This window comes from Micromonospora sp. CCTCC AA 2012012 (assembly GCF_040499845.1).
GTDB lineage: Bacteria > Actinomycetota > Actinomycetes > Mycobacteriales > Micromonosporaceae > Micromonospora > Micromonospora mangrovi.
Window position 1 is genome coordinate 2221112 of record NZ_CP159342.1, and the last position, 56974, is coordinate 2278085.

Below are 56974 nucleotides of genomic sequence, written 5' to 3' on the forward strand. Positions count from 1 at the left end.
CGCCAGCCACGTCGCGCACAGCGACGCGCCGATCAGCGCGTAGAAGGCGATGGCCACACGCTGGTCCGCCTTGTCGTGCTCCTGCAGGGCGTGCGACACGACGATGGTCGGAAACGGCAGCAGCGCCGTGGTGAACAGCACCAACAGGTTCATCCAGTGCAGGCCGCGATCGGTCTGCTGGATGCGGTTGAACGCTGCCTTGTGGTTGAGCCAGACGACCGCCACGTACGAGTAGGACGCAAGATACGCGACGTATGCCGGCCACTGACCGAGCAGTCCGGACAGGAGGTGGCCGGGCGGGACGTCCGGCGGCCGGAGATCCAGGACCAGCAGCGTGATGATGATCGCGAAGATGGCGTCGCTGAACGCCACGGCACGGCTGGTGTCCGACCGGGTGCCCGGGTCGGTGTCTGGCCCACTCACCGAGCGGACCTACCCGGGGTCGTCCGCGCCAAACACCGTCGGTCACCCTCCGCCTGCAATACGAATCAGTACGGCCGACGGCTGCCGACAGACGCCGCATCCGGCCACCGCGCGGCGACCGGATGCGGGTGGAGCCGTCAGGGTTTGAGGACGACCTTCTCGCAGTGGTCCTGCTTGTTCTTGAAGATGTCGAAGCCGCGTTCGGCCTCGTCGAGCGGCAGCCTGTGGGTGATGACCCGGGTCGGGTCGATCTCGCCGCGTTCGATGCGTTGCAGCAACGGCTTCATGTAGCGCTGGACGTGGCACTGCCCGGTGCGCAGGGTCAGTGACCGGTTCATCCAGGCGCCGGCGGGGAACTTGTCGAGGAAGCCGCCGTACACGCCGATCACCGACACGATCCCGCCGCTGCGGCACGACATGATCGCCTGCCGCAGCGCGTGGGGGCGTTCGGTCTCCGACCGGACGGCCTGCTTGATGCGGTCGTAGGCGTGGATGTGCGCGGCGCCGTGGCTGGCCTCCATACCGACCGCGTCGATGCACTTGTCCGGTCCCCGCCCGCCGGTCAGCTCCAGCAGCCGGGACCGGACGTCGACCTCGTCGAAGTTGATCGTGGTGTGGCCCGCCCGTTCCGCCATCTGCAACCGGTACGGCTCCTTGTCGATGGCGATGACCTTCGCGGCACCGAGCACCCGGGCGCTGTCCATGGCGAACTGGCCGACCGGGCCGGCACCCCACACCGACACCACGTCGGTGGACTGGATGTCGCACATCTCGGCACCCATGTAGCCGGTGGGCAGGATGTCGGAGAGGAACAGCACCTGCTCGTCGCTCAGGTCCGATTCGATCTTCAGCGGGCCGACGTCGGCGAACGGCACGCGCGCGTACTGGGCCTGACCGCCCGCGAAGCCGCCCGTCAGATGCGAGTAGCCGAAGATCCCGGCGACCGGATGACCGAACATCTTCTCCGCGATCCCGGCGTTGGGGTTGGAGTTCTCGCAGCAGGAGTACAGCTCGGCGGCGCAGGCGCCGCACCCGCCGCAGGCGATCGGGAACGGCACGACGACGCGGTCGCCGACTCGCAGCTTGTCCGCGGCCACTCCTGAGCCGACCTCGATCACCTCGCCCATGAACTCGTGGCCCATGATGTCGCCGTCCTCCATGGTGGGCACGTACCCGTCGACCAGGTGCAGGTCGGAGCCGCAGATCGCGGTGGAGGTGATCTTGACGATCGCGTCGCGGTTGTTGAGGATCTTCGGGTCCGGTACGTCACGAACCTTGACCTTGTTGCGGCCCGCCCAGGTGTTCGCCCTCACGCGTCCGCTCCCTTCTCGATTTCGGCATCCGACAGCGGTTGCGCCGGACGCTGCGGGAACTCCTTGCGGGCCCGCTTGCCCCACGGGGCGCCGTCGGACCGGACCACCTCGCCGGTCTCCAGCACCTGCTTGAGCCGCCGCAGGTCGTCGTCGAGCTGCTGGTGGGGTTCCTCGCCGAAGTACCTCGCGACCGCCTTGCCGACCGCGCCGCCCGGAATGTCGTAGGTCAGGACGACGTGCACCTCGGTGCTGGCACCGTCCGGTGCGGGCACGAACCAGACCGTGCCGGCGTTCGGCACATCCGCGTTCCGGGCCGACCGCCACGCGATCTTCTCCCCGGTGACCTCGTCGACGATCTCGGCGTCCCACTCGACGTTCTTGCCGAAGGGAGCGGTGGCGGCCCAGTGGCTCGTACGGTCACCGGTGGTGCGGACCTCCTGGAGATGAGCCATGAACGTCGGGAGATTGCCCAGATCACGCCAGAACGCGTAGACCTCCGACGGGGGTTTGCGGACGGTTGTCGTGGCTGTCAGCTCCATGGGTCCTCCTTTGTGGGTACCCCGCACCGCCGGCACGGAGCCGCGCTCCTTCGCCCGAGTGGCCTGCACGGCGGTCAGTACGTCCAGCACCGTGATCCCGAGGACGGCACCGGTGACACCAAGGAGCCGCCGCCGGCGGCGGCCGCCCCGACGAGCGATGGCCACTCCGAGCGAGGCCAGGTCCACCGCGTCGCCCACGACGCGGGTCCACGTCCAGACGTTCTTCCGCCGGCTCGTCAGGAGCCCGGCCGCGTGCACCAACTCCCGCGCCCCGACGAGCGGCACCACCGCCCGAGACGTCGAGGAGTCGTCGACGCCACTGATCCGGCGCACCGTGTCCGGCGCCGCCAGCTGTGCCACGCCCAGACCGAGACTCATCCAGCCGAGCCCGCGCCCCCTCCGCTGCACCTCTTCCTGCCGTGCTTTCGCTTCCTCTCGAACAGCCAGTCGAGTCACGGGTAGCCTCCGCATCCGGGCAGACCTTGCGAGGTCCCGATCATGGCGATCGGGGCCGCGCACTGGTAAGGCCTGCATACCCGCCGAAGACCACCTGAACCGCCAATGGACCGCTGACACTGCAGCCTCGGCCGGCTCAATAGGGCGCGCGGAGGGGCATATCGTCACTGCCGCCGCCGGCGGCCGAGAGCTGACTGCCATGGCTGAGCCGATCCGTGGTGGGTGCTCCGGCGGTTCAGTCGCGACTCGGGCCTGCGTCCGGCCAGCCGCCGACGGTGGGGCTACCCGTCCCTCTCGTCCCGCCAGCCGCCGGGTTCCGGGTGGTAGCCGTAAGCGGCGGCCCGCACCGTCTCCTCGTTCTCCAGCCCGGAGCCGATCGCGCCGCCGACGGTGGCGAGCGACGTGGTGATCCAGGCGAGCGTCAGGTAGTCGGTGAAGTCGACCGGCCGCTGCAAGGTCTGCTGCAGCACGGACGTGTCGATCAGCAGCGCCCCGACGAGCACCGTTCCAGCGAACAGGACCAGGTAGGAGACCGCCGTGGCCAGGGTGAGGGTGAGGGTCGTCCCCAGGTTGAACAGCCGAGCCAGCTCCCGCGGTGTCTCGCCGTCCGGTTTCTCCCACAGGTCGTGGGCGACGATCAGCCAGGTCACCAACGCGGTCAGCCCCAGTAACATGATCACGGCGAGCCGAAGTCCGCCGAGGGCATCGCCCATCTGCCAGATGGTGTCCGTGGTGAGCGCGAACGCGGCCGTGCCGAAGGCGCCGACCAGCAGCTTGGACAGGCCCAGCAGGGCACGTCCGGGTCGGTTGGCCCGGACCATGCCGACCAACAGCCGCACCCGGCCGATCAGCGGTGACCCGAGGTAGCCCACCTCCCCGGCCTCACCGACCACCCTGTGGACGGCCGTGATCCGGCCTACCATCTCGGCCGGCACCCAACCCGCCGCCGGTACCCGCTGGTCGGAGGCGTCGGTGAGGAGTCGGCTCACCATGTCCGGCACGGCCCCGCGGGTTGCTCGCAGCTGCTGCAGTCCCAGCGCGGGCAGGGAGAGCATCGCAACCCGGCGCCGCGCGGAGGTCTGCGCGACCAGCGGCACCCCCTCGGTGTGCAGCGGCAGGTCGGTCAGGCAGATCGCGACGTCCCACCGGTCGTCGGTGCGCCGTTGGGCAACGTCGTCGAGCAGCGCCTCAACGCCACCGTCGCGGCGCGGCGCCACCTCACCCCACCCTTCCAGAACGGTCCACCGCACGTTCGCGTCCACCCGCGCGGAGAGTCGGGCGGCCAGTTCGGCGGTAAGCCGCGCGGCCACCCGGGCCGGGTGGTCGGGCGGGGTCGCCAACAGTCCGACGACGATCTCTCGGCGGTGCTCTTCGCTGTGGGTCATCGGTGGTCCTCACCTGTAGCCGGGCTCGTCGCCGTCCACCGCCACCAGTGGGCCTGTCAGGAGCCCTCGACGGTCGTCACGGCGCTCCCTCCGGTCTCGGCAGGGAGGTCTCTCGCCACTCTCGGCCGGCGCAACGGCCACGACGGAGCTGGCGCCAAGCGCGACCGAGTCGGCCACCCCACCCTAGGCGAGGGCGGAGACCGCTGCCCACCGATGGACGACCGGTCCCCGGGCGCGCACACCGCCATGACCGAACCGGTGGCGTAGCTTCGCCTGTCGTCGGGCCGGCGTGAGTTCCGGACACGAGGTCGGAGCAGGCGACCTGTCTTCCCTCTCGTTCCGGCGCAGCTGATCCGCCGTCTCCGTGCCGCACCGCTCACCCGTTTGACGCTTCGGCACGTGGTGAACCATGACCCGGTCCGAGGGGGTGGGCCGAGGATCGGGGCCACCGACGACGGGCTCCTACCGGTCCGCATGCCGGGCGGTCATCGGGTCCCGCCCGACTTCCTCGCACCGGTCGCCATCAGGTCCGACGCGACGTTCCAGAGCCGCTCGGCGTTGCCCGGGTCGACCGCGTACGCCGCGACGCCGGCGTAGTCGGCGGGTCGCTCGGTGACCACCGGCGCCTCGGTGCAGTCCTCGAAGTAGCGGCCACCCACGCCGTCGAGCAACGGGGACGCGGCGAGCAGCACCGAGGTCGCGGCCCCCTGCTGCGGCGTCTTGTGCATCTCCTTCGGGGACTTCAACCCGCCGGTGTGCCTCTGCAGGCCGGTGGCGATCGCACCCGGGTTCAGCGCGTTGGACAAGATGCCCTCGCCGGACCAGCGGCGGGTCACCTCGACGGCCAGCAACGCCTCGGCGCTCTTGGACTGCCCGTACGCCAGCAACGGGTCGTACGGCCGGAACGCGAAGTGCAGGTCGTCGAAGACGACCGGGGAGAAGAGGTTGCCGCTGGAGCTGACCGACACCACCCGCGCGCCACCGGCCGCGGCGAGCGCGTCGTGCAGGCCGACGGTCAGCGCGAAGTGGCCCATGAAGTTGGTGGCGAACTGCATCTCCCAGCCCTCGGCGGTGCGTTCCAGCTCGGGCAGTGCCATGATCCCCGCGTTGTTGACCAGGATGTCCAGCGGCTGGTCCCAGCCGGCGACGAACCCACGTACCGAACCCTGGTCGGCGAGGTCCAGCTCACGGACGGTGACCCGGTCCGCGCCGATGCCGGCCGCGATGTCGGCCGCGGCCCGCTCGCCCGCCGCGACCCGGCGTACCCCGAGGACCACCTGGGCGCCGGCGGCGGCCAACGTCCGGGCGGTCTCCACGCCGATGCCGGCGGCGCCGCCGGTGACGATGGCCCGCTTGCCGGTCAGGTCCACCCCGGCGATGACCTCGTCGGCGGTCGAGGCGAACCCGAAGGGGGTGGTGATCCGCTCTGCCATGGCTGCTCCCAACACTCGGATGCGCTTACGACACACACTGTCATCCGCTCGACGAGTGACAGCCGGGTTCCCGGTTCTCCTGGTGGGATGCGCCACCCGTCGGCGCTCGTACGACGAGCGGGTGGGTACGGCGCGGCGGCCCTGGCACTGCACCGCCGCGCCGATCGCCCCGGCTGAGCCGCGCTCGTCACCGAGTGCAGGAGCCGCTGTCGAGGTGGAAGTACCTGGTGTTCGCCCAGCGGGAGAGCTTGACGCCGACGACGATGCCGGCGATCGTGACCACGGCAGGGAGGTAGCCGCCGGCCACCTGGATGATCGGGATCGCCGGGCAGCCGCCCGAGAGCGCCCACCCGGTGCCGAACAGCACCGCGCCGGGAATCACGCCCGCGTGCAGACGCCCCGCCGTACGACGGACCCGCAGCACCGCGAACGCCACCACGATGATCGCGACGGCCCCGGCGAAGGCCAGGAACATGCGCAGATCCTGGAAGGTGAACATCCGGTTGAGCTCGGCGTAGTCGCCGAAGCCGAGGTTCGCGACCGTGTAGCCGAGGGCCAGCCCGGTGATGATGTTGGCGACGAGCAGGGCGCCTCGGGTACGCATCAGATCACCTTCCACAGCAGGAACGACACGAGGACGGCGGTGCCGAAGAACACCGCGGTCGCGACGAGGCTGACCGGTTGCAGCCGACCGCAGCCGTTGAGGCCGTGACCGCTGCTGCAGCCTCCGGCCAGGCGGGTGCCGAAGCCGACGAGCACGCCGCCGACGAACAACGCGGCGACCATGCCGACCGGATCATCGGTCACGACCTGCCGGAAGCCGTCGCCCATGTCGAGGCGCAGCTGGAACCGTCCCGAGACGACCGCCGCCACCCAGCCGCCGAGGAAGATCGACAGCAGCAGGGCGGCCTGGCTGAGCAACGGCGCCGGCAAGAGGCCGGCCGTCGACGGTGCCGACGCCGGAGCGTCGGGCTGCACCGGCCGCGCCACCGGGTGCGGGTTCCGCCCACCGGCCGGTGCGGGCGCGGCGGTGCCGAACTGAGCGACGGTGGCCGCGGCGAGTGCCTCGACGAGGACCTGGTCGTCGGTGACCCGGGCGTTGAGGCGTTCCACCCGGCGTTCGGTGCGCCAGTGCAGGACGCGGTCCCACGCGCCGGAGACTCCGAAGCTCCGATCGGTGGTGACGGCATAGTTGACGGTGGTGAGGGCGAGTCCGGCAGCCCCCGCCCACCAGGGCCAGTAGTCGCTCATGCGGGACTTGAGATCCAATCTGCGAGTCGGGTCCACCACCGGCGTCGCCGGGGCGCCGTGCGGAATCCTGCGGTCTGCGGGTGAGGCGGGACCGGTGCCGGTGACCCTGGTCCCTGCCGGCGGGGATCCCCGGGCCGAGGTGCAGCGCCCCAGGCAGGCGGTGGCGCCGGAGGGTGCCCGGTTGACGGTGCCGGTGGCGGTGGCGGTGGCGGGGGCTCGAACCGCGACGGGGTGACCCGCTCCGGCCGTCCCCCGCCGAACTCGCCGACCCGCGGGATGCCCCTGAGATGCAGGGCGTCCGCCCCGTTCGGCAGCAGCGTGATCGGCACCAGCTCACCCGACCGGGACAACCGGTACCGGGCACACTCCTGCCAGCCGTTGGCACTGTCGCAGTAGTGGTCGCGCCAGGCACTCAGACTGGCGTTGAGCAGCGGGAAGATCGGACAGTTCCGGGTGTGCAGGCAGCCCATGTCAGTCCCGGGCGGCCGGCGTCCGGCCGTGGTCGGGGACGGCTGCCGGACGGGGTGGCCTGCTGCTGCCTGCGCCCGCCGCAGCCACGGGCTCGTCGGCGCGTCGGTGGGCACGGTGCTCGTCGACGGCCGCGCCGGGTTTCCGGATGGTTGACACACGATGCTCCCTTGAGGTGTGACAGCACTCGTGAAGAAGATCGTCGGCCGGGCGCGAAATGCAACAGCGACGGTGGTCGATGCTTCTGGCGTGACGGGTGCGGCGCCCCGACCGGCCGGGGGGCGGACGGTCACCATGGGACGCGGGCGTCGACCGGCTCGACCCGACGCAGCACGGGACGCGACGGCATCGTCCGGCACTTGCCGCCCAAACCGCTGCCCAGGAAGGCGACGGACGAGAGCGCGGTGCGCCGCTGGACCGCCGATGTTCGAGGTCGGTAGGAGCGGGATGCCAATCGCCTCACTGCCCCAGCCACGCCGGTTCGCCGGGGGCCTCGGGCACGTCGAGCGCCGACACCACGTGTACACCACCGGCTGGGCGGCCGGCCCCCGTTCACCACGACCTACCAGAAGCTGAGTGGCGACCCCGGTGGGACCACGCACGACCTGCCCGGCGGGCACGACCTCCTGCGCGACGACCCGGACGAGCTGGCGGCGATCCGTGACCGCGCCGCCTCCCAAGGACGGATCCGGGGCGGAGCTGGGCACCCCTGCCCGGGACCCTGCGCACGTCGCGGGTCCCGGGCGCGGGTACGCGTCCGCCGGGTTCGGACCGCCGGGGCCTCCTGCCCCGGGCCGGAGCCGAACGTGCCGCTCAGACCCGGGTGATGCGGACGGCGTCGGCGACCACGTAGCCCGTCCCCGAGGCCCAGCGGCTCACGCCGACCTTGTTGGCGTCACCGGCCGTGAGGGTGAAGGTCCCCAGCGAGCGCCACGCTCCGCCGTTGCTCCGCTGGTCCACGTAGACGCTCTTGCTGCCCGTGGAGGTCGCCACGAGGTACGGGGTGGCCGCGTTGTTCCCGCTTGACGCCGGGTACCAGACCTCGACCCGGTAGGTGCCGGTCTCCGGGATGTTCACCTTGTACCAGGCGACGTCGCTGGCGGCGACCGGCCGGGCTCGGCGGTAGCTGGTGCCGTACCGGCCGGCGAGCGTCGAGGCGACGGCCCAGGTGGTGCTCGCGGTGAACCGCCCGGACGTGGTGTTGTCCACGACGGTGCTCCACGGGCCGAAGTACGTCGACCAGAGGTTGTTCGTCGGCCAGCTGGTCACCTTGCCGGCGGCGGTCCACAGGGCGCTGTCGATGTCAGCGTACGAGAGCCCGGACGGGTCGTCGCGCTGGTTGAACAGCACCGCCCAACTCATCCCCTGGTAGCTCTTCACGAGCAGGCTGTACGTGCCGGGGAGGCTTCCGGTGTGCCAGAGGTTGTACTTCGTGCCGGTGCTGGTGCTGAACGGGCGTACCGCCCAGCCCAGGCCGTAGTACCAGCCGCTGTCATTGACACCGGTCGCGGGCACCGCCGTCACCTTGGCCAGCGACGTGCTGGTGAGCAGGCCGCCGGCCCCGTCGAGCATGGTGGACCAGCGAACCAGGTCGACCGCCGAGGCGAGCCATCCACCGTTGGCGTCGTGCAGGTTCATGCTGAAGGTGCCGTACGGCGACGGGACAATCGTTCCCGAGTTGTCCAGGGCCGTCGGTCCGCTGTACTGCGACCGGTAGCTCACTTCACTGGCGAGCCGCGCGACGGAACTCCCGTGGGTCATCCGGGTGATGCCCAGCGGCGCCAGGAGCTTCTGCTTGACGTACGTCTCGTAGGGCAGGCCGGTGACCTTCTCGATGACCCGACCGGCGAGGAAGTAGCCGTAGTTGCTGTACGACACGGTGCTGCCGGGGTCGTGCTGCAACGGCTGGCCGGACATGTACCGCAGGATGTCCTCCCGGCGCAGCTCCATGGGCACGCCCAGCGCCTGCGCGATGACGGCATCCCCGGCGAGCGGGTCGAACGTGAGGTTGCGGTCCCAGCCGCCGAGGTGTTGGAGCAGCCGCCGCAGGGTCACCTGCGACAGCCTCGGGTCCACGGACTGCCCGGCCGGTGGGATGAAGCTCAGCAACGAGGTGATCGGATCGTCGAGGCCGACCAGCCCGTCCTGCACCAGCCGGAGGATCGCGGTCGCCGTGAGGGACTTGGTGAGGCTGGCGATCCGGAACAGCGACGTCGGTTGGACCGTCTCCGTCGAGTTGTTGGCGTAGCCCCGGGCCAGCACCAGCCGGCCGTTGTACGTCACCGCGAGCTGCCCGGCGGTGATCCCCCGCGCCTGCATGAAGGTCATCATCGTGTCGTCGAAACTGCTCAACGCGGACACCGGCGTGCCGGTGGTGACCCATCCCGCGGCGTGTGCCGGTGTACCGAGCAGGGTCCCTGCTCCGGCCACCCCGGCACCCGTCGCGCCGACGAGCTTGCCGAACGTCCTCCTGCTGACCGAGCTCCGTGCCATGTGTCCGCCTCCCGTTGATCAACCAGGCGGACCCTACTGGAGCTGATCCGAAATGGACAGTTTCCGAGGTTACGTGCCGTGAGCACGCGCCGCCGCCGTACCCTCGGCCGCCGTCGGGGCGGGCAGCCTGTCGCGTGCCGGGCGCCGCCGGTGATCGCCGGGATCGACCGCCCCGCATGCCGCAGTCGACGCCTGACCGCGGCGACAGCCCAGTGGCGTACGCGATGTCGGCGGCCAGCCGGGCGTCCAGCACCACGACGGCCAGGCGCGGAGGCGACGATGGCGGGCGGCGTTCGTTCGACATCGCGGCCGTCCGGCGGCGGAAACTAGGGACGTACCCCCCGGGTCAGCGTCGCCAGCAGGCGCTCGAGCGCCCGGCGGTCGGTCTCGGACAGGTCGCGGAGGATGGCCGCCTCGTTGGCCAGATGCTGCTCGATGAGGCGGTCGGTCAACGCGACGCCGGCCGGGGTCAGCCCCACCACCCTGCCCCGGGCGTCGCTGTCGGAGACCGCCCGCGAGACGAGGTCCCGGGCGACGAGACGGTCCACCCGCTTGGTCACCGCCCCGGTGGTGACGAGCATCCGTTGGCTCAACTGCCCGGGCGTGAGCGTGTACGGCGTGCCTTCCCGGCGCAGTGCCGCGAGCACGTCGAACTCGCCGTTGCCCAGCTCCGCCTCGGCGAACGGCGGCCGCAGAGCCGCGTCGAACGCCTCGGCCAGCCACTGGATCCGCCCGATGATCAGCAACGGGTCGGGATCGAGGTCAGGACGTTCACGACGCCACTGGGCGACGATGCCGGCGATGCGGTCCTCATTCACGCTTGCACTTTACCTTCCGTGGAAGATAACTTCTCTTCCGTGGAAGATAACCTTGATCGTACGTCGGTCCCGCTGGTGACGGCCTACGTGGACCCGTCCTGCCCGTTCGCCTGGATCACCTCCCGCTGGCTCATGGAGGTCGGCCGGCTGCGTCCGATCGACCTGCGGTTCGACGTGATGAGCCTCGCGGTCCTCAACGAGGACCGCGAGCTGGAGCCCTGGTACCGCGCCTTCAACGATCGGGCGTGGGGGCCGGCGCGGGTCTGCGTGGCGGCCGCCGTGCACCACGGCCCGGCGGCCCTCGCCCGCCTCTACCGGGCGCTCGGCCGCCGCATCCACGACGAGGGCGACAAGGACTTCGGCACCGTCGTGCCGGCGGCGCTGGCCGAAGCCGGCCTGCCCGCCGACCTCGCTGACGCCGCCCACCGCAGCGACTTCGACCCGCAGATGCGGGCCGGCACCACCAAGGCCCGGCACCTCGTCGGCGAGGAGCTCGGCACCCCGACCGTCGTGGTCGACGGCGTGGCCTTCTTCGGCCCCGTGCTCACCTCCATCCCCCGCGGTGAGGAAGCCCTCCGGGTCTTCGACGGAGCCCGCCTGCTCGCCGGCTGCCGGGCGTTCTCCGAACTCAAGCGGGCCCGGGCCGAGGGGCTCAGCTTCGCCTAGCCCGGCCGCACCGCCGTCCCCACCGCCGGCAACCGGTCGGACCCCAGCCAGACCCGGTCCGTCACACCACCGCACCGCCGGTACCCGCGATCCCCGTGACGATCGCCGTCACCTGCTCCTGCACCGTGGTCCGTTCGCCGACCAGCACTCGTACGGTCGGCTCACCGACGTGCGGTGGCTCGAGGGCGGCAAGCTGGCTCGCCAGCAACGAGGTGGGCATGAAATGCCCGGTCCGGTTCGCGACCCGGTGCACCAGCACAGCCCACGGCACGTCCAGGAACGCGAACACCACCTCGGGGCGCCCGGCCGAGAGCCGGTCCCGGTAGACCCGCCGCAGTGCCGAGCAGGCCACCACACCGCCCTGACCGGTCGCCCGCCACTGGTCGATCAGCGTGCCGATCGCGTCCAGCCACGGCCACCGGTCGGTGTCGGTGAGTGGCTGGCCGGCCGACATCTTCGCCACGTTCCGCGGCGGGTGGAAGGCGTCACCGTCGGCGAACGGCAGGCCGAGCGTCCCCGCGAGCGCCGCCCCGACGACAGACTTGCCGCTGCCGGATACCCCGGCCAGGATCACGACCCGGGACCTGGCGAGGACCGGGTCGGATCCGGCCGGGTCCACACCGGCGGCCGCAGCGGGTCGCAGACTCGACGGGCCGCTCATCACTCTCCGCGCCCGGTGCTCCGCCGATCCAGTTCCCGCAGGTACGACAGGTTGTCCCGGGTCCGCTCGGCGAGCGGCGTCACGGTGGAGAAGTCCTCCACCGTGATCCACCCGTCGTACCCGAACCGGCGCAGCGCGACCAGGTACGCCTCGATGTCGCCCTGCCCCTCGCGCAGCGGCACCCACTCGGCCGACCAGCGCGGGCCGCCGTCCGGCCGGGAGCCCGTCACCATCCAGGCGACGTTCTTGACGTGCACGTGAGCGAGGTACGGGCCGAGCAGTTGGAAGGCTGCCAGCGGATCCTCGAAGCCCTCGATCATGAGGTTGCCGATGTCGTGGATCACGCCGACGTGCTGCGGGTCGAGCCCGTCGAGCAGCCGTACCGCCGCCGAGGCGGACGCGGCGATCGTCCCGTGGTGCAGCTCGACCAGCGCGGTCACCCCGTGCTCGGCGGCCCGGTCGGCGACCCGGGCCAGGTCCCGACGGGTGGCGTCGAACAGTTCCCGGTAGTCGCCGCCGGTCAGGGCCGGCATGGTGACCCGCACCCGTTCGGCGCCGAGCGTGGCCGTCGCGGCGAGCATGCGTTCGACGTTGGCGTGATCCGACGCCGGCACGTAGCCGCCGAGCCCGGACATCGCCAGGCCGGCGGCGCGGGTGATCTCCGCGATCCGGAGCAGCTCGTACTCCAGGCCGGTGAGGGGGAAGGTGGCCCGGTTGCCGGCCCAGAACCCGGGCGGCTCGGCCGGCTTCTGGTCGGTGATCCGCCATTCGACACCGTCCCAGCCCTGCGCCGCGAGCTGAGCGACCGTCTCCTCCGGCGTCCAGTCGGGGGTGGAGGCGGTGAAGACCGAATACCTCATCGGGTGGCCCGCGCCGGGACGAGGGCCGCCGCGGTGGCCGTCTTCTCCAACTCGACGAGGACGTCGTCGAACTCACCGTCGAGCACGGCCCGGATCCGCACCGGGCGGTGCAGGTGGGCCGAGAGGTAGACCGCCTTCACCACGGCGACGTCGAGCAGCGCGTCCGCCGCGGTGACGCCGGGACGCCGGCCCGCGGTGATCGCGTCGACCGTGTCCTGGTACTGCCGCAGATGTCCGATGACGAAGGCGTCGTCGGGCTTGACCGCGCCGCGCAGTTCCGACGACGGCACGGCGTCGGCGGACTGGTCCGCCTCGTGGGCGTAGGCCGAGGAGTCGGGGCCACCGGCCACGTGCAGGTACTCCAACTGGTCGTCGTGAATCACCGCGGAGCCCTGCGAGCCGTGCACCTGCAGCCGCACCCCGAGGCTGGGGTACGCCGCGGTCGTGGCGTGCAGCACGGCGAGCGCACCGCTGGCGAACCGGACCGTCGCCACGGCGACGTCCTCCACCTCGATGCCGTCGTGGGCGAGCACACCGGTGTAGGCGAACACCTCCTCCGGGTCGCCGAGCAGCCAGAGCAGCAGGTCGACGGTGTGCACGCCCTGGTTCATGGTCGCCCCGCCGCCATCCTGTTCCCAGGTGCCGCGCCAGCCCGCCGAGTCGTAGTACTGCTGTCCACGCCACCACGGGACGCTGGCGACCGCCGAGGTGAGCCGGCCGAAGTCGCCGTTCCGCACCCGGGTGGCGACCGCGACGCTCGCCGGGTCGAACCGGTGCTGACAGACCACCGCGCAGAGTTGACCGGCCGCCTCGGCGCGGGCGGCGACGTCGGCGATCCGGCGTGCGGCGGGCAGGGAGGCGTCGAGCGGCTTCTCGACGAGCACGTGCGCGCCCGCCGCCAGCGCCTCGGCGGCGAGATCGGCGTGCGAGCCGCTGGGCGTGCAGATCGCGACGAGGTCGGCCGCGACGGCTCCGAGGGCCTCGCCGAGCGAGCCGAAGAGCTCCGGCGCCGGGGCGCCCTGCTCGGCGATCCAGGTGGCGAGGTCCTCGTTCGCGCGGGGGTCCGGGTCGGCGAGCGCGGCGATGCGCAGCGCGGGGTGGCGCAGGATCGCGTCCGCGTGGGTGCGGGCGATGACGCCGCTGCCCGCGATGACGACGCTGAGTCCGGTCATTGCAGTCGTACTCCTATCGAGGTGGTGAGGTCCGTGAAGGCGCGTGCCGCCCGGCCGAACTCGGCAGGTCCGGAGAACCCGCCCAGTTCGTGCTGGCTGGTGAGGTGCGGTTCGAGAGAGGCGAAGCCGGTGTAGCCGTCGTCGCGCAGCGCCGTGAGCGTCCGGACCAGTTGTCCGTCGCCGTGCCCGGCCGGCACGACCGTCCCGGTGGCCATGACCGCGTCCTTGACCTGGAGGTATTCCAGATGTGGGCGCAGCAGCGCGTACCCGTCGTCGTACGGCCGCACGCCGACCTGCACGAAGTTGGCGTTGTCCCAGGCGACGCGGAGCGCCGGCGAGCCGACCGACTCGACGATGTCGGCGACCCGCTCCGGCACGTCCCCGTAGATGTCCTTCTCGTTCTCGTGCACCAGCACGACGTCGGCGCTCTCGGCGAGGTCCGCGAAGGCGCGCATCCGGGTCAGCACGGCGTCGCGGATCTCCGCCGCGGTCAGCTCCGCCGGACGGTAGAACGAGAAGATCCGGATGTACCGGCTGCCCAGCCGGTGGGCGGCGGCCACGGCGGCGCGCAGTCGTACCAGTTCCCCGCCGTCCTCGGTCGTCACGTCGACCTTGCCCACCGGTGAGGCGATCGCCGAGACCGCCATGTCGCGCCCGTCGATCGCCGCCGCCAGGGCGTCGAGCTGCTCGTCGCTCAGCTCCACGACGTTGGTACGCCAGGCGCTGCGCACCTCGATGTGGCGGGCGCCGAGGGCGCTGAGCACGGCGAGCTGCACACCCGGGTCGGGGTCGATCTCGTCACCGAATCCGGTCAGGGTCCATGCGGTCACTTCACGCCTCCCGCGGTGAGGCCGCCGACGATGTAGCGCTGGAAGCCGAGGTAGAGCGTGACGACGGGGAGCGCGCAGATGAGCGCGGCTGCCATCGCCTGCCCGTACGGCGGCACGGCGCCACCCTCCTGCCCGGAGCCGAAGACCTGGAGCACGACGGCCGCGGTCCGGGTGTCCACGTTGGTCATGACGGAGGCGAACAGCACGTCGTTCCAGCCGAGCAGGAAGGCGAAGATGGCCGCGACGACGAGGCCCGGCCAGCTCAGCGGGATGACGATGCGGGTCAGGACCTGCCAGGTGCCGGCGCCGTCGATGCGCGCCGCCTCCATGAGTTCGCCGGGCAGCCCTCGCAGGTAGGTGACCATGATCCAGGTGGAGAACGGCAGCCCGAAGGTGAGGTAGGTGACGAAGAGCGACCAGCGGGTGCCGATGGTCGCCACCCCCAGCGTGTTCCCGATCGTCGCGAAGAGCACGAAGACGGGCAGGAGCAGCAGCGTCCCGGGAATCGACTGCATGCCGAGCAGCGCGCGCAGGATCGTACGCCGGCCCCGGAAGGCGTACCGCACCAGCACGTAGGCCGAGAAGACGGCGACCACCGCGCAGGACACCGCCACCGAGCCGGCGACGATCAGACTGTTCGCCAGCCCTCTGGCGAGCGGGACCGTCGACCAGATCCGGTCGTAGTTGGTGAAGCTGACCTGCTCCGGCCAGAAGCCACCGGCGGCGACGGCCAGGTCGGAGTTGACCGAGGCCAGGAAGACGTAGCCGACGGGGGCGGCGATGCCCGCCAGCAGGAGCACCGTCAGGGTGATGTGCAGTGGTCGCGGCAGCAGCCGCTGCACCGTGGTCATGCCGAGGCCTCCTCGGTGTCGAGTTTCACCGTGCGCAGATAGACCAGCAGCGGCACCAGGATCAGCACCAGTGAGATCACGGCCATCGCCGCGCTCAGGCCGAATCGCAGGTTCTGGAAGCTCTCCACGTACGTCAGCACGGGCAGCACCTCCACGTCCTGGGGTGCCGGCACGCCGAACATCACGAAGGGCAGGGTGAAGCTGTTGAACATGTGCAGCAGCGAGATGATCAGGGCGAGCGAGATCGGTCCGCGCAGCAGTGGAAGGACCACGTACCGCAGTTTCGCCGCCCATTCCGCGCCGTCGAGGGCGGCGGCCTCGTGCAGGCTGCCCTCGATGCCCTGCAGGCCGGAGAGCGCCAGCAGGTAGATCAGCGGCCAGGACGACCAGACCTGCACGAGGATCAGGGCGAGGTAGCTCTTCGGCCCGTTGAGCCAGAGCCCACCATCGACACCCAGCTGCGCGAGGCCGTGGTTGGCGACGCCGTCGGGCTGGAGGATGATCCGCCAGATGATGCCGACGACGAAGGCGGGCAGCACGTACGGGATGAGGTACAGCGACCGGACGACGGCCCGTCCCCGGAACGGCAGGTGCGTGGTCAGCGCGGCGGCCACCCCCACCGGCAGCGCGAGGAGCGTCGCGATGACCGCTGCGGATCCGCTCACCCAGACGGCGTGCAGCAGCCCTGTGCGGGTCAGCGCCTCGGCGTAGTTGCCCAGGCCGATGAAGGGCGCGGAGAGCCACTGCCGGAACGAGTACTGGTCCAGGTCGAGCAGCGACATGATGATCGCGACGGTGAACGGCACCACGATGACGGCCACGGTGAGCAGGCCGCCGGGTGCGAGCAGCCACAGCGCCGCGGCGGTGCCGGCGGTGGAGCGCGGGCGGCGGCGCGGCGCCGGGCGGGCCGCCCCGGGCCGGCGGAGATCGCCGGTGCCCGGAGCGCCCGTGGTGACGGAGTCGGTGACGGTCATCTACTTGGCCTTGTCGAGTGCGGCCTGTGCGTCGGACTGGGCCTTGGCGAGCAGGGCGTCGAGCTTCTTGGCGTCCACCTTGCCGGCGGCGAGGTCCGGCACCAGCTGGACGACCACGTTGACCAGTGCGAGCTGCACCTTGCTCCAGCCGCCGTTGAACGGGGTGCCGTGTGCCTTCGACGAGGACTCCACGAAGGTCGACAACGCGGGGTCGGTGGCGAGCTTGTTCGCCAGCTCGGCGTTCGTCGGCATCTCACCGAAGGTCTTGTAGTAGGCCTCCTGCGACTCGGCGCTGGTCAGCATGTTCACTAGCCGCAGCGCCAGGTCCTTGTTCTTGCTGTACTTGGCGATCACCAGGTTGTCGCCGGAGAGGATGCTGGTGGCGCCCACTGCCCCGGCCGGCAGGCTGGTGGCACCCGGCGGGATCGTCGGCATGAGCGCGTAGCCGTACTTCCCGGCGACCGCGGACTTGTCGAGGTTGACCCTCGACGTGGCGGAGACCATCGGCATGAAGGCGGCCTTGCCGGCGCCGAACGCGGCGAGCGCCTGCGCGTTCTTCCAGCCGGTCGCGGCCGGGTCGACGACCTTGTCGGTGGTCAGCCAGCCGAGGTAGGTCTGGTACGCCTTGACCGTCGTCGGGTCGGTCAACCGCGCCTTGCCGTCCTCGACGAGCGGGTTGCCGGCCTGCAGGCTCATCGCCCAGACGAACTTCCACGGGTCGAAGGTGTCCCCGTAGCCGACCGCCATTCCGTACCGGCCGTCCTTGGTCAGCTTCTTGGCCTGCTGGAGCAGGCCGTCCCAGCTGTCGGCGGGCTTGTCGATGCCCGCGGCGGCGAGCAGTTCCTTGTTGTACGCCATGACGAACGGACGGCTGGCGAACGGGATTCCGACCTCGTGCTCGGCGTCCGGACCGGAGATGCCCAGGGTCGCGGGCAGGAACCGGTCCCGGCCGCCGATCTTGTTCCAGTCGTCGGCGGTGAGGTTGACGAAGGCGCCGGTCGAGTAGGCGGTCGGCGTGAAGGTGGTGCCCAGCGAGTAGATGTCCGGGCCCTGCCCGGAGAGCATCGACGTCTGGATCTTGGTGAGTTCGTCGGTGGGGCTGGCGAAGGTCTCGAAGTTCACCTTCGCCCCGGCCAGCTTCTCGAACTTCGCCGAGACGTCGGCGAACCACTTCTGCTGCTCGGTGGAGTAGATGGCGTTGGCCCCGACGAGCATGTTGATCGTTTTCGGGCCGTCGGCGGCCGAATCGGAGCCGCAGGCGGACAGCGGGACGCCGACGGTGGCGACCAGGGTCGCCGCGACGATGGTGCGGAGGACTCTCATCTGCATTCCTAACGTGGTGGGAGGCGCGGGGAAGAAAGCCGAGGCAGTGGACGAAGGTGCAGCGTGGGAGGGAACGTAACAACCGCGAAACGGGGTGGCAATCGCTTGCCATATGTTGCCAACGGTGATCTGCTGAGCGCATGACCGTCGATCGCCCGGCCTCCAGCAGCGACCATGGAACGGACTCGCCGTCCCCCCGCGGCGACGGCCGCGTGACCATCAACGACATCGCGGCGCTGACCGGCGTCGCCGCCTCCACGGTGTCGCGGGCACTGAGCCGCCCGGAACGGGTCAGCCGGGTGACCCGGGAACGCATCCAGGCCGCCGCCCGCCAGTTGAACTACGTGCCCAACACCCAGGCACGGGCGCTCTCCTCGGGCCGGACCGGGACCGTGGCCGTCCTCGTCTCCGACGTGACGAACCCGTTCTACTTCGGAATCATCCGCGGCACCCAGCACCAGCTCCGGGCGGCCGGCTACGCCCAACTGCTCGTCGACACCGAGGAGTCGCCGGAGCTGGAGAGCCACCTGCTGGGCAAGGTGCGCCGGTCGGTCGACGGCGTGGTCCTGGCCGCCTCCCGCCTGCCCGAGGAGACCCTCAGCGTCATCGCCGCCGAGATGCCGGTCATCACCATCAACCGCAACGTCCCCGGGGTGCGCAGCGTCGTCATCGACAGTCCGGACGGCGTCGCGCAGGCCACCGAACACCTGATCTCGCTGGGCCACCAGCAGATCGTCTACGTCGGCGGCCCGGCCAGCTCGTGGGCCAACGAGGCGCGCTGGCGGGCGATGCGTGGCGCGATGACCCGGCACGGCCTGACGGCGGTGCGGATCGGCCCGTTCGGGTCGGCCCGCGCCTCCGGCACGGCGGCGGCGGACGCTCTGTTGAACACCGGCGCGACCGGATGCGTCGCGTTCAACGACCTGATCGCGATCGGCATCCTCGACCGGCTGGCCGAACGCGGCGTCGACGTGCCCGGTGAGATCAGCGTGGTGGGCTGCGACGACATCTTCGGGGCCGACTTCTGCAATCCGCCGCTGACCACCCTCACCGCGCCGATCGAGCGGGCCGGCCGGGTCGCGGTGTCGATGCTGCTGGAGCACCTGGACAGCCCGGCGCGCAAGGGCGCCCGGCCCGCCGTCATCCTGCCGACGCACCTGACCGTCCGGCAGTCCAGCGGACCGGCGCCGCAGCGCCGGCCGCCGGCCCCACGTTCGGGATCACCAGTCGTGCAGTGAACCGTCCAGCAACCGGTTGACCGGTAGGTACGCCTGCTCGTACGGGTGGGCACCGGCCACCTCGTCGTCGTAGTCCACCCCGAGTCCCGGCTCGTCGCCCGGGATCAGCAGACCGTCAACGAACCGGTACGTCGGCCGGAACACCTCGTCGGTGCGACGGTCGTGCCGCATGTACTCCTGGATGCCGAAGTTGTGCAGCGCGATGCCCAGGTGCAGCGCCGCCGCGAGCCCGACCGGGGAGACGTCGGTCGGACCGTGCACGCCTGACTTGATCTGGTAGACCGCCGCGTAGTCCATGATCCGGCGCAGCCCGGTCACTCCCCCGGCGTGCGTGATCGGGGAGCGGACGTAGTCGATGAGCTGGTTCTCGATCAGTTTCCGGTAGTCCCAGATGGTGTTGAAGACCTCGCCGATCGCCAACGGTGTGGTGGTGTGCTGGCGGACCAGGCGCAGCGCGTCCTGGTTCTCCGCAGGGGTGACGTCCTCCAGCCAGAACAGGTCGTACGGTTCGAGGGACCGGCCCAGCTTCGCCGCCTGGATCGGGGTGAGCCGGTGGTGTGCGTCGTGCAGCAGCGGCAGTTCCGGCCCGAACTCGTTGCGGACCGCCTCGAAGACCGCGGGGGCGTGCCGCAGGTAGGCCCGGGTGTCCCACTGCTCCTCGACAGGCAGCGCGCCGCGCCGGGCCGGCTCGTGGTCGTACCGGGTGGACTCCCCCGCCCCCCTCGCCGCGTTGGCGCTGGACGCGACGCCGTAGACGGAGTCGAGGCCGGGGATGCCGGTCTGGATCCGGATCGCCCGGTAGCCCTCGGCCAGGTGGGCGCGGACGGAGTCGAACAGCTCCGGCAGCTCCTTGCCCGAGGCGTGACCGTAGGCCAGGCAGCCGGTCCGGCTCTTGCCGCCGAGCAACTGGTAGAGCGGCAGCCCGGCGGTCTTCGCCTTGATGTCCCACAGCGCGGTGTCGACGGCGGCGATGGCCGCCATGGTGATCGGGCCCCGACGCCAGTACGCCCCCCGGTACAGGTACTGCCAGGTGTCCTCGACCCGCTGCTCGTCCCGGCCGATCAGCAGCGGGACGACGTGCTCGGTCAGGTAGGCGGCGACGGCGAGCTCGCGGCCGTTGACGGTGGCGTCGCCGAGCCCGGTGACGCCGTCGGAGGTGGTGATCCGCAAGGTGACGAAGTTCCGGCCGGGGCTGGCGACGAGTACCTCGGCGAAGGCGATGGTCATGATGGTCGTCCTATCGGTGGCGGCGGTGGTGGCGTACGGCGTCGACGAAGGTCCGGTCGTCGGCGAGAGCCGGTGAGAGCGCGGCGACGTGGGCGGCGGTGTCCCGGCCGGCACCCGGCGATGGCGCGGTGCCGGGCCGCGCCCCCTCCGGGGTACGGGTGAAGTCGATCCAGGCCGCGACGATGTGGGCGGCGGTCTCCGCCGGCAGGCCGGCCCGACGGCGCAGCAGCGCCGGTTCGGCCACCCGCAGCCGCAGCTTGTGCAGGCCGTCCTCGGCGATCTGGGACAGCTGGTGGGCGATCGCCGTGTTGCCGAACCGGACCATGAGGTCCTGTCGGTATGCCGTCGCGTCACCGGCGGCGCCGTCGAGCAGCGGCTCGACCTCGTCCCACCAGCACCGGGTCAGCTCCGCCAGGCGCGGGTCCGCGATCGCCTGCGCCACCGTCCGGTGTCCGGCCGCCATCCCTGTGTACGCCAGCAGTGAGTGGGCGCCGTTGAGCAGCCAGAGCTTTCGCCGTTCCCATGGTTCGAGCGTGGTGACGAAGCGCGCCCCCGCGCGTTCCCAGGCGGGACGGCCGGCCGGGAAGTCGCCGGCGAGCACCCAGTCGCGGAACGGTTCGGTGACCACCGGCGAGCGGTCGGCGAATCCGGTCGCGGCGCGGACGGCCACCCGGTCCGCCTCCGTGGTGCGGGGGGTGATGCGGTCGACGCTGGTGTCCACGAAGGTGACCGAGGACTCGATCCACTCCGTCAGCCGGGCGTGCCGCGTTCCCGGCAGCGACGCGGAGAGCGTCAGCAGCGAGCGGCGCAGCGCCCGGCCGTTGGCGGTGACGTTGTCGCACGGGACGATCGCCAGCGGGCCGGCGTCGGCGCGGAGCCGTTCCCGCAGGCCGAGCAGAAGGCGGCCCGGGGTGGTGGCGGGTCCGGGCCCGCCGTCGGGCGCGGCGAGCGCGGCCCGGTCGGCGGCGACCGCCGGCCGGTCGAGATCCAGCTCGCCGCCGGCGCCCAGCTGGTATCCCGCCTCCGTCACGGTCAGCGTCACCACGCCGGTCCGCGGGTCGGCCATGGCCGACCGGAAGACGTCCAGGTCCGCGCCGTCGTACGCGCCCGCCATCGCGGTGACCAGGGTGTAGCGGTCGCCCCGTTCGCTCCGCTCGACGAGCGTGTAGCGGCAGCCCTGCGCCCGCAGCGCGTGGGCCGCGTCCGGGCGTCGTCCGGTGAAGGCGGTGACCGACCAGTCCTCCGCGTCGTCCGGACCCGCCGCCGCCCCGGTCCACCAGCACTGGTGGGCGCGATGGAAGTTGCCGAGTCCGAGATGCACGACCCGCCGTACGGTCATGCGCCGGGCCTGCGGGGAAGCTTGAACACGCGGCGGGGTGCGGCGTCGACCAGGTCGACGATGATCCCGGCGGCCTGCGACTGCGTGATGCGGTGTTCGGTGACCAGCCGGGCGAGGACGGCCGCCTCCACCCGTCGGGCCGCGTCGTGGCGCACCGGGATGGACAGGAACGCCCGGGTGTCGTCGACGAACCCCGACGAGCGGGTGAAACCGGCCGTCTCGGTGACCGCCTCGCGGAACCTGCGGATCGCGTACGGGCTGTCCAGGAACCACCAGGGCGCACCGAGGTACACCGACGGGTAGAAGCCGGCGAGCGGCGCCAGCTCCCGGGAGAACGTCGTCTCGTCGGTGGTGAACAGGACGAGGTGGAACCCGGGTTCGGTGCCGAACCGGGACAGCAGGGGCCGCAGCGCCCTGGTGAAGTCGGTCCGGACCGGGATGTCGTGTCCGGTGTCCGGTCCGTACGCGGCGAAGGTCGCCGGGTGGTGGTTGCGGTGGATGCCGGGATGGAGGGTCATCACCAGGCCGTCGTCGACCGACATCCGCGCCATCTCCACGAGCATGTGCTGTTCGAAGGCCGCCACGTCGGCCGGGTCGCGCTCGGCGACCTCGGCGACGCGCAGCCGGTCGAAGAGTTCCCGCGCCCGCGCCGGCTCCAGGTCCAGCGTCTCGGGCGTGGCGACACCGTGGTCGGCGGAGACCGCGCCGTGCGCGACGAAGTGCGCCCGCCGGTTGGCCAGGGCGGTGAGGTAGCCGGCGTACCCGGTGTGCCCCTCACCGGCGACGGCGATCAGCTCGTCGACGGCCGCCGACCAGTCGGGGGTGCCGGCCGCCAGGTAGCGGTCCGGCCGGAAGGTCGGGATCACCCGGCCGCCGAGCGGCGCCCCGGGGCCGCCGGCGCCGTCCTCGGCCGCGGCGAGTCGGGCGTGGGTGTCGAGTGGATCGAGGGGGTCGTCCGTCGTCGCCAGCACGTCGATCCCGAAGCGACGGAAGAGGCTGCGGGGCCGGTGGTCCGGGTCCGCCAACACCTCGGCGATCTCGTCGAAGAGCGCGTCGGCGTGCTTCTCCGACGGCTGTCCCACACCGAGGACGTGGTGCAGCTCGCAGGCGATCCAGTAGCCGGAGGCGGTGCCGGCGAAGGCGGGCCAGCCCGCGCAGAAGGCCCGCCAGACGTCCCGTGGGGAGGTGTCCGCCGACAGCCGCAATCGGTCCATCGCGACCCCGTTGGCGTGCAACAGCCGGGTGACGTAGTGGTCGGGCGTGACGAGCAGCGTCGCGGCGTCCGTGAAGGGAACATCGTCGGCGAGCAGCCGCGGATCCACATGGCCGTGTGGCGACAGGATCGGTGCGTTCTCCACCAGCGCGAACAGCTCCCGGGCCACGGCCCGGGTGGCCGGGTCAGCCGGGAACAACCGATCCGGGTCGGCAATCGCGGGCAGGTCGTGGTGCGTCGTCACAGCGTTGTTCCTCCCGCAGGGATGTGCTACCCACGCGAAGCTAGTGGCGTCGCGGACGGCGAGGCAACCGTTTGCCATCGTTTGCCAAACTCGCCGGGACGGCCACCGGACATCGATGGCAAACGCGGTGGCAAACCCGCACACCTTCTTGCCGGGGTACCGGGCCGGTGTTTGACTGTCGCCCCAGAAACCGGTTTCTGATCCATGGAAGCCCGGGAATCGGAGGAATCGATGTCCTTAATTCGGAGAAGGATCCCCGCAGCAGGGGTCCTCGTTCTGGCGATGGCGCTGGCCGGACCCGCGGTGGCGGCCCATGCCGAGACGACCGCCGAGAGCGTCGTCGTCAACGACACGTTCGAAACCGGCAGCACGGCGGGCTGGGCTCCCGCCGCGGGCGCCGAGACCATCGCGGTCAGCGCGGCCCAGGCGCGTACCGGCACGAAGAGCCTGCTGGTCACCGGCCGCACCGCCACCTACATGGGCGCCTCGCGCACCCTCACCGACGCCGTCAAGCCCGGCGAGCGCTACCGCCTCTCGGTCTGGCTGCGGCTGGCCGCCGGCGAGGGCTCCGGCCGCCTCAACACCACCTCGATCACCGACGGCACGCAGTACGCCAGCCTCGGCGCGGCGTCGGTGACCGACGCCGGCTGGACCGAGATCGCCGCGACGATCACGCTCCCGCCGTCCTTCACGAGCTACCGCTTCAAGATCGAGGGTGACGCGGGGCTCGACTACCACGTCGACGACGTGACGCTGACGCAGCTGCCGCCGCCGCCTCCGGTGCAGCAGGACATCCCGAGCCTCAAGGACGTCTACCAGGGCAAGTTCCTCATCGGTGCCGCGGTCAAGACGCCCCACCTCACCGGGCCGGTGTCCGAACTGCTCGGCAAGCACTTCAACTCGATCACCGCCGAGTACCAGATGAAGTGGTCCAACGTCGAGCCCACCGAGGGCAAGTACAGCTGGGCCGACTCCGACCGCCTGGTCGCGTACGCCAAGGCCAACGGCATGATGGTGCGTGGCCACACCTTCGTCTGGCACCAGGGCGTGCCCGGCTGGCTCTTCAACCACCCGGTGACCGGCGCACCGCTCACCAACAGCCCGGCGGACCAGCAGATCCTGCTGAACCGCATGAAGACCCACATCACGACGGTCATGCAGCGCTACGGCGACGACATCCCGGTCTGGGACATCGTCAACGAAGCCATCGACACCAAGCAGGCCGACGGCTACCGCCACTCCCGCTGGTACGAGATCCTCGGCCCCGACTACATCGCGAAGGCGTTCGAGTACGCCCATGCCGCCGTGCCCACGGCGAAGCTCTACTACAACGACTACGAGACCGAGTTCACCTTCAAGGCCGTCCCGGTCTACAACATGCTCAAGGACCTGATCGCCCGCGGGGTTCCGGTGAGCGGCATCGGCCACCAGATGCACCTGACGATGTTCAACCCCACCCCGAAGCAGGTCGACGACGCCCTCAACCTGTTCGCCACCCTGGGCATCGACCAGGCCATCACCGAACTCGACGTGGGCGTGAGCTCCCGTGACCTGGCGCTGCCGACGGTGAGCGACGATCTGCTCGTCCAGCAGGGCTACTACTACAAGCGGCTGTACGAGGTCTTCTCCGCGCACGCCGACGACCTGGTGTCGGTCACGACGTGGGGCATCTACGACGCCCAGACCTGGCTGCGCGGCTGGCCGATGAAGCGGGCCGAGGCGCCGCGGTTCTTCGACGACGACCTGCAGGCCAAGCCGGCGTACTGGGGCGTCGTGGATCCCACCCGGCTCCCCAAGGAGCCCAAGATCACCATGTGGGACCAGTGCAAGAACGGCGGCTGGGTGTACTTCGTCGAGAAGTACACCAACGAGGGCGAGTGCGTCGCGGCGAACGCGCCGCGCTGACCCGCGTACGTGGTGACGGACCGGCCGCCGGGGAGCCCGCTCCCCGGCGGTCGGCTCGTCCCCGTCGCCGGGTGCGTCACTACGATGGACGACGCCGGCCCCGAAGGCCGGCCCGTCCCGCGGCCCCGGCTCGCCCGTCCGAGGAGATGCCATCGACACCTCCCGCACACCCGCGGTGTCCAGCCCGTCGGGCCACCGTGGGCCCCCGTCGCGCCGACGCCAGAGCGGTCGGGCGACGATCGGCGCGGTGGCGCAGGCCGCCGGCGTCTCCCGGGCGACGGTCTCCCGGGTGATGAACGGACTGCCCACCGTCGACCCGGAGCTGGTCGAGCGGGTCCGGGCCGCGGCCGCCGCGCTCGGGTACGAGCCCGACGGCACCGCCCAGAGCCTCGCGCTGGGCCGCACCGGCGTGGTCGGGATCATCGTGCCCGACCTGGGCAACCCGGTGTTCCAGGCGGTGCTGCGAGGGTTGAGTTCGGCGGCCGGGGACCGGGACTACCGGGTGCTCATCGCCGACAGCCACGAACGGGCCGAGGAGGAGCCCATCCTCGCCCGGGAGATCCGGCGTCGCTCCGACGGCCTGGTGCTCTGCGCGCCCCGGATGCCCGACGAGGTGCTCCGGCAGGTGGCCACCGTGCGTACCCCGGTCGTGCTGCTCAACCGGCGGCTCGACGGGCTGGGTGTCCCCACCGTGTCGGTCGACCACGCGCACGGCATGCGCGCGATCGCCGGGCACCTCGCCGGGCTCGGCCACCGCCGCGTCGCCTACCTGAGCGGACCGGCGAACAGCGCGGCGAACCGGGTGCGGCTCGCGACGCTACGGACCGCCGGCACGGGACGCTTCGCGCTGCACCAGGTCGCGGGCGGCGCCCACTTCGAGGACGGTCACGACGCCGTGGAGCGCATCCTCGCCACCGGCGCCACCGCCGTCGTCGGCTACAACGACCTGGTCGCGTACGGCGCCCTCGCGCGCCTGGCCGAACTCGGCAGGTCCGTGCCGGGCGAGGTCAGCGTCACCGGCTTCGACGACATCCCCTTCGCCCGGTACGCGAACCCGTCGCTCACGACGGTGGCCATCCCGTTGGAGGAGCTGGGGCGTCAGGCCTGGAACCGACTGTGGGCGCACCTCGCGGGCGAGGAGCCGTCGCCGGACGTCCAGTTCGCCCCGGAGCTCGTGGTCCGGCACAGCACCGGACCGGCGCCGGTCGCGCGGTGACGCCGGTCGGGCGGACGACCGCCCGGGTCGCAGCCGGGCTAAGCTGTGCCGCAGTTACGGAGCGCTACCCTGAGCGATGCAGTGGCTCGGCGCGGAGCCTCAGAGAGGTGCCAACGGTTCTATGGACACGCCCCCGCCGAGACGGCCCACGCTCGCCGAGGTCGCCGAACGCGCCGGCGTGTCCCGTTCCGCGGCGTCCCGGGTCATCAACAACGCCCAGTACGTCAGCGGCGCCAAACGCAAGGCCGTCGAGCGCGCCGTCCGCGAGCTGGGGTACGTACCCAACCCGACCGCTCGCGCGCTGGTCACCCGCCAGGTCGGCGCGGTGGTCCTGGCGGTGTCCCACGACGATCCGGCGGCCCTCGCCGACCCCTTCTACGTGCAGGTCATGGTGGGGGTCAGCGCCGCCCTGTCAAAGTCCGAGTTCGAACTGATGCTCGTGCTCGCCGACTCGCAGCAGGGACAGCAGCGGTTGCAGCGGGTGCTGCGCTCCGGCCGGGCGGACGGCGTCATGATCGTGGCGGTGCGCGGCGACGACCTGCTCGGCCGGCTCAGCGGCGCCACCGCCGTCCCGGTCGTCTACTGCGGACGGCCCCTCGGCGCCGAGCCACGCTGGTACGTCGACGCCGACAACCGGGGTGGTGCCCGGCTGGCGACCGAGCACCTCATCGGGACCGGCCGCCGTCATGTCGCCGCCATCATCGGCCCGTTGGACACCGAGGTGGCGGTCGTGCGGCACAGCGGTTTCCGGGAGGCAATGGCGGTCGCCGGGCTCGACCCCGGCATGGTGGAGGCGGGCGACTTCAGCGAGGAGAGCGGCGCCGCGGCGATGACCCGGCTGCTCGCCGCGCACCCCCTCATCGACGGGGTCTTCGCCGCCTCGGACAACATGGCCGCCGGAGCCTTGCGCGCCCTCCGGGCGCACGGCCGGTCGGTACCCGGTGACGTGGCCGTCGTCGGGTTCGACGACCTGATGATCTCCCGGCACACCGACCCCACGCTGACCACCGTGCACCAGCCGATCCGGCAACTGGGCCACGAGATGGCGCGGATGCTGCTCGCCGTCATCGACGGTGACGATCCCAGCCCGCTCATCCTGCCCACGCGTCTGGTGGTCCGCGACTCCGCGCCGGCCACGGCGCACTGACCGGCCGCACCACGACCCCTCCCGGAACCTCGTTTTCGGCTGGCCAACTCTGGGAGCGGTTCCAGTTTGGCCCTGCCGAAGCCCAGCTCCCAGCAGCGCAGCCGCGCGAGCCAGGAGCGGAACGGCAGCTCGCGGCGCGGACCGGTCGACCGCTCGACGTGCTGAGAATTCTGGAAGCGCTCCCAGTTTTTCCTTGACTTGGCCCACACACATCGAAGAGTCTTGACGCGTCCCGATGCTCGGCTCTCGGCGGCACTCCACTCAGGCCGGTCCGGCGGCAGCGGGAACAACCGATACCACCACCCTGTCTTCCTCAGTGATCGGAGGCCCCGCCATGGGTTCCACAGGTCTGCTGGACGTCCGACAACGCACCGGGAAGGTCGTCACGGTCATCGCCGGCCTGGCGACCGTCCTCGCCCTCCTCGGCGTCTACCGCATGTCCGACGCCAGCGCCGCAGCAGGCCAGGCGGTGTTGAGCGTGAACGCCGGGGGCCCGGCCTCGGGGGCTTTCGCCGCCGACGCCTACTTCACCGGCGGGACCGCCGCCAGCCACCCCAACGTGATCGACGTGTCCGGCGTATCGGGGGCCGCGCCGGCCGAGGTGTACCAGACGGAGCGGTACGGGCCGTCCACGTACACGCTTCCCGGGCTGACCGCGCAGGGGGCGTACACGGTGCGGCTGCACTTCGCCGAGACCTACTTCACCGCCGCCGGCCAGCGGCAGTTCAACGTGGCGGTCAACGGGCAGCAGGTGCTGGCCAACCTCGACATCGTCGCCGCGGCCGGCGCGGCAAACAGGGCGCTGGTACGGGAGTTCCCCGCCACCGCGTCCGCCACCGGTCAGGTCGTCGTCGCCTTCACCAACGGCGCGGCGAACAACGCGACGGTCGACGGCATCGAGGTCGTGCCCGCCGCGCCGAACACCGTGCGGGTCGAGGCGGGTGGCACGGCCGCCTACACCGACACCGCCGGCAACGTGTGGGCGGCGGACAACGGCTTCACCGGTGGCGCGATCACCGACCGGGGCGCCATCGCCATCGCCGGCACCAGCAACCCACGCATCTTCCAGACCGAGCGGTACGGCATGAGCGGCTACGCGTTCGGTCTGCCCAACGGCACGTACACGGTCAACCTGCTCTTCGCCGAGACGTACACCGGCATCACCGCCGCCGGGCAACGGGTGTTCAACGTCAACGTCGAGGGCACCGCGATCAACAACATCGACATCTTCGCCGCGGTCGGCCGCAACGCGGCGCTGACCCGTACCGCCACCGTCTCGGTGACCGACGGGCAACTCGACATCGGCTTCACCGCCGTCGCGCAGAGCGCCCTGGTCAACGGCATCGAAATCGTCGGCGGGGGCGCGAACCCGTCACCGACCGCCACGTCGCCCGGCCCGAACCCCACCGGCCCGGCCATCAGCCCACTGCTGGTCGGCAACAACGTCTGGTACAACCCGAGCGACGCGGTCTGGAACGTCAGCGGCGGTGCCGGCCTGAAGATCATCCGGATCGGCGGGATCGAGTACGACCAGAACTTCCCCACCACCACCCAGCTCACCACCTGGGTCAACAAGATCAAGGCGATGGGCGCCGAGCCGATGATCCAGGTCTCCTCCTACCGGAGCGCGACCGACGCGGCCAACGTGGTCAGGTACTTCAACCAACAGACCGGCAACAAGGTCAAGTACTGGACCATAGGCAACGAGCCGTGGCTCGAACGGGGCTGACCCGACCAGAGCGCCGTCGCCGTCACCATCGCCAACTACATCAAGCCGATCTCCTCGGCGATGAAGGCCGTCGACCCGACCATCAAGATCTTCGGTCCGGACGAGTGCGACTGGCTGGACACCGAGTACAACAGCCTGCTCGGTGGTGCCGCCGACATCACCGGCAAGGACGCGAACGGCAACTACTACATCGACGGCGTCTCCTGGCACCGCTACGTCGGCGGCGACCTCGCCACGGCCGGCGCCAACGACTTCCTGGACCGGGTCAAGAAGGCCCGCGCACGGGTCGACTACGCCAACCAGCTGCACGGACGCACCGGGTCCGCCGCGTTGCAGTGGGGCATCGGTGAGTTCAACGCCTCGGACGGCACCGGCGTGTGCCAGTTCGCCAACGGCCAGATGTTCGCCCAGATCTACGGCTACGTGATGAAGTACGGCGGCACCTACGCCACCACCTGGTCCATGCAGGAGGGCGGCGGCGCCTGCGGCGGCACGGACTTCGGCTTCGTCAGCGGGAACCTGACGCCACGGTCCAGCTACTACCACATGCAGATGGTCTCCCGGAACTTCTCCGGAACATACGTCGACGGCACGTCCACCAGCACCGCCATGCGCACCTACGGCGCGGTCGACACGGACAAGATCGCGGTCATGCTGGTCAACGTCGGCGGGGCCCAGACCTGCTCCGTACGGCTCAACAGCGACGCCGTGGGCGGCGGCTGCACGGTGAACATCGGCGCGAACACGCCGGTGACCTTCACCCAGGCGATCGGCGCGCAGACCTCGATGGTGCTGGTGTTCAACCGGCAGGGCCAGTTCGTCAAGCGGATCACCTACGGCAACGGCATGGCTGCGCCGCAGACCTCCTGACCCACCGGTCGACAGCCCTCACCTGAACGTTCCTGGGGGTGCCGCTGCCCTCGGCACCCCCAGGAACACCCCCGGCGGACCGCGGGTCCGCGACGACGAGTTCCATCCGGTCGATTCATGGAGGTACGCCGTGCGGCGCGAATACAGGCGACGAGCAAGAAACCTCGGCGGGGCCCTCCTCGCCGTCGCCCTGGCGGTGACGGGTGCGGTCGCGCCCCCCTCCGCCGCCGGGGCCGCCGGTCCGGCGGTGTTGAGCGTGAACGCCGGTGGTTCGGCATCGGGCGCGTTCGTCGCCGACGCCTACTTCACCGGCGGCACGGCGGCCACCCACGCCAACCCGATCGACGTGTCCGGTGTGTCGGCCGCCGCGCCGGTCGACGTCTACTAGACGGAACGCTACGGCCCGTCCACGTACACGCTTCCGGGGTTGACGGCCGGCGGGGCGTACTCGGTGCGCCTGCACTTCGCCGAGACGTACTTCACCACCGCCGGCCAGCGACAGTTCAACACGGCGGTCAACGGGCAGCAGGTGTTGACCAACTTCGACATCGTGGCCGCCGCGGGCGGGGCGAACAAGGCGCTGGTACGGGAGTTCCCGGCGACCGCCACCGCGGGAGGCCAGATCGTGGTGGCCTTCACCAACGGCGCGCTCAACAACGCGAAGGTCGACGGCATCGAGGTGATCCCGGCCGGCACGCCACCGCCGACGGCGGTACGAGTGGAGGCGGGCGGCACCTCCGCGTTCACCGACACGGGCGGCAACGTGTGGGCGGCGGACAACGGGTTCACCGGCGGGGCCGTGGTGGACCGGGGCAACATCGCGATCGCGAACACGACCGACCCGCGCCTGTTCCAGACCGAGCGGTACGGCATGAGCGGTTACGCGTTCGCGGTACCCAACGGCACGTACACGGTCAGGCTGTTGTTCGCCGAGACCTACGCCGGCATCACCGGCGCCGGGCAGCGGGTGTTCAACGTCAACGTCGAGGGCACCGCGCTGAACAACATCGACATCTACGCCGCCGTCGGCCCGAAGGCGGCGCTGACCCGCACGGCGACGGTCACCGTCACCGACGGACAGCTCAACGTCGGCTTCACCGCGGTCACCCAGACCCCACTGGTCAACGGCATCGAGATCATCGGCGGCAGCACGCCGCCCCCGGCCGCACCGAGCGGACTCGCCGCCACCGCCTCGGCCACCGCGGCCTCGGTGACGCTGAACTGGACCGCGTCGACCACCGCCGGGGTCACCTACCGCGCGTACCGGTCGACCAGCCCGGGCGTCACGGCGACCGCCGCGAACCTCGTCACCTGCACGGTGCTCTCCGCGACCAGTTGCGCCGACGACACGGTCCGCGCCGCGACGAAGTACTACTACGTCGTCACCGCCGTCAGCGGCGGGAGTGAGTCAGCCGCGTCCAACGAGGCGTCCGCCACCACCGCGACGGGTGCGCACCGGGTCGGTGTGGTCACCCAGTACGGGCAGTTGCGCGTCGCCGGCGCCAAACTCGTCGACAAGTCCGGGACGCCCGTCCAGGTCAAGGGGATGAGCGCCCATCAGCTCCAGTCCTACCCGTGGACGACCGCCACGGTCGACAACCTCGTCACCCAGTACCGCAACAGCATGGTCCGGGCTGCCATGTACGTCGAGGAGGGCGGGTACGCCACCGACCCGGCCGGCATGAAGGCCAAGGTGAAGACCATCGTCGACGCCGCGATCGCCGACGACGTCTACGTGATCGTCGACTGGCACCTGGTGGGTGGCAACCCGCTGAACTGGACCGCACAGGCCAAGACGTTCTTCCAGGACATCTCGGCGACGTACCGCTCCACGCCGAACGTCATCTACGAGGTCTACAACGAGCCGACCGCCGACTGGGCCAGCATCCGCGACTACGCCAACCAGGTCATCCCCGTGATCCGGGCCAACGCCCCGAACAGCGTCATCGTGGTCGGCACCCCCAACTACGACTCAGCGCCGCAGGACGCCTGGACCAGTCCGCTGACCTTCAGCAACGTGATGTACAGCCTGCACTTCTACTGCGGTCAGAACGGGGACGGCCAGCGCGGCAACGTCGCCGGACTCATCGCCAAGGGGATGCCCATCTTCGTCAGCGAATGGGGCACCTCCGACTACACCGGCGACGGCGGGCCGTACACCGCCGAGGCACAGAAGTGGCTCGACTTCATGACCACCAACAAGATCAGCTGGGCCAACTGGTCCCTGACCACCAAGAACGAAGGATCCGCCTTCCTCAAGCCCACCTCGTCGCTGAGCGGCCCGTGGACCGACAACGACCTGTCCCCGGCCGGACTCTTCCTGAAGACCAAGTTCTGACCCACCGCCGGCACGACAGAGCCGACGGCCGCACGGGCCCGCCGATCCCCCGGATCGGACACCAGCCGTGCGGCCGTCGGCCCATGACCGGGCCCGCCATCCGGTACGCCTCCGACCACGGCCCGGGTGAACGCTGTGCTGGAAGTGGTGAGCACTCCCGGTGAGAACTGTTCTTGATGCTCTATGCGCACGTCATGCAGAAGCGGGCGAACGGCCGCACGGCGAGCCGTTCATCGCCGATCGGCTGCCCGCACCGTTCGCACACGCCGTAGGTCGCCGCGTCCACCCGACGTAGCGCGTCGTCCACGTCGGCGATCCGCTCCCGCGCAGCGGCCAGCAGCGCGGTCAACTGGGCGCGTTCGAAGCCGATGGTGGCGCCCTCCGGGTCGTGCTCGTCGTCGGCATTCGAATCCCGCGACGCCAGGAACAGCGCCTCCAGATCCTGGGCCAGCGTCGCCGCCTCAGCCTCCGCCCTCGCTCGCAGCCGCAGCAGTTCATCCCGGGCCATGTGGGTAGCCTAGCGGCCTCCAGACGGCACAAAAGGCCATGGAGGGGACGTACCCGGTTGGCGGCATGAGCGGGGTCGGCAACCACGCCGAGGCCGCCGCGCCGGCCACCGCGGTGAGGAACACCAGCCCGACGACGTCGCGATGCGGCCAGCCGCCGCGTACCGGGCCCGCGCGACAGGACCGGTCACCGATTGCCACCCGCTCACCGACCTGGCGCCGCACCCCACCGACGTCAGGTGACGGACTTCGTGGAGCTGGTGATCGACGGCCCAACCGCCATCGACTGCGACGACTCCTCGCGGAGCCGTCCGAGGCTGGCCAGCGCGTTCGGGTGCAGGACGATCCCCGCCCTGGCGGCACGCAGACCCGCAGCCCGCTCGACGACCCGCACGGAGATCCCCCGGCTCTGCGGGCGACCGGGCCAGGGCGAGCCCGACGACCCCCGTACCGGCCACGAGCACGTCCGCCGTCACGGCCCACCGTCCAGCGGCGCCATCCAGCGCAGGTGTCCGTCGACCCGGACCAGGTTCACCGGTCGGGTGGTGTCCGGCCCGTGCCACGCCAGAAGGCCCTCGTCGGCACGCTCGCCGTGGTGCGGCGCGAAGGCCGGTTCCAACCAGAGGTGGTACAGGGGCCCGTCGGCGCCCATCGAGTCGATCGCCTGGTCGAACGCGGCGCGCCGATCGGCCGGTACGTGCATCCGGGTCGCGGCGTGGAACACCAGCCGGGCCTCGCCCGCCGGCAGTTGCCGGCCGAGGTCCGGACAGACGTCGATCGCGTCACCGGCGATGACCCGAACCGGCTCGGCGACCGCCTGCGCCAAGGCGGCGTCGAGAAGCCCGGCGGCAGGTCGGTCCTCCGGCCAGACCAACGCCCGCAGCCAACGCCGCTGATCGGGATCGCGCACATCGACCGGATGGAGGTCGACTCCGGTTCGGCTACCGATCTCGGGCAGGTGGGTGAGTTCCGGCGGGGGCGCGTCGCCGCGCCATTCGCTCTCCACGGTCAGCCGTGCGTCGGGCGAGCCGAAGTCACGCCCGCCGAGCCGGTAGCGGTAGCGGTCGACGTGCAGGTGGAACCCGGCGCTCGCACCGACCTCGACCAGGTGCACCGGGCCGTCGACGAGGTCCCGCAGAGCCGCGAGCGCACAGCGGAGGGCCAGTACGCGACGCACGACGTTGGACTGCACCAGCCGGGTGCCGACGAGTTCCGCCACCTGGTCACGGTGGAGGCGGCAGAAGTCGAGGAAGACCGGTCCGGCGGCTGCCGGATCCCGCGCCGGCGTGCCGACGACCGACGGGTAGAAGTCCCGTAGCTCGTGCTCGACGCCGCCCAGCAACAGGTGATGCACCGCGCCGAAGAGGAGGAAGGACGGCTGCTGACCCGGCCGACGGCGCATCAGGAGTTCCAGCGTCGGCTCGTCGTCGGCCACCACCCCGCACAACTCGCGGTAGAGCGGGGATGCCCCGAAGGTGGCGTCCGACTGCCGGAAGTGCTCGGCGAGTTCGCTGAGTTCGACGACCGTGGTCATGGTGCTCCTGTTCGAAAGAGATCGAGCATCCCGCCGTCCTCGACGACCGCGAGCGTGACGTACACGCAGGGCCGCGAGCCGTCGAGCTCGCTCAGCCAGGACGGCATCTCGGACGCGCCGTACAGCGCCGGTGGCGGTTGCCGGATCTGGGTCGCCGGCCCCAGGGAGCGCGCCGGGAACCATCGCGGCGGCCCCACCAGCAGGTGCAGCCAACGGTGCAGGGATCGTGCCTGCTGGAAGAGTCCGCCCAGCAGCATCGCGAGCAGACGGGGTGGGGTGGGTGCGTAGTCCGGGACCGCGACGGGCAGTTCGTCCAGCTCGCCCACCAGCCAGGCGCTCCACGCCGCTGTCTCCCGGACCAGGACGTCCGCCTGCCAGTCCCGGGCGGCGGTGCGCAGCTCGGGCACGGTGTGGACGGCGTTGCGGAGGTAGCGGCCCACCGCGGTGGGGGCCCGCGACAGCGACGGGGTGGCGGCGCTCGCCGGCGCGACGTCGGGGCCCGCCGCCGGGTCGCGGGACAGCGTCACCGTCGGGAAGCCGAACTCGTCGGCGAGGGCGGTGAGGTGGGACGGCCCCGCGAACGCCACCGGATGGCCCCGCTCGGTCAGGTCCCGAGCGAGCGGAACGAGCGGATAGAGGTGGCGGTATCCACCGTCGGCAACCGTGAACAGAGCCCGCATCGGCACACTCCTCAGCGACGCACCGTCCGTGACCGCGCCATGGCCGGGCGTCGCCGTCCACCGTACGGGCGACCCGGCACCTTGGCACCAGCGCTCGCCGCACCGTCGGAGTCGCGCTGGAACCACTCGCACGGGCGCGGCGCCCATCGACGAAGCACCCACGTCGGCCTTCCCGCTCGCGTCCCTTCCGGCCTGACCTTCCGCTACCGGAGCCCTCTGCCCGGCCCCTCGCCCGCCTGGGCGCCCACGGGACTGACGGCGATCCCTCACCCGGGGCGGTTGATCTCCCGCGCGTGCACGGTGTCGCGCTTCGTCCGGCACCGCCGGAAGCCCCGACCCTGCCCGACCTCCGGTACGTCGACGGGGCCGGCCGTTGCCACGACGACGTGACACGCAGCCGCGTCCAGGTGGAGCGTTCAGCCGGCTCGCCGTGCAGAATCCGGACGATGCGGTCCACGCGGGCGGACTCCGGTGCCTTCCACCGGTCGTCACCGGACCGACGGCTAACCTCGTGAACCATGACCAGCACCATGCCGCCCGACCAGACCACCCAGCGGACGCACCCCGCCCTGGCGCGCCGGCGACTGCTCGCCATGTCGATCTGGGTGGCGGCGTTCGTGGCGGGCGCCCTGCTGCTCGGTGTGCCGACCAGCGACCCGCTGCTGCCGCTGGCCTGGCTGTGGCTGGCGACGGTCGCGTGGAACAGCCACCTGTCGTGGCGGCACCACCTGACGTTCCTGCGGGACTGGGCTCCGGTCGTACTCCTGCTGCTGGTCTACAACATCTCCCGCGGCTACGCGGACGGGCTGTCGGCGCCGCACGCCCGGGAACTGGTCGCGGCCGACCGGTGGATGTTCGGGTGGCTGCTGGGCGGTGACGTGCCGACGGTCTGGTTGCAGCGCCACCTGTGGCAGCCGGGCACGGTGCAGTGGTGGGAGGTGCCGGTGTCGCTGGTCTACTTCTCCCACTTCCTGGCGGTCCCGGCCACGGCGGTGGTGCTGTGGATGCGGTCGCGGCAGCGGTGGGCGCGGTACATGCGGCGCTGGGTGGTGCTGACCCTGGCGGGGCTGGTCACCTACTTCGCGTTTCCGGCGGCGCCGCCGTGGTGGGCGGCGCTGCCGGAGCACGGCAGCCTGATCGGCCCGGTGCACCGGATCTCCACCAACGGGTGGGAGGCGATGGGGCTGCACGGCGCCGGCAACGTGCTCAACGCGTTGCAGGTCGAGGCGTCGAACCCGGTGGCCGCGATGCCGTCGCTGCACACGGCGTACGCGCTGCTGGTGGTGGCGTTCTTCCTGCCGGGCGTACGGCGCCGGTGGTGGCCGTTGCTGCTGGCGTACCCGCTGGCCATGACGTTCACGCTGGTCTACTCCGGCGAGCACTACGTGATCGACGTGCTGGTCGGCTGGGCGTACGTGGGGATGACGTTCCTGGTCGTCGGCCTGGTCGAGCGGTGGTGGGCCGAGCGGCGCCGGGAAGGGGCGCCGCTCGCGCCGTCGACGGAGCCGGCGGCGCACGACCGGGAGCCCGAGACGGTCCCGGGGCCGCCGGCCCCACGCTGAGAGCCGGCGGTCAGACCACGACCATGCAGTTGTCGGAGCTGCTGCTGCTTCCTCGGACGCTGACGATCCCGGCCGTGCCGTCGCCGAAGAAGCGGCAGAAGACACCGGCCGGGCGGCCACCGAACAGCAGCGGCCCGAGCACCGGCGCGACGTCCACCTCGTGGGGTTCGTCGGCGCCGTCGGCGAGCAGCGCGACCCGGCAGGTCTGCGGCGCCACGAAGTCCTGCACGATGCTGGTGCCGTCCTTGACGGCCTCGGCGACGGCGGACTCCCAGGTCGCCTGGTCGACCTCGCGGCCGAGGACCACCTGCTTGCCGCTCTCCCCCAGCCCCGCCTTGAGCACCAGCCGGTCCCGGTTGTCGACCACGAACGGCAGCAGGTCGACGTCCCGGCCGTCGCGGTGGGTCTTCCGGTCGGTCAGCACCCGCGTCCACGGCAGGTAGCGGTCGACGAAGCCGCGCTCGGCGGCGCTCATCCACGGCCGTCCCTCCGACAGCAGGCCGAGGGTCAGCTTGCTGTGCATGAACGTCGACGTCTGGGTGCCGACCAGCAGGACCCCGTTGTCCAGCGCGTCCTGCACGGGGGTGAGGTCGAGGCCGACCTCCAGCCAGTCGGGGATGGTGAAGTTCCGCAGCCCGATCGGGTACCGCAGGTGCGGCGGGCAGTCCCACGCCTCGGGCAGCTCCTCCGGCTCGAAGAACCGCGCGGTCAGGCCGTGGCTGTTGAAGTGGTCGGCCTCCAGCTCGAAGTAGCGCCGCTCCGGGCCGATGACCCGGGCGCTGCCGACGATCGCCACCCGGGGCGCGACGCCCCGCTCGGCGGCGAGCGACCGGAACATCTCGGCGCGTACCGCGAACGGGCTGGGCGAGCCGAACGGTGTGCGGCCCTGCTCGTCGGCGTGCAGCTGGCGCCACACCTCCAGCCGGGAGTGCGTCTCCACCACGCCGCCGAGCGCGCCGCTGACGTTGAACTCCAGGAACTGCGGCCCGTCCGGCCCGATCACCACGTCGGGCCGCACCACGCTGTCCGGGTAGCGTTCCTCGACGTACGGGTCGGCCAGGAAGAGCTGGTGCTCGCTCTCCGGCATCCGGTAGGCCGCCAGCCGGGCCGCCGTGGTGGGCGCGGTCTCCAGGGCCGTGCGGCGCACCAGGTCGAGCAGGCCCGCGGCCGCGCGGAACAGCTCGGCGTACGACGTGCGCGGCACCGCGATCGGCGCCGCCGGCAGGAACTCCTGGTACGGCCAGCCGGTGCCCCGCAGTTCGTGGCGCAGCATCCGGCGGATCGTCTCGGCCGGCGCGGCCGGCGTCAGCCGCTGCTGGCCGAACCACGGATGGGGTCCGGCGCGGTCAGGGGTGGCCATTCTGGCGCTCCTCAGAAGTGGATCACAACGCTAGCATCGGATAGGCGTGGACCGATTCCACGCGGGATGGGAGTTGGGTCGATGACGCTGCGGCACGTCCAGGGCAACGAGTACCGCGAGGAGCACGGCGGGGACTACGAGGACTTCGAGCCCGGCATGGTGATCCGGCACTGGCCGGGGCGCACCATCTCCGAGACGGACAACACCTGGCTGACCCTGCTCACCATGAACCAGCACCCGCTGCACTTCGACGAGCACTACGGCCAGGGCAGCGAGTACGGCCGGGTGCTGGTCAACAGCGGGATCACGCTGTGCCTGGTGGGCGGCATGACCGTGCAGGCGTTGTCGGCGCGGGCGGTGGCGAACCTCGGCTGGGACAAGGTCCGCCTGCGCGAGCCGGTCTTCGTCGGCGACACCCTCTACGCGACCAGCCGGATCCTCGACAAGCGGCTGAGCCGGTCCCGCCCGGGGCAGGGCATCGTCACCGTGGAGACCACGGGCGAGAAGTCCACCGGGGAGACGGTCATCGTCTTCGAACGCTCCTTCATGGTCCGCTGCCGCGGCGACGCCTGAGGGTTCACGTCACGGCCGCCGCCTGCTCGCGCAAAGCCAGCGCGGCGGCCGTGTCCTCGATCGACATGCCGACGGTCCGCAGCACCGACGTCCGCCCGTCGACGCGCGTCTCGCCGTCGAGCAGCGCGCCCAGCTCGTGCAGGTCGTCGACGGTGAGCACCCCGGCGGCCAGGGCGGCCCGGATCTCGCCGGCGCCGTCCAGCGCGGCGGTCCGGTCCTCCACCACCGCGACGGCGTCCGCCAGGACGGCGGGGTCCAGCTCGATGGCGTCCGGGTGGGTGCCGCCGATGACGTTGACGTGCGCGCCGGGCGCCACCCAGTCCGCCTCGATCAGCGGCCGGTTGTCGCTGGTGGAGGTGGCCGTGCAGATGATCGCCGCGTCGGCGACGGCGGCCTTGGCGCTGTCGCAGACCGTCACCCGGAGCCCGTGGGTGTCCCGCACCCGGTCGGCGAACTGCTCGGCCCGCCCCCGGGTGCGGGAGAAGACCCGTACGGTGCGGATCGGCCGCACGGCCGTCATGGCGCGGACCAGGGCGCGGGCCTGCACGCCGGCGCCGAGGACGGCGAGGTCGTCGGCGTCGTCGGCGGTGCAGCAGCGGGTCGCCACGGCGGCCACCGCCCCGGTCCGGACGGCGGTGAGTTCCGCGCCGTCGAGCAGGGCGGTGATCTGCCCAGTGTCCAGGTCGGTCAGCGCGACGATCCCGTGGATCAGCGGCAGGCCCCGCCCGGGATTGTCCGGGGTCAGCGTGGTGATTTTCACGCTGCCCACCCCGCGCCGCTCCCAGACGGCGGGGCTGACCAGCAGCACCCGCTCGTCGCCGTGCTCGATGACGGTCCGCGCCGGGGACCGGGTCCGGCCGGCGGCGAGGTCCACGAACATCTCGGTCAGGGTGTCGACGACCCGCAGCATCGGCCGGGGACCCGCCATGTCGGCGGCGCCGATCATCGTCGGCCCGGTCACCGGTCACCGCCGCTGAACCGGGCGGCCCAGGCGTCCTCGCGGGCCACCGTGTCGCGGGCCAGCCGGGCGAACGGCGGGCCGACCATGTTGCCGTCCAGCACGGCGATCCCCCCGTCGGCGGCGCGTACGGCGTCGGCGACCCGGCGGGCCAGCCGCAGGTCGTCGGGGTGTGGACGCAGCGCCCGGTTGATCACGTCGAGCTCGCCCGGGTGCACCGTCGCCTTGCCATGGAAGCCGAGGGCCCGCACCCGGGCGGTCTCCTCGGCCAGCACCGCCGGCTCGGCGAGCCGGAAGTTGGCGGTGTCGATGCAGGCGGTGCCGTACCGGGCGCAGGCGAGGGCCATCGCCTGCCGGGCGGCGAGCATCGCCTCCCAGGTGATCTCGACGCCGAGGGTGGCGGCCAGGTCGGCGGAGCCGAGCACCAGCCCGTCGGCCGCCCGGGCGATCGCGTCGATGCCGGTGATCGCCTCGACGGTCTCGACCGTCACGTAGATCTCCGGGTGGGCGCCCGCCGAGGCGAGGATGCGGCGCAGCAGCTCCACCTCGTCGGCGGAGGTCACCATCGTCATCATCACGATGCCGGGCCGGGCCGGGCACTCGGTGAGCAGCAGCAGGTCGTGCACGGCGGCGACGCTGCCCAGCTCGTTGATGCGTACCGCGACGTTGGCCGGTCGGGGTGCCTTCTCCAGGGCGTCCCGGCACACCACGCGGGCCGCCGGCTTCTCCGCCGGCGGCACCGAGTCCTCCAGGTCGATCAGGTGCACGTCGGCGTCGTACGACCAGGCCTTGACGACCCGGTCCAGGGAGAGCGCGGGCGTGTAGAGGATGCTGCGCGGGAACGCGCGGACCCCGGTCACGGCGCGACCGGCTCGGGCAGCGCGGCGGCCGGTCGGGCCCCCGCCTCGACGAGCACCGCGCAGAGCCGGCGGATCTGCTCCTCGGTCTGCCCGGCGCGCAGCATGACGCGCAGGCCGGCGGTGCCGCGGGCGACGATCGGGAAGAACACCGGCGAGGTGTAGAACCCGGCCGCGAAGACCCGCTGCGCGGCGTCGACGACGGTCTCGTCGGTCATCGGCACGACCCGGATCGGGTACGTGCTGCCGGACTGCTCGGTCGCCAGCAGCGAGTCGAAGAGCGCGATGTTGGACCGCAGCCGCCCCTGGAGCTGGGTGAGCTCGTCGGTGCGGTGGATCTCCGCGGAGGCGAGGGCCGCGCCGACGGCGGCGGCGTTCATCTTCTGCGAGTAGCCGAGCGGGCCGGCGAAGCGTTCGATGAGCCGCCGCGTCGCGAGGGGGTAGCCGTCGAGCAGGATGGCGGTGCCGCCGGCCCCGAAGCCCTTGCTGAGGGTGGCGACGGTGATGGTCCGCTCGTCCAGCACCGGGGAGTGCGAGCGGACGTACCCGATGCCCCGCTCGCCGTAGGCGGAGAGCGAGTGCGAGTCGTCGTAGAAGACGAGCATGTTGTAGCGGTCCTGCAGCTCGGCCAGCTCCTTGACGGGGGCGTACCCGCCGAGGCTGTCGGAGCCGTCGACGACGTAGCAGACCCGCTCGTAGGTGCGGCACATGTCCTCGAGGAAGTCGAGGTCGTGGTGGCGGCAGGTGACCACCTCGGACTCGTCGGCGCAGCTCGGTTTGGCGTTGGCCAGCGACACGTGGGCGTTCTTGTCGAAGACCATCAACGGCCGGGTGCCGTTGCCGAGGTGACCCGAGGCGATGATCGGCAGCAGCCCGGTGCTGGCCGCCGCCGTCGAGATCGCGCTGATCACCATCGCGCCGAACAGCTCGCCCAGCGACTCCTCCAGCTCCAGCAGCACCGGCGTCTGCACCCGCGTACGCGGGATGCAGTGGTCCAGCACCCCGAAGCGGCGCAGCGCGTCGACCGCCCCGTCGATGACCTTCGGGTGGGTGTCGAGGTCCAGGTAGGAGCAGACGGTGAAGTTGACGAACCGGTGCCCCTCGGGCGTGGTGAGCACGCCGTCGGCGAGGTCACCGACGATGCCGGCGACCCCGTGCTCCTCCGACATGTTCCAGAAGGTGTTGCCGATGCCGATGAGCTTGTCGTTGTTGCGGTAGCGGTGGGTCGGGGTGATGGTCTTGCGCTCGCTCATCAGGAGTTCACCTCGGTGGGCTGGTAGCTGTAGACGCCCTTCACCCGCCGGTAGGCGTACGTGTAGAGGGCGACGCCGAGCACGTGCGGCCGGCGGAGGATCTTCTTGGACTTCAGCCAGAAGTTGACGTTGATGTTCATGTCGTCCAGCGACTCGGCCTGGTGCCACCAGCCCAGCGGCAGATAGAGCATGTGGCCGGGTTCGAGGATGAAGTCGCGGCGCTGGGCGAGTTTGGGCCCGACCCGCGGGAAGCGGTCCAGGTCGACGTTGTCGAGGTCGAACACCTGGGACTTGTCGCCGAAGCCCTGCCACACCGACCGGGGATAGTAGTCCCGGGAGCCGGGCGGGGCGATGATGAACCGCTTGCGCCCCTCCAGGGCGATGTTGAAGTTCTCGAACTCGTCGAAGTGGTTCTTGGTGAAGACGCCCTGGTGGCTGATCCACAGGTTGGCCGCGTACAGGGTGCTGCCGTAGCCGAAGAACTTCTCCGCGTCGAAGCCGATGACGGCGTTCACGTCGGCCGGGCTGTTGCGGATGTTCGACACGACCCGGTGCCAGGTGCCGGGGGTGTTCAGGTGCCGCTCGTCGGCGAAGAACTCGCGGAGTCTGATGTCGCGGGTCTCCCAGCGGCCCGGGTGGTTCTTGTCGCCCGGCTCGCTGAAGAGGGTGACCGTCATGTCGGCCAGCCGCTCCGCGACGCCGTCCCGGCCGAGGCCCTGCACGGTGCTCGGCAAGGAGATCACCACGGGCACGTCGGCCTTGAAGAGACCGCCGGGACCGACGGCCGTGAACTCGTCGAACGTCATGCGGGCCACCGGCACGCCCGCGGCTGCGTCAACTCCCATGTCCCCTGTCCTCACTGCTGGATTCCGACTGGTTCGGCCACCCGTTGCCGGGCGCTCAGTTCCGCCACCACGTCCACGATCAGGTCCTCCTGACCGGCGATGGCCTGTCGCCGGCCGAGTTCGAAGAAGACGTCCCGCGGGTCGACGCCGGCGCGGGTGGACAGGTCCAGCACCCGGTGCTTGAACCCCGAGAACACCCCGGCCAGGCCACTGACGATGCTCATCGACTCGGTCACCGGCGGCGCGGGCATCAGTTCCCGCTCGGCGAGGTCGGCGGCGTCGAGGAGGGCGTACAGGTCGATGCCGGTGGCGAATCCGCTGCGTTCCAGCACCGGCACCAGCACCTCGAGCTGGGTGTTGCCCGCTCCGGCGCCGAAGCCCCGCGCGCAGCCGTCGATGATCGACGCACCGGCCTGCGCCGCGGCGACCGAGTTGGCGACGGCCATGCCGAGGTTGTCGTGACCGTGGAAGATCACCGGGGTGTCGACCGCCGCGACGATCGCACCGATCCGGGCGGTGACGTCCGGCGGCAGGAAGTGCCCCGCCGAGTCCATGATCCCGACGGCCTGGGCGCCGTACCCGACGGCCTGCGCGGCCTGCGCCGCCAGCTCCGCGGGGGACGCCATGTGGCTCATCATCAGTACGCAGTGCGCCTCGACGCCCGCGTCGCGCAGCACTCCCAGGTGACGCTCGGCCAGCGACGTCTCGGTGGCGTGCACCCCGATGCGGAACACGTCGGCGCCGTGGCCGATCGCCCGCCGCAGGTCGTCGGAGGTGCCCCAGCCGGGCAGCATGAAGACCCCCATCCGGCTGTGCCGCAGCGCCTCCCGGACCGTCGAGAGCATCACGTCGTCGGTCACCGCAGCCCGGCCCACCTGCAGCGAGGAGGCACCGAGGCCGTTGCCGTGACCGACCTCCACCACCGGGATCCGCGCCGCGTCCGCCGCTTCCGCGTAGCGACGCAGGGCCGTGGCGCCGAGCTGGTGCCGGACGGCGTGCTGGCCGTCGCGCAGCGTCGGGTCGTGGATGACGACGTTCCTCATCGGCCCACCACCTCCACCGGCACGTCGCGTCCCAGCCGGGCCGCGTGCTGCTCGGCGACCATGACGGCGGCCGAGTTGATGATGTCGAGGTTGCCGGCGTACGCGGGCAGGACGTCACTGTCGGCCGTCACCTGCACCGCGACCGTGACCCGGTCGTCGGCGACCGTGCAGGCGGTCACCGCGTAGCCGGGGGCGAAGCTGCGGACCCGCTCGGCCGCGCCGTCGACCGCGGCGCGCACCGCCGCCGGGTCGGCGCCGGGAATCCGCGCGTGCACCGCCGTCCGGAAGGTGGCCGGCGGCACCGCCGGGCTGATGTTGAGGATCGCCTTCACGTCGGAGACGCCGGAGAAGGCGGTGAGGGCGTGCCCGGTGGTGGCCACGTACTCGTCGAGGTTGAGCCGGGTCGCCCGGCCGGCGATGTCGCTGGCCACCGTCGAGACCACCTCCAGGTACGCCACCGGGAAGCGGGTGGCGAGGGCGTGCACGATCGGCACGGACGCCTGCCCGCCGCAGCTGATCAGGTTGACGTTGCGCCCGGTCGCCGCTGACACCCCGGTGACGGTGGGCACCACCATCTCCCCCACCCGGCTGGGCGTCAGGTCGATCACCAGCGTGCCGAGCGGCTCCAGCAGCCGCCAGTGCTCCCGGTGCGACGCCGCGCTGGTGGCGTCGAGGACGACATCGAACGGCCGGGACGCCGCGAGCACGGCGTCGATACCGGCGGCGGTGGTCGGATAGCCGAGCTGCGCGGCGTGGCGAAGGCCCGCCGAGTCGGGGTTACGGCCGGCCACCAGCCGCAGGTCCAGCAGCCGGGACCGGTGGACCTTGCTGATCAGGTCCCGGCCGATCGCCCCGGTGCCGATGACGGCGACGGTGGCGGGCCGGACCAGGTCCGCCCCGGTGCCGGTCGCGCCGCTCACGGCGACCGGATCGTGGGTTCTCATGTACGTCGTTCCTCACCTTCGCGGTGTGCGCGGTGGTCTCGTCGGCGACCGTGGACAAGGGGCGGGCCGGCATCAGCACGGGCGCTGCCCGGGCGCGTGGCACCGCCCGGGGCGGGCGAACCGATCGGTTCGCGCCACGTCGGCGGCCACACTCGGGGCTGTCACCGGCGCACGGTGGACCCCGGAGTCGGCGGTCAGCGTCGTCACCGGAAACCACACGACGGGCCCGTTCGGGCCCGTCCCGCACACCTGACAGAAATAGAAAGTTCCGTACCTCAGTCTGATCTGAGAAGTCTCGACGCCGTAATCGAAAGCGCTCCTGATGATGCACGTACGCCTATACCGGCGTTGCCATTCCCAGCGGCGGCCACCGCCTGCCGCCATCGAAGGTACCAGATGCTCGTGTGACAGGGACCGTCCAGAGCGGTCACACTCCTGACAGTCCTCGTCGGACGGCGTGGACCGGTCGGTTCCGTCGGCGTGCGTCCCGATTCGCCTGCTCTCAAAGGCTTTTGTCGGTGCTCCGCCCGCCGGCCGGGTGCTTCCCGCACGCTCCCGGACGGCCCGGACACGGGCACCCGCCACTGGCCGGTCGGCAGGCGACCGACGGGCCCGGCGGGACACCGTCGACAACGTCGTCACCATTTCGACTATCCTCAGCAGGCTCCCGCGTCCTACCCCCGCGTCACTTTCCGGTGCGGGGTCGTGATCGACTGTGGAAGACGGCGGGATCGGCCACCGAAAAGGGGACGGAATGGATTGTCGGCACCGCGACAGGCGTCTTTACGCCAGTCGTACGCCATGAGCGCCGTGCTGGACGCGTTGCCGCCGCGCGGCCGGCACCGGATGCTCAGCCGCGACTTCTCCCGGCTCTGGACGGCCGCCGCGGTCTCCGCGATCGGCGACGGGGTCACCATCGCCGCCGCTCCCCTGCTGGCCGCCCAACTCACCGACGACCCGCGCCTGATCGGCGGCGCCTCGGTCGCCTTCACCGTGCCGTTCGTGCTCTTCGGCATCCCGGCCGGACTCCTGGTCGACCGCCTCGACATCCGGGCGGCGATGGTCCGCGTCGACCTGGCCCGCGTCGCCCTGCTCGCGCTCCTCGCCGCCGGGATCGCCGGCGGCTGGGGCGGACTGCCGCTGCTCTACGTCTGCCTGTTCCTGCTCGGCGTCGGTGAGGTCTTCTTCCGCAACGCCTCCCAGGTGCTCGTCCCGTTCATCACCGCCGATTCCGGGCTGGCCACCGCCAACGCCCGCGTCATGGCCGCCCAGGAGGCCGGCAGCGGCTTCCTCGGCCCGCTCGTCGGCGCGCTGCTGTTCGGGGTGGCGGTCGCGCTGCCGTTCGGCGTCGACGCGGCCACCTTCCTCTGCTCCGCGCTGCTGGTCACCCGGATCCGCGGCGGCCGGCCACCCGCCGCCCGGCCGGAGCGCACCGGCGTGCTGCCGGAGATGCTGGCCGGCGCGCGCTGGCTGTGGCGGCACCACCTGCTGCGCAGCCTCGCCCTGCTCTCCTGCCTGATCAACATCGCCGGCAACGCGATGCTCGCCGTGCTCGTGGTGCACAGCAGGCAGGTGCTGCACCTGAGCCCGTTCGGCTACGGCGTGATGCTCTCCTGCCAGGCCGTCGGCGCTGTCCTCGCCTCCCGCTTCGCCCCCGCCCTGACCGGTCGGCTCGGCCGGGAAAGGGCCCTCGTCGCCACCGCCACGCTGATCGCCGCCAGCGAGGCGGTGCTGGCCGCCGTGCCGTCCCCGTACGCGGCGGGCGCCGCCCTCGCGCTCTTCGCCTGCGGGACGGTGACCTGGAACGTCGTGGTGGTGGTGCTCCGGCAGACGCTGGTGCCCCGGCACCTGCTCGGCCGGGCCAACAGCGTCTACCGGCTCGTCGCCTGGGGCGGCCTGCCCGTCGGCGCGGCGGCCGGTGGCCTCCTCGCCGCCGCGGCGGGCACCCCCACCGTCTTCGCCGTGGGCGCCGCCGTCATGGCGGTCGTCGCGGTGGCCCTCCTGCGCGGCGCCCGCCGGCAGTGGATCACCAGAGAGGACCCGGCATGAGGACCACCCCCCGCCAGGCACGCCGGTCACCGCTGGGTCGGGCGTACGGCGAGCAGCTCGCCGCCCACCCGGCGGTGGGCGACCCGACGGCCGCCGCGCGGGACTCCGCCGCGCTGACCCTGGCCTACCGGGGCCGGTTCCTGCCCGGTCCCGCCTTCCTCAGCGACACCGAGCGCCGCTCCGTCGCGCAGGACCTGCACACCCTCCACGGCCTGCTGCGCTCCCTGCCGGAGCGGGTCTTCGGCGGCAGCCTCACCGCCCTCGCCGACGCCGTCGGCCTCAACCCCCACCAGGCGGCGCTGATCACCCGCAGCGCCCGCACCGGCTCGCTGCTGCCCCTCGGACGCGCCGACCTCTACCACGACGGCACCGCGTTCCAGCTCCTGGAATTCAACATCACCAGCGCGCTCGGCGGCTTCGAGAACGCCGACCTCAACCGGGCGATGCTGGCGTACCCGCCGCTGCGGGAGTTCGTGGCGCGGCACGGGCTGCGCTACCGGGACACCCTCGGCTGCATGGTGCGGACCATGTCCGCCGAGTGCGCCGCCGCGCTCCCCGCCGACCGCCCACCCGTGGTCGCCGTGGTGGACACCGAGGAGAACTTCTCCGTCGTGGGGCCACGCCTGGCGGTGCTCGCCGAGGGACTGGCCGACCACGGCATCGAGGGCATCGCCTGCCACCTGGGCCAGTTCACCTACCCGCAGGGCCGGCCGACCGTCGCGGGACGGGCCGTCGACGTGGTCTTCCGCTACTTCCTCGTCGAGGACCTCACCGACCCGGCGGCGACCGCCCCGCTGGAGCCGCTGCTCGTGGCGGCCGAGCAGGGCCGGGTGGGTCTGTTCAGCCGCCTCGACGCCGAGCTCTACGGCAACAAGGGCACCCTCGCCATGCTCTCCGACGACCGGCACCGCGACCTGTTCGACGCCGACGAGCGGGCCTGCGTCGAGCGGCTCCTGCCGTGGACCCGGTACGTCCGCGCCCGCGGCACCGATCCCGGCGGCTCCGACGTCGACCTGCCCGCGTACGCCCGGGCCCGGCAGACCGAGCTGATCCTGAAGCCGACGCTGCTGCACGGCGGCAGCGGCATCGTCGCCGGCTGGGAGGTCGACGCGGCCGAGTGGGCGGCCCGGCTCGCCTCGGCGGTGGACGGCCCGTACGTGCTGCAGCGTCGGGTCCGCCCGGCCGCCGAACCCTTCCCCGACGGCGCCGGTGGCCTGCTCGACCTCTACCTCAACTGGGGCATCTACCTGGCCGACCCGGACGTCGTCGGCGAGGACGGGTACGCGGGCTGCTTCGTCCGCGCCAGCACCGACCCGGCGGTCGGCGTGGTCAGCATGGCGGGCGGCGCGCGGGTCGGCTGCGCCTTCCACGGCTGACCACGGCCCGCCGCCCCGAGGTAGCCTCGCCCGGTGCGGCGACTCCGTTGGCCCGACCTGCGCAACGCTCGCGACCTCGGGGGGATCCCGACCATCGACGGTGGACGGATCCGCGAGCGTGCCCTGATCCGCACCGACAACCACAGCCGACTCGGCACGGCCGGTGTGGCCGCCATCGGGGCGTACGGCGTGACCCGCGTGATCGACCTGCGGTGGGAGTGGGAGGCGGCGAAGTATCCGAGCCCGTTGGCCGGTGACGAGCGCTACCGACTCGTGCCGGCGTGCTTCGACCCCACCGGGGACGAGGAGATCCCGCCGGACAGCTATCGGCTGATGGTCGACGCCAGCCGGGACCGGCTGGCCGCCGCGCTCAGTGCGATCGCGGAGGCTCCGCCGGGCGGCGTCGTCCTGCACTGCCATGCCGGCCGGGACCGCACCGGGGTGGTGGTGGCGCTCGCGCTGCACGTCGCCGGTGTCTCCACGGAGTCGATCGCCGTGGACTACGCGCTGACCGACAGCTCTCCACCGGCCATGATCGCCAACACGTTCGCTCATCTGGAGGCGCGCTACGGCGGCGTCGCGGAGTACCTGGTCGGTTCCGGCGTACCGCCCGGACACCTGGCCGCGATCCGCGCCCGGCTGACCTGACCAGCGACGTCACACCGGGCAGCCGGGCACATGGGAACGGCGAGGTGATCAAGAATGTGCCTCATGACTGTTCCTGGATCGACCGGCAGGCCGGTGCGGCAGCCGGCCCGTGTCTGGCTCCTCGTCGCAGGGTTGATCGCGGCCGGCGGCGTACTGGCCGGGATCCTGCTGCTTCTCGCTCCTGGCGGAAGCCTTGGTCAAGGCTTCACGCCGGGCGAGCCGGTCACCGTGCGGCTGCATCCCTCGTCGCCGCAGATGGTGTGGGCGAAGGAAGGCCCGGACGGTGTGCCGGGTGTGCAGTGTGAGGCGGAGACGCCGGTCGTGCCTTCCTCAACGGCCCTGGAGAACCCACTGTTCGACGTGTACGAACTCACGGTCGACGGCGAGCGATGGCGAGGAGTCCTGGCAATTCTGGGAGATCCTGCGGGCACGTACCAGCTTGCCTGCCAGGCTTCCGGCGCATCCACCTCGGCACTGTCGATTGGTGACGCCCCGTGGTCCTACGGTCTCCGACACAGTGGCCTCTTCCGTATGGCGACCTTCGGTGCTCCGGTCTCCGACACCACCGTTGCTTCGACGCTGTTGGTCCTGGGCAGCGTCGTCGGCCTACCCACCGCAGTCACGGCTGCCCGCCTGCGGCGGAGGATCCGCCCATCACCAACGGCCGGATGACACCGGTGGCACCTTCCCCAGCGTGCGCACCGCGGTCGAAGACACCGCCGCCAGTTCGGGCTGCGCCGGCAGGAACACCGTCGGAACACCCAGCGACTGGTTCATCGCGGCGAGCCGGGACTCGTTCTGCAGGTCCGTGGTGTTGCGGACGCCGCGGACGATCACTCCCACGTCATGTCGACGGCACCAGGTGGCGGTCAACCCGCTCCAGGCCACCACGGTGACCGAGGTCCACTCGACCGGCAGCACGGCCCGCACGGCGGCGGCCCGCTCCTCCTCGTCGGCGCCCGGCTGCTTGTTGCTGTTGACCGCCACGAGGACGACCACCTCGTCGAAGAGGTGACGTGCCCTCTCCACCACGTCCATGTGCCCGGGAGTGACGGGATCGAAGGTGCCGGGGTAGACGGCTCGCACGCGTACGCGATCGGAGGTGGATGCGGTCGGACGCGGCCCTGCCGCTGGCTCGGTCGTCACGGCCGCAGGACCCGCTGCGCCTCGCCGATGACCTGCTCGGAGGCGAGAGGCACCCACGAGGTGAACAGGTCCCGGAAATAGCTGCCGTGCCGGTCCGCCACCGCGGGATCGTGCGCCATGACATCCAGTTCGTTGACGATGCTCAGGTCCACCAGCGACCGGAGTCGCGCCGCCTCCGGCGTGCTCACCTCGCCGGTGAAGCGGTCGAACACCTGGCCGGTCCTGGCCAGCTCCCGCCAGGTGCGGCTGCGGTCGCAGGCGCCGTACAGGTACACCAGCGCCTCCGCGTCGGCACCGACGAGATCCCGCAGCACGGCACGGTCCGCCCGGTCGAGCAGGGCGACATCGAACCCGTCGGTGCCGTAGGCGGCGTGGGTGAGGCCGGCGGCCTGCACGTCACTGCCGCAGCCGAGCACGGCGAGCCGTTCACTGACCCGACACAGGTGGGCGTAGAGGGTGCCCCCGGGATGCGCGATCTGCTCAGCCCCGTGTCGGCGGAGCCAGACCCGCACGCCCTCGTCGGTGCTCATGGACCGACTGTAGGTAGCGACGCCCGGATCCGGTGGCCCTTGGCCGTGGGCAATGTGTCACAGCCACTCACCCGGCGGACGGGTGCTCATGACACCGGTCCCCGACGGCGTCCGGCAGCAGGACGCACCCGCACACCCGGCACGTTCCCCAGCGGCCGTACCACGATCCCGTGCGCCGGAACCGGGCTAGGGCAGCCCGCCAGGCATCGACATCGGCCTCGTCGGTCTCGCCGTCGACGTCCATGGGGCACCCGGGCTCGCTACCGGCCAGGAACCCGGCGACGAAGTAGCGGGCCTCCTCAGACATGACCACCAGGTCGGCGCGCGAGACGTTGTAGCTCACGCCCTCGTGGGGACACCACGCCGCGATCCGCCCGGTGAACGTGTGGCCGTTACCGACCAGGACGTCACGCCCGCAGGGGGCCTCGAACCACAGCCGCTCGTCGCGCGTGGGCTCATCGAGCGGAGCCCGCTCCCACCGCAGCGGCAGGCTCACCTTCGCCACCACGCACGAGGGGACGACCTCACCAGCCGAATACCAGGCGACGAGATTGGCCCCCCGCTCGTGGGCGTACGCGATCGCCTCGTCCCGGGCCGTCAACTCCAACTCTGTCCCGGTGTCGAGGTACACCTCGGCAGCCTCGATGGCCTCGTCGAAGCGGAACTCGGCCAGCGACCGCATCCTGTCGGGCATGGGCGACGATTCTAGGTCCACCGCGCGGGCCCCGAAGATCCGCAGTCGCCGAATCTCGCCCGACCTCCGGCCAGGAGGTGTGCTCGCACCGCCGCGTCCCGCAGCGATGGCGCGGTCACTCGCTCACCCCGACGACGTGATGTCTCCCCCACTGCCTGCGGTCGACGCCCTGCTGTTCGCATAGTTCCACACGGTCCTGGTGGGGACGGAGTCATGCGTGTGCGCCGGTCGCTCCACGAACAGCAGGTGCCTCAACTCCTCGGTCGGGCCGTGCTCCGCGAGCAGCCAGGCGCGGAGCAGCCAGGCTCCCGGCCCGAGGATCTGCGGCGTCCCGTCGCGTACGACGGTGCGATCGAGCAGGGGCAGGAGGGTCGGCACGATCTCGTCCAGGTGCCGCCGCACCCGGTCGGACACTTCGGCCGCCGTGCTCTCGTCCGAGATCCGCCACTGGTCGTCGCCCGACAGGCCGGCGGAGCCCAGCCGTCTGCGCCACAGCCCGTTGTAGTGCCGAGGCAGCTCCGACGCCGGTCGTCCGGTTCGCTGGCGGTCCCAGTCCCACTTCGGCGCGAGCACCAGGGCGAGGTTGAGGTAGAACACCGTCTCCGATGGGCTGGAGTGGTCGGAGATCTGCACCTCGACGATGAGCGCATCGCCCTCGGGCGAGAACCGGCGGAAGACCCGCCCACCCTCGTCGGGCTCGAAGCCGTACCCGATGAGCTGGCGCCCGACGGCGCGGATGCAGGTGTGGAACCACCGGTCCAGGGTCACCTGGCTGCCTCCTCGACGGGCATGAAGGGTACGAGCCGGCGGGGCGTCGGACCGGAACGGAGGTGAGGATCAGACGGCGGGGTGCCGCGTCACGTCGTAGGGGTTCCAGTCGAGGTCCCAGAAGGGCTCGACTCCGTGGTCGAGGATGTAGTGCCGCTCCGCCGCGTGGATCGGGTACATGCCGACCAGCTGGACGATGTCGTGACCCTCGTGTCCGGGTCCGCCGACGTCGACGCGGCGGTCTGCGGTCTCGATGACGCTCGGCGGGCCGACCACGAACGCCGTCATGTCGGACTCCGGGGCGATCCGCTCGCCGAAGTCGATGGTGTTGCCGTAGCGGAAGGGACACCTTCCGCGGAGGCTCTCCCCGAGGTGACCGACGGCCCAGGCCCACCGGTCGTCCCCCGAGCGGACACTGACGCACAGCTCCGGGCCGGCCGTCGTCCAGTCCGGGTGTTCCGCCAGCGAGACGCCGTAGGTGAGGGCGGTCGTCAGGTCAGCGGGCAGGTGCCGGTAGGCGATGACGGTCACGCCCTTCATGCCCTCCCGGGTGGAGGCGACGGGCAGGAATCTGGGTTCGACGCCTCCGCTGAGGCGGTCGAGATGGGCGAGGTAGTTCTCCACGCGGCTGGCCACGCGCCCGATCATGCCGGAGCGAACGTCGCCGATGCCCGACCGGCCTCAGTGTTTCCGCGTCTCGTAGCGGGCTTCGGCTTCGGGCGAGTGGACCCAGGAGATGATGACCCCGTCGACGTCGTCGCTCGGCCCCTGCCCGGTGCCCAGGTCGATGTCCCACTCCTGCACGGACGCGCCGCAGTCGGCGATGCCCATGATGGAGACGGGCGAGCGCGGATTCTGCTGCGACAACCACTCCTGGAGCTCCGCCACGATCACGGGCGGGATGCTACGCCTGTGTCGCACGTCCGGCCCGCCGGTTCGGTGCGGCGGGCTCTCCGGCGCAGGGCACGGCAACCGTCACCGGCCCGACCTGCGTTCCCGCAGACCAGGCCGGTGACGGTACGGCTCGCCGCGAAGGACCGACTACGCGTCCGCGCCGGACCGGATCCGGTCGAACCACGCCTCGACGTCGGCGACGGTACGCGGCATCGCCGCCGACAGGTTCTCGTGACCGTCCTGCGTGACCAGCACGTTGTCCTCGATCCGGACGCCGATGCCGCGGAACTCGGCCGGCGCCAGCAGGTCGTCCGCCTTGAAGTAGAGGCCCGGCTCCACGGTGAGGATCATGCCGGGCTTCAGCTCGCCGTCCATGTAGTCCTGGCGCAGCAGCATCTGGCAGTCGTGCACGTCCATGCCCAGGTGGTGGGAGGTGCCGTGGACCATCCACCGGCGGTGCCAGCCGCCGCGCTCCCGGTCGAGCGTCTGCTCCAGGGTCACCCCCTCCGGCAGCAGCCCCCACTCGTGCAGCCGCTCGGCGATCACCCGGTTCGCGGCGGCGTGGATGTCGCTGAACTTGTTGCCCGGCCGCACCGCCGCCAGACCGGCCTCCTGCGCCTCCAGGACCGCCTCGTAGATCTTCCGCTGCACGTCGGTGAAGCGACCCGTCACCGGCAGGGTCCGGGTGATGTCGGCGGTGTACAGGGAGTCGACCTCGACACCCGCGTCGACCAGGATCAGGTCACCCTCGCGGACCGGACCGGTGTTCTTCGTCCAGTGGATCGTGTTGGCGTGGTCCCCGGACGCGCAGATCGACTCGTACCCGACGCCGTTGCCGTCGTGCCGGGCGTAGAGGCCGAAGAGGCCCTCGACCCACCGCTCGCCGCGACCCTTGCCGACCGCCTCGGGCAGGCCGGCGATGATCGCGTCGAAGCCGCGGTGGGTGGCCTCGATCGCGCGCCGCATCTCGCCGGTCTCCCACTCGTCCTTGACGATCCGCATGCCGGACAGGTGGCGGGCGAACTCCTCGTCCGCCTCCTGCTGCGCCGACGCGGACGGGGCGTCCTGCGCCCGGCTGCGGGTCTGGTCGACGAGCTCGGCGAGGTGGGCGTCGGCCGCGCGGACGACGCGTACGGCGACGGCGCCGGCGTCCTTGGCCAGCACGTCGGGGAGCGTGTCGATGTGCCGGGTGGCGATGCCGAGCTGCTGTTCGAGCTGCTGCACGGTGGGGCGCGGCCCGACCCAGAACTCGCCGAAGCGGGAGTCGGCGAAGAACTCCTCGCTGTCGCGCGGCGCGAGCGGCCGGAAGAAGAGCAGCGCCTCGTGGCGACCGTCGGAGGTCGGGTCCAGCACCAGCACGCTGTCCGGCTCGCTGTGCGCGCCCAGACCGGTCAGGTAGGCGAAGGCGGTGTGCGGCCGGAAGGTGTAGTCGGTGTCGTTGCTGCGGACCTTGAGGCCACCGGCGGGCACGATCAGACGCTCGCCCGGGAACTGCCGTGACAAGGCCGCCCGGCGGCGGGCCGCGTGGTCGGCGACCTCGGCGCGCGGGACAGGTGCGGCATCCGGCTCGGCCCAGCCGGAGGCGATGAAAGCGCGAAATTCTTCGCTCGTCGGGGTGTTGCGGTGGCTGGCTTTCACCTGCTCGTCGCTTGTCATGGTCGATATCCTGCCACGCGGTCGAAAGCCTCGGCAAAGCCGCGCGGGCACCCGCCTGCGGGCCTACAGTGTGGGGATGTGGGAGTCCGTTGCCGGGTCCGTGGTGGGCCTGCTGGCCGCCGTGATGGGCGCGGCCCCGACCCCCACACCCGCCGTCACCGGGGCGCCGGTCGACGCGGCGCCCGTGCTGACCTCGACGCCGTTCGGCGCGCTGCCCGGCCAGCGGGTCACCCACACGGTCACGATCGCCGGCAACGGCGCGCTCACCGGCGCCCGGGTCACCTTCACCACCACGGCCGACCTCGACGCGGTCACCGCCCGGGTGACGCCGGGGCGGTGCGCCGTCTCCCCGCGTACGGTCGTCTGCGAGCTGGGTGACCTGCAACTCGGTGGCCCGCAGGGCGCGCCTCGGATCACCATCGTCGGGCTGGTCCGGCCGGGCTCCCCGCCCGGCACGCTGGTCCGCAACCGGGTCACTGTCACCTCGGTGGAGACGACGGCGGGCAGCGCCCTGGTCGCCAGCAACGCGTATCTGCTGCCCGGGCCGACGGCCACACCCACCGACCCGTCGTTGGAGTCGTCGGCCGCCACCGCGGCCACCTCGCCCGGCGGCCGGTCCGGATGGCTGCCGGTCGGCGCAGCGGTCGTGCTGGCCGGCGCGCTGGGGGCGATCACCCTGCTGGCGCGGCGGCGACGTCGTCCGGACCCTCCCGGGCCGGGTCTGTAACGGTTCCGGCTCCGGTGGCGATGTAACCACGGGACGGTGCACGGGGTCGGCGGCGGGAGCGCGGCATGAACCGACGGTGGATACGAACGACGCTGGTGTCGGTGGCCGCGACGACGGCGCTGGTGACACCCGTGTGCCTGGCCGCCGGGTCGGGCACCGCCACGGCGCGCGCGACGGGACCGCTGCCGAGCCTGTCCCCGCCGTTACCCCTGCCGTCGGTGTCCGTCCCGCTGCCGGTGACTCCGCCGCAGGTCAGCCTCTCGCCGCTGCCGTCACTGCGGCCACCGACCCATACGTCATCGTCCGCGCCGTCGACGGTTTCCCCGACCGGGCGGCCGACCCCGACCCCCCGCAGGTCGCCGACGCCCGTCCGACCCGGCGGTGCGGTCACGCCCGGGGCGGGTGGGCCGACGGTGCAGCCGGGATCCGCCGCGTCGCTCATCACCGCCGATCCCGGCACGGACCTGTATCCGCAGCCGCCGGTCGACGCCGCCGACACGCCCGGTGCCCGCCGGATCGCCGCGCTCACCGACGTCCAGCACCGGATCCAATACCTGCAGAACGTGCTCGCCCGCACCCGCGCCGACCTGGCCCGGGTGGACCGTACGCCGGATCCGGTGCTGCGCCTGCTGACCGCGCTGACCAGCGGCACCGCACCGGACGGAGACCCGGCGTCGCCGCTGGCCGCGGCGGACTCACCCGAGGTGGTGGACAGCCCCGCCGGGCGCGCGGTGGCGCTGTCCGGCGCGATCACCTCCGGCCAGGCGGAACTCACCCGCCGCCAGCGGGAGGAGGCACGACTCCGGGCAGCGATCGACCACGACGTACGCCGAGGGCCCGGCCCGGCGGTCGTGGCCGAGCCGGCCGACGGCCGGGCCACCCGCCTGCGCCGCCCGCTCGCCGGCCGGCTCACCAGCCGGTACGGCACCCGGCTCGACCCGTACTACCACGTGTGGCAGGTGCATCCCGGGGTGGATCTCGCCGCCCCCGTCGGTACCCCGATCGTCGCGGCGGCGGACGGTCGGGTGTCGCGCGCCGGCTGGTACGGCGGGTACGGCAACTACACCTGCGTCGACCACGGGCGGGCGGACGGGCAGCGGCTGTCCACCTGCTACGGCCACCAGTCCCGCCTGCTGGTCGTGCCCGGTCAGCGGGTACGCGCCGGGCAGGTGATCGGGCTGGTCGGGTCGACCGGCGCGTCGACCGGCCCGCATCTGCACTTCGAGGTCCGCCTCGGCGGCCGAGCCGTCGACCCCCTCCCCTGGATCTGAACCGCCTCGCCCGTCGGAGCGGACCGGGAGCGCGCCCAACACCGTCGTCACGATCAACAGGCAAAAAATTTCCGGTGTGTTTCGGCGCTGCGACGGCCTCCATAATGGATCATGAGATCGACCGTCGTCCCTGCTCCGAGGCCGAATCGGCGGCGCGTCGAAGGCTGGGGCACGCGCCCGAGAGAGCGCTCTCTTCCGTCACGAGCCATTGACGCGCTCGTAACCGAAACCTAACCTCGCACCTCAAGAGAGCGCTCTCTCGGCGCTCCTCGATCCGCTCACCACCTACCCCGATCCCTGACAGTGAAGGGGAACCCCCCATGACACCTCCCCTCCGGGACCACTCCCCCGGTGGCAGTCCGCTGACCACACCCGTAGAGCCCACCCACCGCGGCCGGGGCATCCGCGCCCTGGCCCTCGCCACCGCCTCGTTCCTCGCCGCCGGCGTGCTCGGCGTCGTGGTCGCCGGCGGCGGTACCGCCGAGGCCGGCACCGTCGGCGCCGGCAGCTACACCGAGACCCTGCCGCCCGGCGGCGCGCTGCCCAAGGGCTGCGGCACCATCAGCACCAACCCGCGCCTCTTCGTCACCGCGGACGCGCCGAAGGGTGCGATCCCCACCAACGACTGGTGGTCGTCGCTGCTGTGGAAGCGCAACAACTGCGCCACCAGCGAGAACATGATGGCGCACCCGCTGGCGTACCACGCGGAGAACAACGG

55 protein-coding genes and 1 pseudogene (2 of these 56 cut by a window edge) are annotated in these 56974 nt (G+C 71.7%); 19 read left to right on the forward strand and 37 right to left on the reverse strand.

Features of this window, described 5'->3' with window-relative positions; all coding sequences use genetic code 11:
* From ABUL08_RS09930 to ABUL08_RS09970, 9 genes are all read right to left on the reverse strand, one after another.
* Positions 1-372 carry the 5' portion of a TMEM175 family protein gene (locus ABUL08_RS09930; protein WP_350936722.1) on the reverse strand. 261 nt of this gene lie to the left of the window's left edge, so 372 of the gene's 633 nt are visible here — the first part of the coding sequence; the start codon lies at positions 370-372; its stop codon lies beyond the left edge, outside the window.
* A 188-nt stretch (positions 373-560) separates the two neighbouring features.
* On the reverse strand, positions 561-1736 hold the full coding sequence (locus ABUL08_RS09935; RefSeq protein ID WP_350936724.1) for a zinc-dependent alcohol dehydrogenase: 1176 nt from the start codon (positions 1734-1736) through the stop codon (positions 561-563).
* Entirely contained in the window at positions 1733-2653 is a 921-nt protein-coding gene (locus ABUL08_RS09940) for an SRPBCC family protein (RefSeq protein WP_350936727.1), read from the reverse strand. The genes ABUL08_RS09935 and ABUL08_RS09940 overlap by 4 nt, the downstream gene beginning before the upstream one ends.
* 359 nt (positions 2654-3012) lie before the next feature.
* Positions 3013-4116 (reverse strand): DUF2267 domain-containing protein, encoded by a 1104-nt coding sequence (locus tag ABUL08_RS09945; protein WP_350936729.1) that lies wholly within the window; start codon positions 4114-4116, stop codon positions 3013-3015.
* 485 nt (positions 4117-4601) lie between these two features.
* A complete protein-coding gene (locus ABUL08_RS09950; RefSeq protein WP_350936730.1) occupies positions 4602-5549 on the reverse strand; it encodes an SDR family NAD(P)-dependent oxidoreductase in 948 nt (315 codons plus the stop codon).
* Between the two features lie 187 nt (positions 5550-5736).
* On the reverse strand, positions 5737-6153 hold the full coding sequence (locus ABUL08_RS09955) for a YeeE/YedE thiosulfate transporter family protein (RefSeq protein ID WP_350936732.1): 417 nt from the start codon (positions 6151-6153) through the stop codon (positions 5737-5739).
* Positions 6153-6839 carry a YeeE/YedE family protein gene (locus ABUL08_RS09960; RefSeq protein ID WP_350936734.1) on the reverse strand — a complete coding sequence of 229 codons (687 nt, stop codon included), beginning with the start codon at positions 6837-6839 and terminating at the stop codon, positions 6153-6155. Before ABUL08_RS09960 ends, ABUL08_RS09955 begins: the two co-directional genes overlap by 1 nt.
* A 1242-nt stretch (positions 6840-8081) precedes the next feature.
* A complete protein-coding gene (locus tag ABUL08_RS09965; RefSeq protein WP_350936736.1) occupies positions 8082-9761 on the reverse strand; it encodes a serine hydrolase in 1680 nt (559 codons plus the stop codon).
* A 326-nt stretch (positions 9762-10087) separates the two neighbouring features.
* Entirely contained in the window at positions 10088-10579 is a 492-nt protein-coding gene (locus tag ABUL08_RS09970; RefSeq protein WP_350936738.1) for a MarR family winged helix-turn-helix transcriptional regulator, read from the reverse strand.
* 75 nt (positions 10580-10654) lie between these two features.
* On the opposite strand from ABUL08_RS09970, the gene ABUL08_RS09975 reads away from it, so the two are divergent.
* On the forward strand, positions 10655-11245 hold the full coding sequence (locus tag ABUL08_RS09975) for a mycothiol-dependent nitroreductase Rv2466c family protein (protein ID WP_377522708.1): 591 nt from the start codon (positions 10655-10657) through the stop codon (positions 11243-11245).
* 61 nt (positions 11246-11306) lie between these two features.
* Here the strand turns inward: ABUL08_RS09975 and ABUL08_RS09980 are convergent, their stop codons facing one another.
* The 7 genes from ABUL08_RS09980 to ABUL08_RS10010 are packed head-to-tail and all read right to left on the reverse strand — an operon-like array spanning position 11307 to position 17916.
* On the reverse strand, positions 11307-11906 hold the full coding sequence (locus tag ABUL08_RS09980) for a gluconokinase (RefSeq protein ID WP_350936740.1): 600 nt from the start codon (positions 11904-11906) through the stop codon (positions 11307-11309).
* Positions 11906-12766, reverse strand: a complete 861-nt coding sequence (locus ABUL08_RS09985; RefSeq protein WP_350936741.1) for a sugar phosphate isomerase/epimerase family protein — start codon at positions 12764-12766, stop codon at positions 11906-11908. The genes ABUL08_RS09980 and ABUL08_RS09985 overlap by 1 nt, the downstream gene beginning before the upstream one ends.
* Positions 12763-13938: a Gfo/Idh/MocA family protein gene (locus ABUL08_RS09990; protein WP_350936743.1), complete on the reverse strand. Its 1176-nt coding sequence runs from the start codon at positions 13936-13938 to the stop codon at positions 12763-12765. Before ABUL08_RS09990 ends, ABUL08_RS09985 begins: the two co-directional genes overlap by 4 nt.
* A complete protein-coding gene (locus ABUL08_RS09995) occupies positions 13935-14768 on the reverse strand; it encodes a sugar phosphate isomerase/epimerase family protein (protein WP_350936745.1) in 834 nt (277 codons plus the stop codon). Before ABUL08_RS09995 ends, ABUL08_RS09990 begins: the two co-directional genes overlap by 4 nt.
* On the reverse strand, positions 14765-15619 hold the full coding sequence (locus tag ABUL08_RS10000; RefSeq protein ID WP_350936747.1) for a carbohydrate ABC transporter permease: 855 nt from the start codon (positions 15617-15619) through the stop codon (positions 14765-14767). The genes ABUL08_RS09995 and ABUL08_RS10000 overlap by 4 nt, the downstream gene beginning before the upstream one ends.
* A complete protein-coding gene (locus ABUL08_RS10005) occupies positions 15616-16593 on the reverse strand; it encodes a carbohydrate ABC transporter permease (RefSeq protein WP_350936749.1) in 978 nt (325 codons plus the stop codon). Before ABUL08_RS10005 ends, ABUL08_RS10000 begins: the two co-directional genes overlap by 4 nt.
* Positions 16594-17916 (reverse strand): ABC transporter substrate-binding protein, encoded by a 1323-nt coding sequence (locus tag ABUL08_RS10010; RefSeq protein WP_350936751.1) that lies wholly within the window; start codon positions 17914-17916, stop codon positions 16594-16596.
* Between the two features lie 212 nt (positions 17917-18128).
* Between ABUL08_RS10010 and ABUL08_RS10015 the strand changes: the two genes are divergently transcribed.
* A complete protein-coding gene (locus tag ABUL08_RS10015; protein ID WP_350936753.1) occupies positions 18129-19154 on the forward strand; it encodes a LacI family DNA-binding transcriptional regulator in 1026 nt (341 codons plus the stop codon).
* On the opposite strand, the gene manD is transcribed toward ABUL08_RS10015, so the two are convergent.
* The 3 genes from manD to uxaC are packed head-to-tail and all read right to left on the reverse strand — an operon-like array spanning position 19137 to position 23177.
* Positions 19137-20381 carry a D-mannonate dehydratase ManD gene (gene manD, locus ABUL08_RS10020; RefSeq protein ID WP_350936755.1) on the reverse strand — a complete coding sequence of 415 codons (1245 nt, stop codon included), beginning with the start codon at positions 20379-20381 and terminating at the stop codon, positions 19137-19139. The genes ABUL08_RS10015 and manD overlap by 18 nt on opposite strands.
* Before the next feature lie 10 nt (positions 20382-20391).
* Complete coding sequence (locus ABUL08_RS10025) at positions 20392-21702, reverse strand: mannitol dehydrogenase family protein (RefSeq protein ID WP_350936757.1); 1311 nt, start codon at positions 21700-21702, stop codon at positions 20392-20394.
* Positions 21703-21716: 14 nt separating this feature from the next.
* Complete coding sequence (uxaC, locus tag ABUL08_RS10030; protein WP_350936759.1) at positions 21717-23177, reverse strand: glucuronate isomerase; 1461 nt, start codon at positions 23175-23177, stop codon at positions 21717-21719.
* 282 nt (positions 23178-23459) lie between these two features.
* Between uxaC and ABUL08_RS10035 the strand changes: the two genes are divergently transcribed.
* The 8 genes and pseudogenes from ABUL08_RS10035 (at position 23460) to ABUL08_RS10070 (ending at position 32382) form a co-directional block, all read left to right on the forward strand.
* Positions 23460-25082, forward strand: coding sequence for an endo-1,4-beta-xylanase (locus ABUL08_RS10035; protein ID WP_350936761.1), 1623 nt, complete (start codon positions 23460-23462; stop codon positions 25080-25082).
* Positions 25083-25257: 175 nt separating this feature from the next.
* Positions 25258-26298, forward strand: coding sequence for a LacI family DNA-binding transcriptional regulator (locus tag ABUL08_RS10040; RefSeq protein WP_350936762.1), 1041 nt, complete (start codon positions 25258-25260; stop codon positions 26296-26298).
* Between the two features lie 121 nt (positions 26299-26419).
* Positions 26420-27445 carry a LacI family DNA-binding transcriptional regulator gene (locus ABUL08_RS10045; protein ID WP_350936764.1) on the forward strand — a complete coding sequence of 342 codons (1026 nt, stop codon included), beginning with the start codon at positions 26420-26422 and terminating at the stop codon, positions 27443-27445.
* A gap of 334 nt (positions 27446-27779) precedes the next feature.
* On the forward strand, positions 27780-29174 hold the full coding sequence (locus tag ABUL08_RS10050) for a malectin domain-containing carbohydrate-binding protein (RefSeq protein ID WP_350936766.1): 1395 nt from the start codon (positions 27780-27782) through the stop codon (positions 29172-29174).
* Positions 29175-29234: 60 nt separating this feature from the next.
* Positions 29235-30044: a glycoside hydrolase gene (locus tag ABUL08_RS10055; protein WP_350936767.1), complete on the forward strand. Its 810-nt coding sequence runs from the start codon at positions 29235-29237 to the stop codon at positions 30042-30044.
* A gap of 130 nt (positions 30045-30174) precedes the next feature.
* Entirely contained in the window at positions 30175-30432 is a 258-nt protein-coding gene (locus ABUL08_RS10060) for a hypothetical protein (protein ID WP_350936769.1), read from the forward strand.
* A 12-nt stretch (positions 30433-30444) separates the two neighbouring features.
* Positions 30445-30648, forward strand: a pseudogene (locus ABUL08_RS10065) (malectin domain-containing carbohydrate-binding protein); the annotation flags it as partial.
* A gap of 114 nt (positions 30649-30762) precedes the next feature.
* On the forward strand, positions 30763-32382 hold the full coding sequence (locus ABUL08_RS10070) for a cellulase family glycosylhydrolase (protein ID WP_350938571.1): 1620 nt from the start codon (positions 30763-30765) through the stop codon (positions 32380-32382).
* A gap of 181 nt (positions 32383-32563) precedes the next feature.
* On the opposite strand, the gene ABUL08_RS10075 is transcribed toward ABUL08_RS10070, so the two are convergent.
* From ABUL08_RS10075 to ABUL08_RS10090, 4 genes are all read right to left on the reverse strand, one after another.
* On the reverse strand, positions 32564-32890 hold the full coding sequence (locus ABUL08_RS10075; protein WP_350936770.1) for a TraR/DksA family transcriptional regulator: 327 nt from the start codon (positions 32888-32890) through the stop codon (positions 32564-32566).
* Positions 32891-33123: 233 nt separating this feature from the next.
* Positions 33124-33282 carry a hypothetical protein gene (locus ABUL08_RS10080; protein WP_350936772.1) on the reverse strand — a complete coding sequence of 53 codons (159 nt, stop codon included), beginning with the start codon at positions 33280-33282 and terminating at the stop codon, positions 33124-33126.
* Between the two features lie 78 nt (positions 33283-33360).
* On the reverse strand, positions 33361-34422 hold the full coding sequence (locus ABUL08_RS10085; protein ID WP_350936774.1) for a DUF2332 domain-containing protein: 1062 nt from the start codon (positions 34420-34422) through the stop codon (positions 33361-33363).
* Complete coding sequence (locus ABUL08_RS10090) at positions 34419-35102, reverse strand: glycosyltransferase family protein (protein ID WP_350936776.1); 684 nt, start codon at positions 35100-35102, stop codon at positions 34419-34421. Before ABUL08_RS10090 ends, ABUL08_RS10085 begins: the two co-directional genes overlap by 4 nt.
* A 518-nt stretch (positions 35103-35620) precedes the next feature.
* Here ABUL08_RS10090 and ABUL08_RS10095 point away from each other — a divergent pair.
* Complete coding sequence (locus tag ABUL08_RS10095; RefSeq protein WP_350936779.1) at positions 35621-36664, forward strand: phosphatase PAP2 family protein; 1044 nt, start codon at positions 35621-35623, stop codon at positions 36662-36664.
* Between the two features lie 10 nt (positions 36665-36674).
* On the opposite strand, the gene ABUL08_RS10100 is transcribed toward ABUL08_RS10095, so the two are convergent.
* Positions 36675-38024, reverse strand: coding sequence for a hypothetical protein (locus tag ABUL08_RS10100; RefSeq protein ID WP_350936781.1), 1350 nt, complete (start codon positions 38022-38024; stop codon positions 36675-36677).
* 81 nt (positions 38025-38105) lie between these two features.
* On the opposite strand from ABUL08_RS10100, the gene ABUL08_RS10105 reads away from it, so the two are divergent.
* Positions 38106-38597: a MaoC family dehydratase gene (locus ABUL08_RS10105; RefSeq protein ID WP_350936783.1), complete on the forward strand. Its 492-nt coding sequence runs from the start codon at positions 38106-38108 to the stop codon at positions 38595-38597.
* A gap of 4 nt (positions 38598-38601) precedes the next feature.
* On the opposite strand, the gene ABUL08_RS10110 is transcribed toward ABUL08_RS10105, so the two are convergent.
* From ABUL08_RS10110 to ABUL08_RS10135, 6 genes are read right to left on the reverse strand one after another with little or no spacing between them, the layout of a single operon-like run.
* Positions 38602-39543: an ornithine cyclodeaminase family protein gene (locus tag ABUL08_RS10110; RefSeq protein WP_377522750.1), complete on the reverse strand. Its 942-nt coding sequence runs from the start codon at positions 39541-39543 to the stop codon at positions 38602-38604.
* Positions 39544-39554: 11 nt separating this feature from the next.
* A complete protein-coding gene (locus ABUL08_RS10115; RefSeq protein ID WP_350936787.1) occupies positions 39555-40415 on the reverse strand; it encodes an HpcH/HpaI aldolase/citrate lyase family protein in 861 nt (286 codons plus the stop codon).
* A complete protein-coding gene (locus ABUL08_RS10120) occupies positions 40412-41665 on the reverse strand; it encodes an 8-amino-7-oxononanoate synthase family protein (protein WP_350936789.1) in 1254 nt (417 codons plus the stop codon). Before ABUL08_RS10120 ends, ABUL08_RS10115 begins: the two co-directional genes overlap by 4 nt.
* Complete coding sequence (locus ABUL08_RS10125; RefSeq protein WP_350938573.1) at positions 41665-42471, reverse strand: cupin-like domain-containing protein; 807 nt, start codon at positions 42469-42471, stop codon at positions 41665-41667. The genes ABUL08_RS10120 and ABUL08_RS10125 overlap by 1 nt, the downstream gene beginning before the upstream one ends.
* A gap of 50 nt (positions 42472-42521) precedes the next feature.
* The gene (gene dmpG, locus ABUL08_RS10130; RefSeq protein WP_350936790.1) at positions 42522-43553 is read right to left on the reverse strand and encodes a 4-hydroxy-2-oxovalerate aldolase; all 1032 of its coding nucleotides are present in this window, start codon (positions 43551-43553) and stop codon (positions 42522-42524) included.
* Complete coding sequence (locus ABUL08_RS10135) at positions 43550-44497, reverse strand: acetaldehyde dehydrogenase (acetylating) (protein ID WP_350936793.1); 948 nt, start codon at positions 44495-44497, stop codon at positions 43550-43552. The genes dmpG and ABUL08_RS10135 overlap by 4 nt, the downstream gene beginning before the upstream one ends.
* Before the next feature lie 801 nt (positions 44498-45298).
* Here ABUL08_RS10135 and ABUL08_RS10140 point away from each other — a divergent pair.
* The 4 genes from ABUL08_RS10140 (at position 45299) to ABUL08_RS10155 (ending at position 49242) form a co-directional block, all read left to right on the forward strand.
* Positions 45299-46546: an MFS transporter gene (locus tag ABUL08_RS10140; protein WP_350936795.1), complete on the forward strand. Its 1248-nt coding sequence runs from the start codon at positions 45299-45301 to the stop codon at positions 46544-46546.
* Entirely contained in the window at positions 46543-47922 is a 1380-nt protein-coding gene (locus ABUL08_RS10145; RefSeq protein WP_350936798.1) for a hypothetical protein, read from the forward strand. The genes ABUL08_RS10140 and ABUL08_RS10145 overlap by 4 nt, the downstream gene beginning before the upstream one ends.
* A gap of 33 nt (positions 47923-47955) precedes the next feature.
* Positions 47956-48570, forward strand: coding sequence for a tyrosine-protein phosphatase (locus ABUL08_RS10150; protein ID WP_350936800.1), 615 nt, complete (start codon positions 47956-47958; stop codon positions 48568-48570).
* A gap of 63 nt (positions 48571-48633) precedes the next feature.
* Positions 48634-49242: a hypothetical protein gene (locus tag ABUL08_RS10155; protein WP_350936801.1), complete on the forward strand. Its 609-nt coding sequence runs from the start codon at positions 48634-48636 to the stop codon at positions 49240-49242.
* On the opposite strand, the gene coaD is transcribed toward ABUL08_RS10155, so the two are convergent.
* The 7 genes from coaD to ABUL08_RS10190 all read right to left on the reverse strand — a co-directional run bounded on the left by coaD (position 49225) and on the right by ABUL08_RS10190 (position 54258).
* Positions 49225-49656 carry a pantetheine-phosphate adenylyltransferase gene (gene coaD / locus ABUL08_RS10160; protein ID WP_350936803.1) on the reverse strand — a complete coding sequence of 144 codons (432 nt, stop codon included), beginning with the start codon at positions 49654-49656 and terminating at the stop codon, positions 49225-49227. The two genes, ABUL08_RS10155 and coaD, sit on opposite strands and share 18 nt — an antisense overlap.
* A 56-nt stretch (positions 49657-49712) precedes the next feature.
* Positions 49713-50246 carry a DUF6817 domain-containing protein gene (locus tag ABUL08_RS10165; RefSeq protein ID WP_350936806.1) on the reverse strand — a complete coding sequence of 178 codons (534 nt, stop codon included), beginning with the start codon at positions 50244-50246 and terminating at the stop codon, positions 49713-49715.
* Positions 50247-50313: 67 nt separating this feature from the next.
* On the reverse strand, positions 50314-50940 hold the full coding sequence (locus ABUL08_RS10170) for a hypothetical protein (RefSeq protein WP_350936807.1): 627 nt from the start codon (positions 50938-50940) through the stop codon (positions 50314-50316).
* Between the two features lie 123 nt (positions 50941-51063).
* A complete protein-coding gene (locus ABUL08_RS10175; protein ID WP_350936809.1) occupies positions 51064-51708 on the reverse strand; it encodes a DUF4304 domain-containing protein in 645 nt (214 codons plus the stop codon).
* A gap of 69 nt (positions 51709-51777) precedes the next feature.
* Positions 51778-52344: a suppressor of fused domain protein gene (locus ABUL08_RS10180; protein ID WP_350936810.1), complete on the reverse strand. Its 567-nt coding sequence runs from the start codon at positions 52342-52344 to the stop codon at positions 51778-51780.
* Positions 52345-52389: 45 nt separating this feature from the next.
* Positions 52390-52602 carry a hypothetical protein gene (locus tag ABUL08_RS10185; protein ID WP_350936812.1) on the reverse strand — a complete coding sequence of 71 codons (213 nt, stop codon included), beginning with the start codon at positions 52600-52602 and terminating at the stop codon, positions 52390-52392.
* A gap of 147 nt (positions 52603-52749) precedes the next feature.
* Positions 52750-54258, reverse strand: coding sequence for an aminopeptidase P family protein (locus ABUL08_RS10190; protein WP_350936814.1), 1509 nt, complete (start codon positions 54256-54258; stop codon positions 52750-52752).
* 76 nt (positions 54259-54334) lie between these two features.
* On the opposite strand from ABUL08_RS10190, the gene ABUL08_RS10195 reads away from it, so the two are divergent.
* The 3 genes from ABUL08_RS10195 to ABUL08_RS10205 form a co-directional block, all read left to right on the forward strand.
* Positions 54335-54985, forward strand: coding sequence for a hypothetical protein (locus ABUL08_RS10195; RefSeq protein ID WP_350936817.1), 651 nt, complete (start codon positions 54335-54337; stop codon positions 54983-54985).
* Positions 54986-55398: 413 nt separating this feature from the next.
* The gene (locus tag ABUL08_RS10200) at positions 55399-56256 is read left to right on the forward strand and encodes a M23 family metallopeptidase (RefSeq protein WP_350936818.1); all 858 of its coding nucleotides are present in this window, start codon (positions 55399-55401) and stop codon (positions 56254-56256) included.
* 320 nt (positions 56257-56576) lie between these two features.
* Positions 56577-56974, forward strand: partial view of a glycosyl hydrolase gene (locus ABUL08_RS10205; protein WP_350936820.1) — the 5' end (the start) only. The gene runs 3145 nt beyond the window's last position; only the first 398 of its 3543 coding nucleotides appear in the window; its start codon is at positions 56577-56579; its stop codon lies off the right edge, out of view.

Bases quoted from the DNA above. Each gene is read 5' to 3' on its own strand.
- ABUL08_RS10090 (WP_350936776.1), bottom strand. From the start codon at position 35,102: ATGCGGGCTCTGTTCACGGTTGCCGACGGTGGATACCGCCACCTCTAT.
- ABUL08_RS09985 (WP_350936741.1), bottom strand. From the start codon at position 12,766: ATGAGGTATTCGGTCTTCACCGCCTCCACCCCCGACTGGACGCCGGAG.
- manD (WP_350936755.1), bottom strand. From the start codon at position 20,381: ATGACCATCGCCTTCGCCGAGGTACTCGTCGCCAGCCCCGGCCGGAAC.
- dmpG (WP_350936790.1), bottom strand. From the start codon at position 43,553: ATGAGGAACGTCGTCATCCACGACCCGACGCTGCGCGACGGCCAGCAC.
- ABUL08_RS10085 (WP_350936774.1), bottom strand. From the start codon at position 34,422: ATGACCACGGTCGTCGAACTCAGCGAACTCGCCGAGCACTTCCGGCAG.
- ABUL08_RS10145 (WP_350936798.1), top strand. From the start codon at position 46,543: ATGAGGACCACCCCCCGCCAGGCACGCCGGTCACCGCTGGGTCGGGCG.
- ABUL08_RS10135 (WP_350936793.1), bottom strand. From the start codon at position 44,497: ATGAGAACCCACGATCCGGTCGCCGTGAGCGGCGCGACCGGCACCGGG.
- ABUL08_RS09965 (WP_350936736.1), bottom strand. From the start codon at position 9,761: ATGGCACGGAGCTCGGTCAGCAGGAGGACGTTCGGCAAGCTCGTCGGC.
- ABUL08_RS10075 (WP_350936770.1), bottom strand. From the start codon at position 32,890: ATGGCCCGGGATGAACTGCTGCGGCTGCGAGCGAGGGCGGAGGCTGAG.
- ABUL08_RS09980 (WP_350936740.1), bottom strand. From the start codon at position 11,906: ATGAGCGGCCCGTCGAGTCTGCGACCCGCTGCGGCCGCCGGTGTGGAC.
- ABUL08_RS10165 (WP_350936806.1), bottom strand. From the start codon at position 50,246: ATGAGCACCGACGAGGGCGTGCGGGTCTGGCTCCGCCGACACGGGGCT.
- ABUL08_RS10120 (WP_350936789.1), bottom strand. From the start codon at position 41,665: ATGAGCGAGCGCAAGACCATCACCCCGACCCACCGCTACCGCAACAAC.
- ABUL08_RS09945 (WP_350936729.1), bottom strand. From the start codon at position 4,116: ATGACCCACAGCGAAGAGCACCGCCGAGAGATCGTCGTCGGACTGTTG.
- ABUL08_RS10050 (WP_350936766.1), top strand. From the start codon at position 27,780: ATGGGTTCCACAGGTCTGCTGGACGTCCGACAACGCACCGGGAAGGTC.
- ABUL08_RS10005 (WP_350936749.1), bottom strand. From the start codon at position 16,593: ATGACCGTCACCGACTCCGTCACCACGGGCGCTCCGGGCACCGGCGAT.
- ABUL08_RS10105 (WP_350936783.1), top strand. From the start codon at position 38,106: ATGACGCTGCGGCACGTCCAGGGCAACGAGTACCGCGAGGAGCACGGC.
- ABUL08_RS09940 (WP_350936727.1), bottom strand. From the start codon at position 2,653: ATGAGTCTCGGTCTGGGCGTGGCACAGCTGGCGGCGCCGGACACGGTG.
- ABUL08_RS10195 (WP_350936817.1), top strand. From the start codon at position 54,335: ATGTGGGAGTCCGTTGCCGGGTCCGTGGTGGGCCTGCTGGCCGCCGTG.
- ABUL08_RS10100 (WP_350936781.1), bottom strand. From the start codon at position 38,024: ATGGCCACCCCTGACCGCGCCGGACCCCATCCGTGGTTCGGCCAGCAG.
- ABUL08_RS10170 (WP_350936807.1), bottom strand. From the start codon at position 50,940: ATGCCCGACAGGATGCGGTCGCTGGCCGAGTTCCGCTTCGACGAGGCC.
- ABUL08_RS10045 (WP_350936764.1), top strand. From the start codon at position 26,420: ATGGACACGCCCCCGCCGAGACGGCCCACGCTCGCCGAGGTCGCCGAA.
- ABUL08_RS10095 (WP_350936779.1), top strand. From the start codon at position 35,621: ATGACCAGCACCATGCCGCCCGACCAGACCACCCAGCGGACGCACCCC.
- ABUL08_RS10155 (WP_350936801.1), top strand. From the start codon at position 48,634: ATGACTGTTCCTGGATCGACCGGCAGGCCGGTGCGGCAGCCGGCCCGT.
- ABUL08_RS10190 (WP_350936814.1), bottom strand. From the start codon at position 54,258: ATGACAAGCGACGAGCAGGTGAAAGCCAGCCACCGCAACACCCCGACG.
- ABUL08_RS09990 (WP_350936743.1), bottom strand. From the start codon at position 13,938: ATGACCGGACTCAGCGTCGTCATCGCGGGCAGCGGCGTCATCGCCCGC.
- ABUL08_RS10125 (WP_350938573.1), bottom strand. From the start codon at position 42,471: ATGACGTTCGACGAGTTCACGGCCGTCGGTCCCGGCGGTCTCTTCAAG.
- ABUL08_RS09955 (WP_350936732.1), bottom strand. From the start codon at position 6,153: ATGCGTACCCGAGGCGCCCTGCTCGTCGCCAACATCATCACCGGGCTG.
- ABUL08_RS10035 (WP_350936761.1), top strand. From the start codon at position 23,460: ATGGCGCTGGCCGGACCCGCGGTGGCGGCCCATGCCGAGACGACCGCC.
- ABUL08_RS10010 (WP_350936751.1), bottom strand. From the start codon at position 17,916: ATGAGAGTCCTCCGCACCATCGTCGCGGCGACCCTGGTCGCCACCGTC.
- ABUL08_RS10000 (WP_350936747.1), bottom strand. From the start codon at position 15,619: ATGACCACGGTGCAGCGGCTGCTGCCGCGACCACTGCACATCACCCTG.
- ABUL08_RS09950 (WP_350936730.1), bottom strand. From the start codon at position 5,549: ATGGCAGAGCGGATCACCACCCCCTTCGGGTTCGCCTCGACCGCCGAC.
- ABUL08_RS10110 (WP_377522750.1), bottom strand. From the start codon at position 39,543: ATGATCGGCGCCGCCGACATGGCGGGTCCCCGGCCGATGCTGCGGGTC.
- ABUL08_RS10055 (WP_350936767.1), top strand. From the start codon at position 29,235: ATGAAGGCCGTCGACCCGACCATCAAGATCTTCGGTCCGGACGAGTGC.
- ABUL08_RS10140 (WP_350936795.1), top strand. From the start codon at position 45,299: ATGAGCGCCGTGCTGGACGCGTTGCCGCCGCGCGGCCGGCACCGGATG.